Source organism: Neptunomonas antarctica, from assembly GCF_001305295.1.
GTDB lineage: Bacteria > Pseudomonadota > Gammaproteobacteria > Pseudomonadales > Balneatricaceae > Neptunomonas > Neptunomonas antarctica.
Genome location: NZ_LJSI01000053.1, coordinates 749,731 through 807,401 on the forward strand (window position 1 = coordinate 749,731; position 57,671 = coordinate 807,401).

Genomic DNA, 57,671 nt, shown 5'->3' on the forward strand with positions numbered 1-57,671 from the left:
AATACAGCAAAACAGATGGTACAGCGTGCTCTCACGCTGGGTCAGTAATTCGCTGGCTAAGATTAACCGGGCGACTACTAATTAGTGGCCGCCTATCTTTAAAAAATTGAGGTCACAGTATGGCTGATATCAACGGTGTGAATAGTGCTACATCGCTTTATGAGCAGATAAACAGCAGTAATCAGTCGGCTTCTACCAGCACAACGCAGTCTCAGTCAGACAGCGATATGTTCATGAAGTTGATGATTGCGCAGCTGAAAAATCAGGATCCTACCAGTCCGGCGGATACTGCTGATTTTATGCAACAGATTTCCAGCATGAGTTCAGTAGAGAGTATTAATAACCTTAATACGACCATGACAGACATGAGTAGTGCGCTACTCACAAGTCAGGCGGCCTTGCAGGCTTCCTCTATGGTAGGGCAGACCGCGTTTGTGAAAACGGATAAGGCTTTTCTGTCTGAAAATGGTCAGATAGAAGGTGTGCTGACGTTGCCCTCTAGTTCATCAGACGTGAAGGTCTCTGTTTTTGATGCCGCAGGTTCGTTGGTAGATAGTTGGTCATTAGGCGCGAAAACGGCGGGCGATCATAATTTTTCATGGCAAGGCGGTGATCGACCAGCGGGTTCTTATCGGGTGGTTGTGCAAGGAGTTGATACTGATGGTGATTACGTCACGGCTGAAAGTTACATAGGCCACACAGTCAATAGTGTCACGTTGGGGCAGAACGGTATCGGAATGAAAGCGAATACCGATGCCGGTGTTATCAATGTTAATGATATCAAACAGCTGGGTTAATGAGAGGATAAGATTATGGCTGGATTTAATACAGCAGTTACAGGTATCAAAGCGTCATCAACGATGCTTGATGTGGCAGGTAATAAAATTGCCAACTCAGGCACGGTCGGTTTTAAGGCCTCGCGTACCGAGTTTGGTGATATATATGCAACAGCCGTAGTGGGTGCCGGTTCAAGTAACTTGCCGGGCTCTGGTGTCACGGTGTCTGGTATTTCACAAGATTTCAGCGCAGGTACGGCAGAATTTACCAATAATAATCTGGATTTGGCGATCAATGGTTCCGGTTTTTTCCAGTTGGATGATGGTCAGGGTGGTACTACTTATACTCGCGCTGGAGCTTTCGAGCTGGATAGTGATGGTTTTATTGTTAGCAAAAATGGCAAATATCTCCAGGGTTTTGGCTTGGATGCGCTGGGTAACCAGCTACCCTTACAAGATCTTGCTGTTGATGAGAAAGAAAGCCCGCCCCATGCTACCGAGACGATCGATCTTGCGTTCAATATAGATTCGAAGTTGGATTCGACGTTGTTGTCTGCGGTATATGATAAAAATAACCCCAACTCATTTAGTTATACGACGACAGTAGAAACCTTTGATAGTTTGGGTAATGCGCAGACGGTTAAATATAATTTTGCTGAACAGCGGCCTGTTCGCGAGCAGTATGTTTTTGATGTGGCAGGTTCTGATGTCACCATTTCCGGCCTCGATATTGCTGATGCTTCTAATCTTACGCCAACCGAGGAAGCAGCCTTACAGCTTAAGGATCCGCGTATAGATACAGATTCTATAACATATGACGGTACTGCTGGAACGCTCAGTTTTGAGCTTAAATCAGAGTCCTCTGCCGTTGGTGATGTGCGTGTCAGGGATGGGGGCGGTACGGTTGACCTCTCTGTTGCCAATCTTGATGACGGCGAGCCTCATACACGTACTGCTAATGAAATTCAGTCTTTTCTTTTAAATGTGCCAGCGCCATTAGCAGCTGCTGGGTCTGTTGAAATCGGTGGTGTCGCTATTGCTATGGATGCCGGAATGGATGCAGAAGCGGTAGGTGCGGCGGTTGTTGCAGCCCAGGAAAAGATTATAGAGAAAAACCCTGATGTGCAGGCGGTACAGTATAATAAAACGTCGAAGACGCTTTATATTACGTGGAACGCAGAAGCGGGGCCTGTCGATTCAATATCTAAAGTGGATAGTGGGGGCTTGTTAGTAGCGGATGACCCTCTGGCTGAGCCTTTATCACAAGAGGGTGATAATAGTTTCATGGGTGTGTATCGCATGTATGCTTACCTCAATGATGCGCAACAATTAGATATAGGTAAGCGTGTTGATCCCGGAGAAGTTGGTTTTGATAATGATGCTACCGAAGTCGGTGCGCTGGTTATCAAATTTGATACAACAACGGGTGTCTTGAGTAGTGTTGATGGCGAAGATATTATCACCGGTGCGGCCACGCCAAAAATCACGATCAGAGGTGCGGATCCTGCCAATCCGAACGATATTAAGTTAGATAGCGATACCGATAACCTGGTGGGTGTTCAGCTGGATATAGCGGGTTCGAGTCAGTTTTCTTCCGATTCTATTGTTAAAAAAGCGGCACAGGACGGTTACACCAAAGGTGATCTGATCGGGGTTACTTTTGAAGAAACTGGCGAGATGGTCGCGAGCTTCAGTAACGGTCAGCGTCAGAATTTAGGCTTAGTAGCGATCGCTAACTTTGAGAATCAATCCGGTTTGCAGTCGGCAGGTGACACCGAATGGGTTGCTTCGTTGTCTTCCGGACAGGCAATAGTGAATCCGCCGGGTACCGGTTTGAACGGCACATTAAGGTCTGCCTCATTAGAGCAATCGAATGTTGATTTGTCTGCCGAGTTGGTAAAGTTAATCGAAGCTCAGCGTAACTTCCAGGCAAACTCGAAAACGCTGGAAACGCTGAACACGGTAACGCAGGCGATTCTCCAAATTTAACAGTGCCTTAATAACGCATTATTTTATCCTCTATCAAGAGTCGCTTCGGCGGCTCTTTTTTTTGGCATGTGGTTTGCATTTAAATAGCCATAGACCCGAAAACGGCAATCATTAAAACCGGAAGACGTCATGGATAAAGTTATATTTGTAGCAATGAGTGGTGCCCGCGAAAACATGCTGGCGCAGCAGACGCATGCGAATAATCTGGCCAATGTGAGTACCACCGGTTTTAAGACAGATCTGGCTCAGGCCCGCGCCATGCAGGTCTTTGGCGAGGGGCTTCCTACGCGCGTCTATGCCATGACCGAGAGGGCAGCAACAGATACAACGACAGGCACCTTTATTGAAACGGGTCGCAATTTGGACGTGGCTGTTGATGGTGGCGGCTGGTTAGCTGTAACCGGGATGGATGGTAAAGAAGCATACACTCGTTCAGGAGAACTGCAGGTTAATGCCGCTAATCAGCTAGTGACGGGCAGTGGTTTGCCGGTGATGGGTAATGGAGGAATCCCCATTACGATACCTTCCGCCGAAAAAATTGATATTGGTTCAGACGGCACTATTACTATTCGTCCACTGGGCGAATCAGCAGCCGCACTGGCGGTGGTGGATCAAATTAAAATGGTTCAGCTAGATAATCAGTCTATCTATAAAGGTGTAGACGGTTTGATGCATGTCGACGGTGGATTGCCCCAGCCCGCTGATCTGACGCTCAAAATGCGTTCTGGTTATCTTGAATCGAGTAATGTAAATGCCGTCAACGAACTCACCAGTATTATCAGTTTGTCGCGACAATTTGAAATGAATATAAAAATGATGAAAACCGCAGAAGAAAATTCTACGGCGGCCACTAAAATTCTACAGTTAAGCTAATGCTAGTTAAATGTCTAGTTACGCTGATCGTTAACAAGTTCGGGAGTTAGCAATGCACGGTGCACTATTTGTCGCTAAAACAGGTTTGTCAGCTCAGGACACTCAGCTGAAGGTTATCTCCAACAACTTGGCGAACGTCAGTACGGTAGGCTTCAAAAAAGACCGCGCCGTCTTTGAAGATCTGCTCTATCAGGTTCAGCGCCAGCCCGGAGCCGAGTCAGCACAAGGTACCCAATTGCCCTCCGGTTTGCAGTTAGGTAATGGGGTGCGGATTGTCGGTACACAGAAGCTGTTTCAAACCGGCGAAATGCAAGTGACAGAAGAGCCGTATGATATGGCTATCAACGGACGAGGTTTTTTTCAGGTCACCATGCCGAGTGGTGAAGTTGGTTATACACGCAATGGCCAGTTTCATCTGAATGGCAATAGTGAGCTGGTAACGGTTGAAGGTTATTTGCTTGAACCTGCCATCACAATGCCAGAAGAAATTCAAACCTTTACGGTGGGTGTTGATGGAACCGTGACCGCCGTGGTGGCCGGTAGTCCTGATCCTGTGTCGCTTGGGACGTTAGAAATAGCTGATTTTGTCAATCCGGCGGGTTTGCAAGCGATTGGTCAAAATCTATTTATAGAAACAGCCGCCAGTGGTGCTCCTCAGATTGCCAGTCCTGGCGAAGCCGGTACCGGTATTCTGCGTCAGGGTATGCTGGAAGGCTCGAACGTTAACTCGGTTGAAGAGTTGGTCAACATGATCACCACACAGCGTGCTTATGAAATTAACTCTAAAGTGATCTCTACGGCAGATGAGATGCTGTCGTATGTATCGCAGCAGTTGTAATCAACTTATTATGAAAAGTTATCTATTGTTATTGACTCTATCAGTCTTGTTGGTCGGCTGTGTGAATAAGCCGGTTAAGCCTGATCGCCCCTATTATGCGCCCGTGGCACCGCAGCAGTTGCAGCAGCCAAAACCGGTAGATGGCGCTATTTTTAATGCAGCGACTAATATAGATATATACGGTGATGGGCGTGCGCATCGTGTCGGTGACATCATAACGATAGTGCTTAGCGAAAAAACTCAATCATCAAAAACCGCTAAAACTACAGCGGATAAGACCAGTACCATGTCATTGCCGCAGCCGACTATTCTGGGTAATGCGCTGTCGCTATTTGGCGCACCTTTCAGTGCGTCATCGGATGCGTCAAATAACGCATTTGAAGGCGAAGGTAAGTCGGATATGAGCAATAGTCTCAGTGGTGATATCACAGTAACAGTTCACGAAGTACTCCCGAACGGTGTGCTTTCTGTGCGGGGCGAAAAATGGATGCAGCTGAATCAGGGTGATGAATATATCCAGATTAGCGGTCTGGTTAGACCTCAGGATATCGCGGCCGATAACACTGTGCCGTCAACCAAGTTGGCCGATGCCAGAATTGGCTACAGCGGTACCGGCGGTGTGCAGGATACCAACGTGATGGGCTGGTTGGGCCGGTTCTTTATTAGTCCATTATGGCCATTTTAGTGTGATGTTTACTTTAATAATCAGGGGTGTGATATGAATAGCAAGGTCAATAGGTCGTTAACAATGCTCCTGGTTACGCTGCTTTTTTCCTCGGCGGCCATGGCTGAACGCATTAAAGATATCACCTCGGTTGCAGGTGTACGAAATAACCAGTTGGTCGGTTACGGTTTAGTGGTAGGTCTGGATGGTACGGGAGATAAGGCCAGCTTTACCTCGCAGACCTTTAGAAATATGCTGAATAATTTTGGCGTGGCCATTCCTTCTTCAGTCGACCCCAAATCTAAAAATATTGCGGCTGTGGCGATTCATGCCGAGCTGCCACCGTTTTCGAAACCGGGTCAAACGATTGACCTGACCGTGTCTTCGATAGGTGATTCAAAAAGCCTGCGTGGCGGAAGTTTGCTGTTAGCGCCGCTTAAAGGTGCCGATGGTCAGATCTATGCGATGGGACAGGGTAATCTTATTGTTTCCGGGTTTGGTGTTGAAGGGCGTGATGGTTCGCGTTTATCGTTGAATGTTCCCAGTGTTGGGCGTATCCCCAACGGCGCTACGGTTGAACGTACCGTCCCTAATGCTTTTGCACAAGGCGATAGTTTGACGTTGAACCTGAATCATGCGGACTTCACCACCTCACGTCGGGTGTCCGAAGAGATCAATAGCTTATTGGGGATGAATACGGCTTCTGCTATCGATGCGACCTCGATCCGTGTCCGCGCGCCACGCGATGCCTCGCAGCGTGTGTCCTTTATTTCTGTGCTGGAAAATTTAGAAATCACACCGGCTAAAGAGGTCGCTAAAGTCATTATCAACTCCCGTACGGGCACTATTATTATTGGGCAGGATGTACGGGTGTCGCCCGTGGCTATCACTCATGGTGGCTTGACCGTCGCCATCACTGAAAATCTGGATGTAAATCAGCCCAATGCCTTAGGCGCTGGCGATACCGTGATTACACCGCGTACCGGTATTGAAGTCGACGCAGGCTCAGGGCATATGTTTGAATTTGCGCCCGGCACCTCATTGCAGGAAATTATCGAAGCAGTCAATCAGGTGGGGGCTGCGCCGGGTGATTTAATGGCAATACTGGAAGCGCTAAAGCAAGCGGGTGCGCTTAAAGCCGAATTGATAGTGATCTGATTATGAGTATTAATAACGATTCAGGACATAATTCCCAGTTTTATGCAGACATGGGAAGTTTACAAAAGCTTAAGCAACAGGCAAAAACAGATACGCCCGAAGCGTTAAAAGAAGTTGCCCAGCAGTTTGAGCAGATGTTTCTTGGCATGCTGATGAAAAGCATGCGCGAAGCTAACGCCACTTTTGGTGAGGATAATGTCTTTAGTGGCGGTAATGTGGGTTTTTATCAGGGAATGCTGGATAACCAGCTGACGCAAGAGATATCGCAGGCTCAGGGTATTGGGTTGTCGGATGTGCTGGCGCGGCAGTTAAGCCATCAATTGAATGTTCGTATTGACGATGATGATGATAAAAAAACAGCACCGCTGTCAGATGCAGAGCAGTTGCTTAATCGTGCTTTCGATCAGGGTGCGAGTGCAGCGGCATCATCTGTGTTAGGGCAGCGTCAGGCGAACGCAGCAGGCAAAACAGAATTCCCTCCTTCAATTACACCGATTAGCGAAACCGTTGAGCAATTAGCAGTGGCTGCCATTGCTAAATCTACAACGACTACATCCACAGTAAATATGCCCGATAAGTTTGAGTCGCCAGAAGAATTCGTAGCGACATTGTTGCCATTGGCCGACGAAGTGGCAGCAGAATTGGGGGTAGATCCCAAAGTGCTATTGGCCCAAGCGGCATTGGAAACCGGATGGGGTCAGCATATTATTCGCGATGCTAATGGTAATAGTAGTAATAACCTGTTCAATATTAAAGCCGATAAACGCTGGGATGGCGAGCGGGCGCAAGTGAACACGCTGGAGTACCGTGATGGTTTAGCGCAAAAGGAAAAAGCCTTGTTTCGTTCGTATGATTCATATGAGCAGAGTTTCAGAGATTATGCGGATTTTCTAAAAACCAGTCCGCGTTACCAGCATGCCTTGGATGCCGCCGCTAATCCGCGTCAGTACCTGCAGCAGTTACAGGCCGCTGGGTATGCAACGGATCCGGCCTATGCAGACAAAATCACTACTATTTTTGAAAGCCGGATTTTGGCGATGGGACTAAACACTCCTAAAGAAGGGTAATGTTTAGCCGCTATAGAAGAGATAAATATGAGTTGTTGGCGCAGTTAACGCGGCAATCTCAGGAGAAAGGTTATGTCCAGTTTTAATTTATTAGGGTTAGGCACGCAAGCGCTGAGAGCTAATCAGACAGCGCTGGCGACGGTGGGGCAAAACATATCCAATGTTAATACGCCTGGCTATAGCCGCCAGGTTGCTAATTTTACCACCTTGCAAGATAGCAATGGGGTGAAAATAGATGATATTGATCGCATCACTGATCAGTTTTTAACTCAACAGCTCTGGGCAGATTTAGCTTCTTATAACCAAACATCGACCTATTCTGATTTATCGGGCCAGTTAGATAATCTTTTAGCCACACAATCCACCAGTGTGTCGTCTGCGTTAGATGGTTACTTCAGTGCGTTGCAAAATGTTGTGGATGATCCGGTATCTATTCCCAACCGTGAGCTATTTGTCGCCCAGTCTGATGCATTAGTACAGCGCTTCAACAACTTGGATGCGAGTATCCAGCGCCAGAATGACACGGTTAACGGCACATTAAGTAGCTTGTCCAGCCAGGTTAACTCGCTGTCAACAAATATTGCCGAGCTGAATCAGGATATCAAGCTGCAAGTAGCGGCGAACAATCCTGCTAATGAGCTCAGAGATCAGCGTGATGAGTTAACCAATCAGCTATCATCATTGATAGGTATAACGGTGCTGGAGCAGGGTGCTGACAACTTCAGCATATTCGTGGCGAATGGTGAGCCATTAGTCATGGGCATAACGGCAAATCGACTTGAGACTATGCCCGGCGATCCGGATATTTCGCAGAACAGCCTGGTATTGCGTATCGCGAACAGTACGGCTGATGTGACTACTCTGCTGAGCGGCGGAAAAATAGGCGGCTTGCTGGAATATCGTGAAAACGCGCTCAACGCTGCCCGCGATGAACTAGGGCGCATTGCTATTGGTTTTTCCGAGAGTATGAACACCGCGCATCGTGCTGGCATCGACCTGAATAATAAACTGGGCGGCGATCTGTTTTCCGATGTAAATACCTCATCGCTGCAGTCCGAGCGTATTTCGGCAGCGTTTGGCAATCAATCTGTAGTGTCAACCGCCAGAGTGGAGATTCAGGACGCCACGCAGCTGCAAGCCAGTGATTATGAGCTTTTTTATGCGAGTGCTAATGAAATCACGCTGACACGAAATAGCGATGGTCAGCAGACAAAAATTAATTTGTTAGCACCTGCCGCGACAGAGGATGTGGCTAAAGACGAGTTTTATCTTGATCCGGCTGGCAAAGGCTTAACCTTTGCTATTGATGGTATAAAAGTCTCTATCGAAACCAGCACCAATCTTGCTAAAGGCGACCGGTTTCTTATTCAGCCGGTCAGGCAGGGCGCAGAAAACATCTCGCTTGAGCTTACAGATGGTCGACAATTAGCGCTGGCGTCTCCTGTTCGTGTGACTGCTGATACCGATAATCAGGGGTCAGGCGTCGCGAGCGTCGCAGTGACCAGCCCTAATGACTTAAAAGCATCGCGCTCAAGTGAACTAGAGCCCCCCGTATCGATTGTTTTTAATGCGCCTGATGTGTCGGTAGATCCTGATGCGCCGATGACTTATACGATTTACGATGTGAGTAATGCTTCCTTTCCTACCGTGCTTGATTTGGGTGATGGTCCACTAGAAAATATAGAATATACAGAGGGTGCCGCCGTTAATTTGTCGGGATATGAGATAACTGTTAGTAATCAGCCTGAGCCTGGCGATCGCTTCAGTTTTACCTTTAATCAAGATGGCATCTCCGATAACCGTAATGCGTTAGCCCTATCAGACTTACAAAAGGCATCCACCTTAGATGGCGGGTCGTATCAGGATCTATACGGCAGCCTGGTTGAGAAAGTCGGTACCCGTACAGCGACCTCCAGAATCACCGTGCAAGCGAACAAGGCAGTGCTGGATTCCACGGTGAGTGCCAAAGCCAGTATAGCGGGTGTGAATCTAGATGAAGAAGCGGCCAAGCTAGTGCAGTTTCAACAAGCTTACCAGGCCTCTGCGCAATTGATAAAAGCGTCACAAACATTATTCGATACCTTGCTTAACAGCATTTAAAAGGAGGCTGAGTTATGCGTATCTCAACCCAGCAACAGTATTTTAAATCGATAGATCAGATGCAAAGCGGGCAAGCTAAGCTCGCGGGCCTGCAGGAACAGATCTCAACTGGTAAAAAACTTAATACACCCTCGGATGATCCTGTGGCGGCTGCTCAGGTGCTAAAGCTGGAGCTGGAACTGGCGCAGTATGAAAAGTTTGATGACAACATCAATGTCACCGAGCGACGGCTAGTGCTGGAAGAGACAATTCTGGATGACGTTAATACGGCGACAGACAGAATGCGTGAAATTACGATACAGGCAGGTAACGGCACGCTGAGCGATCTGGACCGTAAAACTATTTCGAATGAGTTGAATCAGCTAACCAGTTATGTGGCAGGCTTAATGAATACCCAAGATTCTCAGGGAGAGTATTTGTTTGCCGGTAGCCAGGGCGGCACCCAGCCGTATGTGTTAGAAAACGGCCGTTATGAATATCAAGGTGATGATGGTCAGCGTCAGATTCAGGTAGGATCGGCACTGTATATGCCGTCCAATGATTCCGGTAAATACCTGTTTGAAGCGGCAGATGATGGATTGAGTGTTCAGCTAACAGGGCAAGGCGTATTTGATTATGAAAGTGGGGTTTCGGCTATCGAACCTTTTGTGCGTAATGCTACTTTTCCCAATGAGGCAGCAGAAGCACAGTTCAGCACGGCGGCGCAAGTAGATGGCTGGGGAGCGCTTACGGTTCGGACAGCAGAAACAGCACCGCTGTCGGGTATTTTTACCTATGAAGTGGTGGATAGCGGAGGTAATGCGGTTAATGATGAATCCGGTAATCCGCTGGCAGGTGGTTTTGTCACGACCCCGCTGAGTATTAACATCCACGGTATGGATCTGGAGATTCATGAGCCCACTGCGGTTAATGTGGGCGATATAGAATTAACCGTTTCTTCTGAAAAGAATAATATCCTAGATGTCGCAATGAATCTGGCAGATATTTTAGCCATGCCCGTTACCACGGGTGAAGAGCGTACGGCACTGAATGAAGCGGTGGCGAAGGGGATCAATCAATTTGCACAAGTGGCCGAACGTAATATCGAAGCAAGAACTACACTAGGTTCACGATTGAGTACGTTGGAGCAGGTCAGTAGCTCTAATCTGGACTTTAAGTTGTCGACTGAGACTGCGATATCACAGTTGGTGGATGCTGACCTATCCTCGGTTATCAGTCAGTTTAAACTGGCAGAAGTGACACTGGAGGCGGCTCAGGCAACCTTTGGCCGCATATCGTCACTCTCACTCTTTAACTATATAAACTAGCTAGCTATATAAACTAGTTGATTGTATAAGCCAGCTGATTACTAAACTCACCCGTTCTGCTCTTATAAAAGGCTTATCAGGTTGACTGATAAGCCTTCGTCATTTTTGCCCCTTGGGTCGCTTTTTTTCTTTCGTTGGCTAATGCCTGAATCTGCTGCGTAATTTTGGGCATCATCAGCGCATCCGTTTTTTGTATCTCCCTAATCAATCTATCTATTTCGAGTGAACTGCTTTCGTTGTCGGGTATGCTAAGTTGTTCTGCTTGCTGTATTAATTGCGCTCGATTAGCTTGTAATTGTTCTATTTTCTGCCACTCGTTATTTAAGCAAAGTTGATTGATTTCTTGTGTTATATCAAAGACTTGTTTAATGATTGCAAGCATGGATAATTCCTTTCTATATTTCACTAAAGCATACCTTGCAAAGGCCGCTATAGAAAGTAACCAAATCAGTAAAGTTGCTGAAGAAGAAAGTAGAAATAAAGTCTAAAGCATCTAAATAATTGGTCGATAACTTAAACATAGCCGGTGTGATGTAACTTTTTTTAAACAGCATCTGCCGGAAATGAACACAAAACAGCCAGTCAGATCTGGTTGATGAGGAGTAACTCTTATGTCAATGGTAATTAATTCCAACATCATGTCACTTACCGCTCAGCGTAACCTGACACTGTCTCAGAATGATCAGAATTCAGCGATGGAGCGTCTGACCAGTGGTAAGCGTATCAACTCAGCAGCCGATGATGCGGCGGGTCTCGCCATTTCTAACCGTATGACTTCTCAGATTCAGGGTCTAAACCAGGCGGTACGTAACGCTAACGATGGTGCGTCATTGATTCAGACAGCCGAAGGTGCGCTGGAAGAGTCTACCAACATCCTGCAGCGTATGCGTGAACTGTCTATACAGGCAGGTAACGGAACCTACTCCGATGGTGATCGTTCTAAAATGAACGCCGAAGTTAGTCAGCTGGTATCTGAGTTGGACCGTATCTCTGAAACCACCAGCTTTAACGGCCAGAAAGTATTAGATGGATCTTTAGGTAGTGTTTCATTACAAGTAGGGTCTGAAGCGAACCAGACGATTGAAATGAAAATCGGCGCAATGGATTCTAAATCGCTGGGTATGGGTTCTACCAGTGCGGATGTGTTGGGTGGCAGTATCACGAAAGCGAATATTGACCTGTCCAATAATACAGTAACGATTAATGGTCAATCGGTAATGGCTATCGGCGAAACCTATGACGGTGGTGCTGATAATCTGGGTGATTTAGTTGATGCAATTAACACTAATGTAAGTGGTGTTAGCGCATCTACTTATGCTGAGTCCACTGCATCTACAGCTGGAACCGGTGTTTTAGTTGAAGGTACAGACACATTCACTGTTACTTTAACTAAACTGGATGGTACAGCCACAGCGGTCAGTGTTACCGGTACTGAAAATATGGATGAGCTGGTTGATAAACTCAACTCTGAAGGTGGTGGCAAGCTGAGCGCTTCTATCACTGATGATGGCAAGTTGAATGTTAGTGCTGAAGGTGTTGAATCAATTGCATTTACAGATGTGGTAGCGGCAACGGGTACCATGGGTGATGTTGAAGCCTCAATTTCCCTGACTGCTGACAATGGTGATGATATTACCGTTGAACGTGGCTCTGCGGGTACGTCTGCTGATTTGACAGCGCTTGGCTTTCGTGAAAATAATGTAGCTGGCGTGATTGAGGGAGCTACCTCCGACGGAGGTACGACAACTCTGGCGTCTGGTGATGTTACTATTAATGGTACGAAAGTAGGTGCCGGTGAAACTGGATCTCTGACTGATACATTAGCGGCAATCAACAAAGTGAGTGGTGATACCGGTGTAACCGCAACGGCTTTTACTTCTGTTGAAATTGACGCTAGTGCTTTTGATAGTACTGCGGCAGACGCTTTTGAAATCAATGGTACTGCAATTGCTTCGGGTGGTGCGACTTCAACTGCAGATGTTGTAACGGCTATAAATTTAAAAACAGCCGAAACGGGTGTTACAGCAACACTGTCGGGTACTAATCTGCGTTTGGAAGGCGATGTAGCAGGAATTAAAATCAACGATACCGATGCAGCCTCTACTGGTACATTAACTACTACTGATGCAATGTTCGGTACCTCACTGACTGCTTCAAACGGTGGTGGCGTTAAACTAACCTCTGACAGCGGCGCACCAATCAGCGTTGATGTTACTGCTGATGGTGCATTGGCAACAGGCTTGTTAGATGCAAATACAACTGCTAACGGTAAGTTCGGTGCGGCAGTTAACAGCATCGATATCTCTACCGCAGCCGGTGCGCAGAAAGCGATTGGTATTATCGATAATGCACTAGAGTCTATCAACTCAACGCGTGGTGATATGGGTGCGATCAGTAACCGTCTGGACTTCACAGTAAACAACTTGTCGAGTGTGTCTGAGAATGCATCGGCTGCACGGTCACGTATCATGGATGCTGACTTCGCGGTTGAATCAGCTAACCTGAGTCGTGCACAGGTACTACAGCAGGCCGGTACTGCCATGTTGGCACAGGCTAACGCCGCGCCTCAGCAGGTACTGTCACTGCTTCAGTAATAGAGCAATACAGTAATTGAGTTAGGGGTTAACTAACCAGCCAATGAAAATCCCTCACCACCGCTGGTGGGGGATTTTTTGCTTAGGGCCGGTATAATGAACAGGCATCAAAAGCCGGTTCAAGAGGTGTAATATGTCAGTTGAATCAATGAATGCCAGTAATGTAGCCGCCAGTGCTCAGATAACGCAGCAAGCGCCTGGGGCTCAACAAACAGGTGCCGCCAAAACCGAAAGTGTTAATCAAGCGGCACTTTCGCAAGTGGATCAATCACAGGCGGCTCAATCTGAAGAGCCATCACAAAAAATGTCGACAGAAGAGGTACAGACCGCTGTGGATAAACTCAATGAGTTTATGCATAACGGCCAGCGTAACCTTAACTTCAGTATTGATAAAGATACCGACGATATGGTGGTGAAGGTCATGGATACCGAAACGCAGGAAGTGATTCGTCAGTTTCCATCCGAAGAAACCATCAAACTGACTAAGCATATTGAAGGTATGCTGGGTTTGATATTTAATGACCATGCCTGATTAGTTTTAAGACGTTCGTATAAGGAGAAGGTGATGGATACCAGTATTATTTCCGCGTTGGGCGCCGGCTCAGGTATCGATACCACGAGTTTGGTTAAGTCGTTAGTTGAGGTAGAGAAAGCGCCGCAACAAGCGCGCCTGGACACTAAAACAGAGACATTGAATGCACAGATTTCTGCTTATGGAACCTTAAAAAGCAGTTTGGCTGAGTTTCAGGCAATACTCGAACCGCTTTCCAAACCCGATACCTTTAATGCGCGTGCTGTCTCTTTTCCTGAAACCGATGTGATCAGCCCTAATGCTATTGCGGCGAATGCGCAGGCGGGTACGTACCAGATAGAAGTGCATGAGGTTGCTCAGGCGCAGGCGTTAGCCGTGAATACCGCCTATGCCGATAAAAATGAAAGTGTCGGCTCTTCGGGTAATCTAACCATTCGCTTAGGTAGCTGGGCGTACGATGTCGGTAATAACCCGACATCGTTTGCCGAGAATGAAAGCCAAACAGCGCTGGTATTGGAGATTGCCGCCGATGACTCGATACAGGATATCGCCGACAAAATTAATGCTGCTGAATCCGACGTACAGGCGTCTGTGCTGTTGGTTGACGGTCAATACCAGTTAATGATCTCCGCACCCTCGGGGGCGAATAATGCGCTGGAAATTACGGGCGATGACCCTAGTCTGGATATTTTCGCATTCAATGCTACTAACTACGCCGGTGTTACGGAAACCCAGCAGGCCCAGGATTCAGAGATAAAAATTAATGGTTTAACGGTTTTTCGTGAATCCAATGAGATTAACGATGTTATTGAGGGGCTAACGTTTAATATTAACAAAGCCAGCCCCGATGAAAAATTTACCTTTACTATCTCTGAAGATAAGGACACCGCTGAACAGTCGGTTCGTGATTTTGTGGACGCTTATAACACGCTATACGACACCGCTAAATCGTTAACGGGCACCAGCACCGACGCCGAAACCAATATCTCGACCCGCGGGGAGTTGGCAACCGACAGCTTGGCAAAAAGTGTTATGTCACGCATACGCCAAATGGTGGGCACTGCCGTACCGGGGGTGAGTGATTTTAATAGCTTATCGATGGTAGGTATCCGTACTCAGTTGGATGGCAAGCTAGAGATTAATGAAACTGATTTCACAGCGGCGGTTAAAGATAATTTTGATAAGATAGGCGCGTTGTTTTCACCGCAAACCTCCTCGTCAACCAGCGACGTTGATGTCAGTATCGGTAGTTATGCCTCGAAAACAGTATCAGGTGTGTATTCCGGATCCATTACCACTGCACCCGCTAAAGGTTCGGTCATCAGTGATACGGCATTTGTTGCTTTTAATACGTCTGATACTCCCGCTGGAGATTTTACATTCAGTATTGATGTGAATGGTACCTCCTCAGGCGAATTGACCTTGGTCGGCGACTTTACTACGCAGGATGAGCTGCGCTCTGCGCTGCAAGCATTGATCAATAATGATGATACGTTAAAAGCCTCCGGGGCCTTGGTGGATGTGGGGGTGGAGCCGGGTGGAGAGATTACACTTTCATCACGTCAATTTGGTAGCTCTTCACAGGTATCGCTAACGGCTAACGGTACTGAGTTTGCTACGGCTACGGGACTATCAACAGCGTCTGTCTCTACCAATGGTCACGATGTGGCGGGTACTATTAATGGCGAGGCGGCATTTGGCGCGGGTGAGGTGCTGTTACCTTCCATCGATACTGATCCCTACGGGCTTAACCTGAGTGTAAAACAAGGTGCTACCCTTGGTGACTTCAGCTTCACATTTTCGCAAGGCTTTGCCGGCGAGTTGTCTCAGTTGATCGATTCGTTTCTGTCGTCTTCGGGCTCGATAAAGAGCCGTGAAACCAGTATTAATAATCAGCTGGATGGCATTGTAGACTCCCAGGAAACGCTTGACCGTAAAATGACAAAATATGAAACTCGTCTTTCTGTACAGTTTCTGGCGATGGAAAGGATTGTGGCTAGCTTTAAAACCACCAGTGATTCCTTAACCGGAATTGTTGATCGGTTACCGTTTACTGCTAGCAATTAGATTTTTGATTTATAATAATTTCACATGTGTTTATATCAGCTACGCTTTGGAGTGAGTGAAAATGAGTATTAACCTGAATGCCATGAAACAGTATAAAAGCGTAGATCTACGCGCGACTGTTGCTACCGCTTCACCTAAAGAATTAATCTCCATGCTGGTGGACGGAGCATTAATGGCTATGGCAAAAGCTAAGGGTGCGATTGAACGTAAAGATATCAGTACGCGTACTGAACAGCTGAATAAAGCTAATGATATTATTTTGGGCTTGAAAGATTTTTTAGATCACGACAAAGGCGGAGAAGTGGCCAGTAATCTTGATGCATTATATGACTACATGGTCCGTACGTTAATGCAGGCCAACCGCAGTAATGATGCTGTAAAAGTGCAGGAGGTGATGAACCTGATGCTGCAGATCAAGTCTGGCTGGAATGCGATGGAAGTTCCTGTTTAAGTGCCTATTTAAGTACCTGGCTAATTCTAATACAGCACTTGGTTAAACAGTGTCTGGTTAGTTTTTTAATCACCGCTTTTAGTCGGTGAGCGGTAGTGAGGAAAGACAGTTCATAGCCATCCTTTATAACTATGATCCATAACGTACAGCTAGCTATAACGCTTTTAGGGAAACTTAAAGGCGTTTTTTTATGGAAGTTTTTATAAAACCCTATAGGTAAATATAAGTGTCGCTAAGGGACGTATGGTTGATTAAGTGTCGATTTTGCCGTGATTCATAATTCGCCAATTTTTTGGCATTATTATTATAAACCCGTTTATCTCCTTGTTTATCTGCTTTGCTCTGCTAGACTGTCAAAAAAATGACATAACCAATAACATATATTTAGTGGCTTATGAACTCACCTTCTCAGATGAATGTCCTGCTTGTTGATGATGATGATCAGCGGCGTCAATCAGTTAGTACTATCTTTAGTTTTCTTGGCGTGGCGCATCAAATGATGACGTTTGTTGAGTGGTTTCAGAATAACCATGTGCGTGCAGATCTGAGCGCGGCTTTTATCGGACGCTGTTCGCTGCCGGTATCACTGGAAAAACTGATTACGTCATTTCGGCAGGACGAAACTCAAACTTCGCTGTGTTTGCTGGAACCCTGGGATGATGTTGAGCAACTGAGTGAACGTTCACGTGCGCAGTTATTAAGGGTGTTAGATGGCCCGTTGACCGAGCATGTGTTGATGGATCTGTTGCATGAAGCGCAAGTGATAAGAGCGGGGCAGCCGTCGACTCTCGCTAAAAAAACACTGTTTCCTTTATTAATCGGGCAGAGCCCGACCATGCATAGTCTGAAAAAAACCATGGTTCGTGTGGTTGATCGTGATGTGAATGTGTTGATTACGGGTGAGTCCGGTACCGGTAAAGAGTTGATTGCCAGAAGCTTGCATGATTATTCCAAAAGAGCAAAAGGGCCTTTTGTGCCGGTCAACTGTGGCGCTATTGCTCCGGAATTATTGGAAAGTGAATTATTCGGACATGAGAAGGGTGCCTTCACTGGCGCTATCAATGCGCGCGCCGGACGTTTTGAAATGGCAGATGGTGGTACGTTGTTTCTTGACGAAGTGGGTGATATGCCCTTGGCTATGCAGGTTAAGTTGCTGAGAGTGCTTCAAGAGCGTTGTTTTGAGCGTGTGGGTGGTAATAAAACGATTGATGTGAATGTCCGTATTATTGCAGCCACGCATAAAAATCTGGAAGAGATGATTGTCTGTGGCTCTTTTAGGGAAGATCTTTACTATCGCCTGAATGTGTATCCGATCGAAACACCTCCTCTTCGTGATAGAAAGGACGATGTGGTCATGCTGCTGCACACACTCGCGAAACGTGCAGAAAAGCAAGGCTTAGGTCGTTTGCGATTTCACGCGTCGGCACTGGATTCATTACAGCGGCATCCGTGGCCTGGCAATGTACGTGAGTTATCTAACCTGATTGAACGTTTGGCGATTATGCATCCGGATGGCGTTATTGGGGTATCTGAATTACCCGCGAAATGCCGTCACATCTCAGAACCTGAACCTACTCGATATCAGGCGCAAAATTCGTTTTATCTGGATTCTGATACTGTGTCTGAGAGCTTATCTGCTAAGGAGCGAATCGATCAGACGGGGGGGCTTAAAGATAGCCCGGTTGATGATCCGGATGCCCAGATGGTTTTTTCCGACTCCAATAGTCATATGTTGCCAATGGTGCCTGATGAAGGCATGGATCTGAAACAGTATATGGAATCTATAGAGCAATCATTAATTGCTGAAGCGTTGGACAAAACCGGTTTTGTAGTAGCGCGGGCAGCCGAATTATTAACCATCAGGAGAACAACTCTTGTTGAAAAAATGCGCAAGTATGGTATCCAGCGGTTGTCGGAATCATGAGTGAAATAGAGCGCCTTAAATGTTCGTTAGCTGAGACTCAGCAGGCGCTGCTGGAAACACAGCAAGAGCTTGAAAGAATCAAGTGTGTACGCGATAGGGAAATGGCACATGGGGATTTACTTGCGGTACGTATGCGTCAATTACTTGACTTGTTGCCGGCAGGCGTGATCCTCATTGATAAGCAGGGTTTAGTCTCTGAATGTAATCCCGCCGCAGAAGATTTGCTGGGTGAGCCTTTACGGGGTGAGCTTTGGATGCGAGTGATTCAGCGCAGTTTTGCTCCGCAAAATGATGATGGCCATGAAATCTCATTAAAAGATGGCAGGCGCGTCAGTATATTGACACGTGCAATGGCTGATGAGCCAGGGCAGGTGGTGTTGTTAACTGACCAGACAGGAACTCGGTTGCTACAGTCCCGTTTGTCGCAATATCAGCGTCTTTCCGAAATGGGTCGAATGATGGCCTCACTGGCGCATCAGATCAGGACGCCACTGTCTGCTGCGTTACTTTATGCCAGTCATTTGGGTGCCGATAATATTACCGATCCGCAACGCAAAAAATTTGCCTTAAAAGTGAAATCCCGATTACTGCATCTGGAACATCAGGTGCAGGATATGCTGCTCTTCGCCCGCGGTGAAACTAAACTGGACGACAGGGTTTCTATCGAACAACTCTTTCAGGCGATTGACGATGTACTGGATGTACCTTTAGCGCAGTATGACGCAGATTGTGAGTTGGAAAATCTGGCCGCTGGATATTGGCTGCAATGTAATCAGGAAACCTTAATCGGTGCTATCCTTAATCTGGTTAATAACGCCTTGCAGGCAGCAGGAAATGACAAGCCTTTACGTATTGTGGCGTCTGTTGACGGAAAAAATATTATGTTGCGGGTGATTGATGCAGGACCTGGTATGGATTCAGCTACGATAAAACGTGCGCTGGAGCCTTTTTTTACTACAAAATCTCACGGTACGGGTTTAGGACTTGCTGTGGCTCAGGTTGTCGCGAAAGCTCATCATGGTGAGTTCTCGCTGTTTTCATACCCTGAAAGTGGCACGATTGCACAGTTCTGTTTGCCATTTATAGACAATTTAACGGCAGCTCCCTTAATGACCGATCCGTTATAGGATTAATAACAAGCCCGCCATAGTGCTGGTGTCAGATGCACTTATAGCCTTATTTGAAAATCTCTTATAGCTGTATTTTTAGAACTAATAATAGAACAACAATAGGAAGCGAATAATGTCGTTAACAGTACTGGTTGTTGAGGATGACTTTGGCCTGAGAGAAGCGTTGGTTGACACCCTTGAATTAGCCGGGATGAATGCGATTGAGGCGGAAGATGGTGAGTCAGCTATTTTACGTTTAAAAGACAGTGCTGTGGATATGGTTGTGTCGGATATCAATATGCCAGGTATTAATGGGCATGTATTGCTGGATTATGTAAGGCAGCAGTTTCCCGGAATACCAATGTTATTGATGACGGCTTTTGGGCAAGTTGATAAGGCGGTTGATGCGATTCGCAAAGGGGCGGTAGATTATTTGCTTAAGCCGTTTGAGCCAAGTGTGCTTATCAATACTATTAATCAGTACGCGTGCGGACTCTCAAAAGCTTCCATCGAACCGGTCGCGGAAGATATCAGTAGTCAGCAATTGCTGCAGTTGGCGCGCCGTGTTGCGGTCACCAGTTCAACGGTGTTGATTACCGGTGAGTCAGGCACGGGAAAAGAGGTGCTGGCTCGTTATATCCATGAGCATTCAGAGCGTGTGGCAGAGCCGTTCATTGCTATTAACTGTGCGGCGATTCCAGAGAATATGCTGGAGGCGATGTTATTCGGGCATGAGAAGGGTGCATTTACCGGTGCGATTGCCAGTCAGCCGGGTAAATTTGAGCAAGCGAATGGTGGCACCTTGTTGCTTGATGAAGTTACTGAGATGGATCTTAGCTTGCAAGCCAAGTTGCTTCGGGTTCTACAGGAGCAGGAAGTCGAAAGGGTTGGCGGACGTAGCACGATTAAGCTGGATGTGCGGGTTTTGGCGACCACTAACCGGCAGCTGGAGAGTGCGGTAGCAGAGGGAAAGTTCAGAGAAGATCTGTATTATCGGCTTAATGTTTTTCCGCTGCAGTGGCAGCCTCTGCGTGAGCGCAGAGCAGATATTGTACCGCTCGCTAAAGGCTTATTAGAGAAGCATTGTCAGAAAATGAAACGTGAGCGAGCGTTTCTGAGCGCGGATACTGAAATCGCATTATCGCAACACAGTTGGCCGGGTAATGTACGGGAACTGGATAATGTGATTCAGCGTGCGTTGATTCTGCAACCGGGCAATCTCATCATGCCGGTCGATCTGCATATGATGTCGGGTGCGATTCCTTTACAGGAAAGCCTGTCGCTCAGCGTTACAGCAGAAACTGCGCTGTCGGAAGCGGATGAGGTCGGCAAATTAGGCAGTGATTTACGTCAGCACGAATTTCAGTTAATTATAGATGCATTAAAAACAGCAGGGGGTAGCCGTAAAGAAGCGGCGGAGCGATTGGCGATCAGCCCTAGGACGTTACGCTATAAGTTGGCAAAAATACGCGAGTCGGGTATCGAGTTGGACAAATTGTTGGCAAAGTAAGTGTTAAATATAAAATAAAATAAATCATATAAATCAAAAGGTTGTGTTTTTGTTAGACTATTGAAGTAGCTTAGATATACCAATGTCTAATTCAGAGAGGTGGCTTCGGTTGGGTATAAAACTACTTTATATCTGCCAGTCTTCTCCTTTGAAAAAATAATAATAATTAGCAGACTAGCGTTCACATAATTAAAACAAGCAAGCTAAGGGCATTTTCATGAGCGAAAAGATATATCCAGTCAATCCAGAAGTGGCGGCACAGGCACATATTGATAACGCAAAATATGAAGCGATGTATGAGCAGTCTGTGAACGATCCTGATGCATTCTGGGGAGAGCACGGAAAGCGTCTTGATTGGTTCAAGCCGTACACCAAAGTAAAAAACACTTCATTTGACCCGCATAATGTCAATATCCGCTGGTTTGAAGACGGTACTTTGAATGCTTCGTACAATTGCTTAGATCGCCACCTCGAAACCCGTGGAGATCAGGTTGCTATTATTTGGGAAGGCGACGATCCGAGCGAATCTGAAAATATTACGTATCGGGATTTACACGAGCGCGTCTGTCGCTTTTCCAATGCACTAAAAGCTCAGGGTGTTGAAAAGGGTGATGTGGTTACTCTTTATATGCCGATGATTCCAGAAGCGGCTGTCGCTATGCTGGCATGTACACGAATTGGTGCAGTACATTCTATTGTCTTCGGTGGCTTCTCTCCTGAAGCAGTAGCCGCACGTATTGAAGGCGCTAAGTCTAAAGTCGTTGTGACGTCTAACTACTCATTGCGCGGTGGCAAGATTGTTCCGCTTAAAGCAAATGTAGATAAAGCGTTGGAGCATCCTGCTGCCGCGGCGCTGGTTACTAGCGTGATTGTTGTTAAGCGTGTTGATCAGGATGTTGCCTGGAACGAAAAAGTCGACGTTTGGTACGAAGACTTAGTGGCAGCAGCATCTGCAGAGTGTGCCCCTGAAGAGATGGAAGCAGAAGCACCGATGTTTATTCTTTATACATCAGGTTCTACCGGTGCACCTAAAGGGCTGGAACATACGACAGGCGGCTACATGGTGTATGCAGCCATGACGCACGAATATGCTTTTGACTATAAACAGGGTGACATCTACTGGTGTACAGCGGATGTTGGTTGGGTAACGGGTCACAGCTATATTGTTTATGGACCATTAGCCAACGGTGCTACCACGCTGATGTTTGAAGGTGTGCCTAACTATCCGGATAACAGCCGTTTTGGTCGTGTTATCGAAAAGCATAAAGTTAACCAGTTCTATACAGCCCCTACGGCTATCCGTTCGCTGATGCAGCAGGGTGAAGATGTATTGGGTGATTCTGATTTGTCTTCTTTGCGTATTCTTGGATCGGTGGGTGAGCCTATCAATCCTGAAGCATGGGAATGGTATTACCGTGTTATAGGTAAAAATCGTTGTCCTATCGTGGATACCTGGTGGCAGACTGAAACAGGCGGTTTAATGATTCTGCCTCTGCCGGGTGCTACTCCGATGAAGCCGGGTTGTGCTTCGCGTCCATTCTTTGGTGTGCAACCTGCCTTAGTTGATGCCGAGGGGGTTGAGTTGGAAGGCGAAGCTGCAGGGAATCTTGTTATTAAAGATTCATGGCCTGGTCAGAGTCGCTCTATCTGGGGTGATCATGAGCGCTTTACTCAAACCTACTTCACTACGTATAAAGGTATGTATACCACGGGGGACGGCGCACGTCGTGACGCTGACGGTTATTACTGGATAACCGGTCGTGTCGATGACGTTATTAACGTATCGGGTCACCGTATGGGTACGGCAGAAGTTGAGTCTGCTTTGGTTGCTCATCCTGCCGTTGCTGAAGCCGCTGTTGTTGGTTATCCGCATGCCTTAAAAGGTCAGGGTATTTATGTGTACGTAACGCTTCAGTCAGGCTTTGAAGAATCAGATGAGTTGATTAAAGAGCTGCGACTGCATGTTCGTAAAGAAATCGGACCTATTGCTTCTCCTGACTTGATTCAGTTCGCTCCGGGTATGCCTAAAACCCGCTCAGGTAAAATCATGCGCCGTATATTGCGTAAAATTGCAGAAGATGATTTTGATGCGTTAGGTGATACTTCTACGCTGTCGGATCCGTCTGTTGTTGATGATCTGATCGAAAATCGAATGAATCGTAAAGTTTAAGCCTTTATAAACGATTAAATTGTTTAAAACTCCTTCTTCAGCGGGTCTGTAGAGGGAGTTTTAGGTTTAGAGGTGTTATTATTCTGATAATTAAAGAATGAATAGTAGAGATGTGGGCGTGTCTTCGTCCAGAGGATTAAATATGCAGCTAGCCAGTAAAATCATTATTGCAGATGACCATCCATTGTTTCGTGCAGCATTGCGTCAGGCAGTAAGTCAGGCGATTCAAGGTGTTGAAATTGTAGAGGCCGACTCTCTGGCTGCTGTTCAGGAAGCCGTTGTTCAGCATAGCGATGCTGATTTGGTCTTATTGGATCTTCATATGCCGGGAACGCACGGCTTTACTGGTTTGGTCTTTTTGCGTGGACAGAACCCTGGTATTCCTGTGATTGTTGTTTCAGGTAGTGAAGAAGTGAGTGTTATGAGGCGAGCAATTGATTATGGCGCTTCAGGTTTTATTCCTAAATCTGCATCGCTTGAAACCATTTCTGAAGCCATAGTTGCTGTATTAAAAGGTGAAGAGTGGCTGCCGCGGGATATTACAGAAAATGGTACCGTAGATGTAAGCGAAGAAGAGCGCAAGTTTGCTGCCGCTCTGGTATCACTGACGCCTCAGCAGTTTAGAGTGCTGACGATGCTAACCGAAGGTTTGCTGAACAAGCAGATTGCTTATGAATTAAATGTATCTGAAGCCACTATTAAGGCACACGTTACAGCTATTTTACGTAAGTTGCGTGTCCACAGTCGTACTCAGGCTGTAATAGCGGCTCAACGTTTGAGTGTTGATCCTGCACGCACAAATATGGAATAAATAGAATTTCTCAAAGATGTCTTTGTGATGCGCTGAGACGTTTTAAAAGCACCCTTGTAGGGTGCTTTTTTATGCTATTTTGCTGGCCGCAATAAGTTTATTGATCATGGCACGCAAGGCTGCGGGTTTGATAGGTTTGGTCAGTAGTTGTGCGCCGGATTGCTCTATCTTATTTTTTACTTCATCGGTGCGGTCGGCCGTTATGATGAGAGCGGGGATCTCTTTTTCCCATGTCTGATAGAGTGCTGACAGTGCCATGAGCCCTGTATCGGATTCATTTAAATGGTAGTCAGCCAGCACTATATCTGGTTGTGGTGCGTTTTCTGGGTATAAGGCGATGGCGGTTTCTATCGATATTGCTGTATATGTTTCGCAACCCCAGCCTTGTAGCAAGGCGGACATACCTTCCAGAATTTTTGGTTCATTATCGATAATCAGAGCAATGGTTCCATTTAACGCTTTGCTCCTGATCCAGCCACGTTGTTCCGGTTTTGAATGTACTTCTTTGGCAGGATCGCCTAATGGCACAAGAACGCTGAAAACGGTACCTGATCCTGGCCATGAACGTACCCTTATTTTATGCTTTAACATTCTGGCGATACGATCTGTAATAGCCAACCCGAGTCCTAGTCCTTGTACCTTTGAATGTTTCGGATTGTTGATGCGTTTAAATTCTTCAAAAACTTCATGCAGCTTTTCTTCTGGGATGCCAACACCGGTATCCCAGACTTCAATACGCAGGTTTTTTCCATCACGCCGACATCCTAGCAGTACTTTACCGTCTTGGGTGTAGCGCACAGCATTAGATAGAAAATTTTGTAGAATACGCCGTAATAGTTTTTGATCGGAAGCGATGATTTGGTGGCAGTGAACAAAATGAAACGTTAACGTTTTTTCTTGGGTAAGTGCGGTAAATTCAGCACAAAGGTTGCTAAATAATGTGTCTATAGAGAAGTGTGTAATGACCGGTTCAAGTGCGCCAGCGTCCAATTTAGAGATGTCTAGAATCGTTGTGATGAGTTCTTCGGCTGCTTTAAGAGATCCGTCCAGATTATCCACTAATTGCGTTGTACTGGGCGAATAGTGGCTTTGTTGGGCGAGCGCGGAGGTAAAGAGTCGTGCTGCATTCAGTGGCTGCAAGAGATCATGGCTGGCGGCTGCCAAAAAGCGGGTTTTACCTAAGTTAGCCGCTTCAGCATCACTTTTTGCCTGACGTAGTTCGTCTTCCATCAGAGCGCGTATAGTATTTTCTTTGCGGAGCTCTTTGTTGACGACGGACAATGCGTGAGTTCGTTCCTTAACGCGTTGTTCTAGTGTTTCGTTGGTGATTTGCAGTGCGATTTCTGCTTCACGTCGCTCGGTAATATCCTGATACAACGTAAAGTACCCTAATACATCGCCATATTCTCCGATATGCGGAATATATGTGACTTCTGCAAAGCGTTTGGCGCCGTTTTGTGAGGGTAGGTCTGTTTCAAATTTTTGGCGTTTACCGTTTAGTGCTTGCTGAATGAAGTCATAGCGTTGTGCATATATAGTGTCACTCAGAACTTTGTAAGCAGCCATACCTACGATTTTGTCTCGTTCAAGTCCAAAGGCATCAGCATAGGCTTTATTGGCAAAAAGGTAGCGGCTTTCTGTATCAAGGTATGCGATAAGCACCGGTACGTTATCGGTATAAATCCGGATGTTCTGTTCGCTTTCACGCAGGGCTTCTTCAACACGCTTGTGTTGAGTAATGTCCATATAAGTATTAACGTAGCCGCCATTGGGTGTTGGATTATCGCGCACTTCAAGGACTGATCCATCAGGTCGATAGCGTTCATATCGATGAGGCTCACCCGATTTAATGCTATCCAGACGCCGGCTGATCTGCTCTTCAATATTTCCAGGACCATATTCGCCTTTCAGTGCGTTATAGCGGAATATTTCTTCGATAGAGCGCCCTACACAGATGAGGCCTTCCGGATAGTTGAACATTTGAATGTAAGGGCGGTTCCACGCAACCAGTCGTAATTGTTGGTCGCTAACGCTGATGCCTAACCCAATATTCTCTATGGTAGATTGTAAAAGAGACCGATTAAAACGCAGTGCCTGAGATGCCTCATCAACGATAGAGACGACATCGCCGATCTGCATGTCTTTTCCGCGTAGCGTTGACGCCAGTACGATGCGCGCAGAGGACGCGCCAATTACGCCGGCGAGTAAACGTTCCGTGAAGTTATTTAGTTCTGATGTAGCTTTTTCTCCCGATTGGGGTGGATCTTCGTTGCGCTGGAGTGCGTATCCAGTGAAGGCGTGCTGGGTTCGGCTTAATCCCAGAAAACGCTCAGTAAGCATTTGCAAATCGCCTACGGTTACAGTTCCATGCTGGCGAGAGGGGGTTGTCGGGTCGTTGTTATAAACATCGACAAAAGCACTGGCCTGAATACGCTCGGATAATCGTTGTGATGTATAGTGCGAAATTACAATGTAGAGGGCGCTATTGACTAATAGGCTCCACAAAACCCCATGTGTGAGGGGGTCCAGATTACTAAAACTAAACAGCGCGGTAGGTGTTAATAGGTGGTAATCAAATAATCCATTTTCTAAAAAATGTGGAGAAATGATACCGGCATCGGTCAGTGTTGGTATGACAAGGGTATAAATCCACAGTAAAAGTCCTGCTGCCATACCGGTTAGCGCGCCTTGGCGAGAACCTTTCTTCCAGAAAATGCCGCCTATGATGGTCGGCATAAATTGCGCTACGGCGACAAAAGCGAGCAGGCCAAAGGATGAGAGGGGGCCTTGATCTCCTAAAATCCGGTAGTAAAAATAAGCCATGATAAGCAAAGCGATAATGGTTAAGCGTCTGACTTTTAATAATAGTGTGCCAAGATCATTACTTTGCGCCAACTGAAGTCGGGATATTCTGAATAGCAGGGGCATTACGATGTCGTTGCAGACCATGGTAGATAGCGTGATGCTTGCGACAATTACCATGCTGGTGGCGGCAGAGAGCCCGCCTATAAAGGCAAAAGTTGCGAGTTTTTTGTTGCCTAATTCGAAGGGCAGCATGAGAACAAAAGAGTCAGGATCAATAGATTGTCCCTGGAAATAAAAATTACCTGCTGTGGCTATCGGAAGCACAAAAATACTGAGAAGAATCATGTAGAACGGAAATAACCAGCGTGCTATGCGTAAGTTTTTAATGTCGGAATTTTCTACAATAGTGACATGGAATTGTCGAGGCAGGCAGAAGATGGCACAGGCTGCTAGTATAATCTCAGTTACAAAACTGCCTTCAAGGAAATGTGTATATTTTGAGTCGGATTGGAGCTGTTGACTGACGTGGTATAACGTATCGTAAAGACCGTCAAAAATGTGTCCGGATATAAAAATACCTACAGCTATAAAGGCGGTGAGCTTGATAATTGACTCAAAAGCAACGGCAAGCACAATACCTTCATGATGTTCGGTTGCATCAATATGTCGGGTACCAAAAAGAATGGCAAAAATGGCCATTAAAATAGCCACAAAAAGCGCAGTATCGCTACCTTTGCTAAGTGCTTCTGTAGTGCCGGGTGCGAGAGCGTTATAACTCAGCGCAACGGCTTTTAATTGCATGGCGATATAAGGGATGGTGCCAAGTACTGCGATGATCGTAACAAGCACAGCCAGTGCCTGACTTTTGCCGTAGCGTGATGAGATAAAATCGGAAATAGTAGTAATGTTTTGTTGCTTACTGATAAGCATCATTTTTTCTATAATGCGCCAGCCAAACACGAAAACGAAAACAGGCCCCAGATAGGTGGCTAAGAACTCCCAGCCCGAGTATGAAGCCCGACCGACCGACCCATAAAAGGTCCATGAGGAGCAATACACGGCCAGGGATAACGAATAAATAATCGGATTGTTTGCGTAGGACTTTCCACTGGTTGTTTTGTCCCCATAATAGGCGATGCCGAATAGCAGGCTAACATACAGGAGTGAAATCAGAATTATGGACCAGCCTGACAGCATGTCGACATACCCTTGGAATTAAATGTGTGAACCTAAGTGTAACCTAAACCCACTATGATCCTAATACTTCAGTTATACCTTTGTATAGCCTGTTGTATGTTAAAGGGTTTTCAAAGATTATGTTACAAGTGAAGAGCCATGCAGTCTGCAGCGTAGTTTTTGATAGTTGTCTACAATGTCTACCGACTAAAGTCGGGGATTTTTTTGGGCTGACTCTCTGATAAATTCACTCGGTCTACTTCTTTCACTTAATCCGATAAAAAAAAATTAAGGATAGTGCCATGTCAATCAGTAGTGAGAGCGCAAAAGCCTATTGGGGCGAAAACTTGCGCATAATAATGTTTTACCTTGCCATCTGGTTCGTAGTTTCCTACGGCTGTGGCATTTTGTTTGTTGATGCGCTTGATAAAATCGACTTTTTCGGTTTTCCATTGGGCTTCTGGTTTGGTCAGCAAGGTTCAATTTTCGTCTTCGTCGTCTTGATCTGGGCTTATGTAGCCAGTATGAACAAGCTAGATGCAAAATATGACGTTCAAGAATAATAATAATTTAACTAAATTTAGGGCGGCGTTAATATGAGTGTTGATATGTTATCGTACCTGTTTATTGGTGGATCCTTCCTCCTTTACATAGGTATTGCAGTCTGGGCCCGTGCTGGCTCAACAAAAGAGTTTTATGTTGCGGGCGGTGGTGTACACCCAATTGCTAACGGTATGGCGACAGCTGCCGATTGGATGTCTGCTGCATCTTTTATCTCCCTGGCGGGTCTGATCTCCTTTATAGGTCGTGATGGTTCTGCATATCTGATGGGTTGGACCGGTGGTTACGTGCTGTTGGCTATGTTGCTGGCACCTTACCTGCGTAAGTTTGGTAAGTTTACAGTGCCTGACTTTGTGGGTGACCGTTATGAATCGAACACTGCTCGTATTATCGGTGTTGCGTGTACCATCATCATCTCCTTCACGTATGTGGCAGGTCAGATGCGTGGTGTTGGGATCGTATTCTCCCGTTATCTGCATGTAGATATTAATACAGGTGTTATCTTAGGTATGGCGATTGTATTCTTTTATGCCGTATTGGGTGGCATGAAAGGTATTACCTATACTCAGGTAGCTCAGTACTGTGTACTGATTCTGGCATTTACTGTACCAGCATTCTTCTTGTCTGCTCAGGTAACAGGTCATATCCTTCCTCAGATCGGTTTAGGTGCTACGCTTGAAACAGGACAGTCAGTTTTGGCTACTCTGGATCAGCTGTCTATGGACCTTGGTTTTGCGCAATATACCACCGGTACGAAAAGTACGATTGATATCTTCTGTCTGACCGTCGCGCTGATGTGCGGTACTGCGGGTCTGCCACATGTAATCGTGCGTTTCTTCACGGTTCCGCGTGTTAAAGATGCACGTACGTCTGCAGGTTATGCGTTGATTTTCATCGCGCTGCTTTACACTGCTATTCCTGGTGTTGCTGGTTTTGGCCGTGTAAATCTGATTCAGACATTGAATGGTCCTGATAACGCCGGTACTGAATATGCTGCCATTCCTGACTGGTTTAAGAACTGGGAAAATGCTGGTTTGTTAGCATGGAATGACCGTAACGGTGACGGAAAAATTCAGTATGCTGCAGGTAGTGCTTTTGACAGCAAAGGCGGTAAACCTGCTTTTGATGACGGAGCAGATCCACGTGGTGAGATGGGGCAACGTCTGGCTACTAACGCATTGGTAGGCGCTGAGTTTGATGCGACTAAACAGCCTTTTGCGAACGAAGTTTATGTTGACCGTGACATCATGGTACTTGCTAACCCTGAAATTGCTCAGCTTCCGGCTTGGGTTATTGCATTGGTAGCGGCCGGTGCTGTTGCTGCGGCTCTATCGACAGCAGCAGGTCTGTTGTTGGTTATCTCTACCGCGATTGCGCATGACTTGATGAAAACAGTGATTAGTCCGAATATCACTGATAAGCAGGAGTTGATGTACGCTCGTATGGCGGCGGTTGTTGCTATCTTGATTGCAGGTTACTTCGGTATTAATCCTCCAGGGTTTGTGGCGCAGGTAGTTGCGTTGGCATTTGGTATTGCGAGTGCTTCGGTATTCCCAACACTGATGCTGGGTATCTTCTACACACGCATGAACACTCAGGGCGCGATTGCCGGTATGCTGGTAGGTCTGTTGTCTACTGTCGGCTACATGTGGTACTTCGTGTTTGGCGGTGGTGATCCTGCTGACTACTTCATGGGTATTAGCCCGGGTGGTTTTGGTGCTGTTGGTCTGGTACTGCACTTTGTGGTTGCTATTGTAGTAGCTAAGTTCACGCCTCCACCATCAGAAGAGATGCAGCGTATTGTTGCTGATCTGCGTATTCCACGTGGTGCTGGTGAAGCTCACGCTCACTAAGAATTGAGATAGTTTCGGACTAGATGTCGAAATAAACTCAGCATTATTGAAGGCGCATCAGCGAAGGTTGATGCGCCTTTTTTATTAAGACAGGAGAGTAGATATGCCTTCATCTTTTAATATGGATAACTTGCCTTTCAGTTTGCTAACTAAAAAGGAGCAAGCCTTATTACGTCAGAATCTGGATATAGGATATTTTCAGAAAGGTGAAGTAATTATGGAATCGGGATCCGTGCCAGAAGGGGTTCATGTTGTCCTTAAGGGTAAGGTTTCAGAGAGTGAAACGCGTGACAATAAAGGCGGCCATGAACACGTATTTGTTCAGTATGAAAATGAAGATTATTTTGGTGCATGGTCCGCAATAAAAGGAAAGGCGATCCATAACTTTATTGCTGAAGAGGAGACTATCTGCCACATAATACCGATAAAAACAGTACTCGAATTAGTCTCTGGTAACTCTTTGTTTGCTGATTATTTTCAGCAAAATCTTACAGCAAAAACCGAAATTGCAGAGCAGTATGGCGCGTCCCAGGACATGGCTGAGTTTATGCTGGCGCGCGTTAGTGAAGGCGTGATGCGCGATCCGATAATAGTGAGTGAGCCAACCAGTATTAAAGATGCCACCGCGTTGATGCGTGAGAAAAAAGTTGACTGTGTATTGGTTAAAAAAGGCTCCCGATATGGGATGGTTACCGGTACGGATATATTAAATGCTGTCGTTATTAATGAATTACCCATAAGTACCTGCGTAGCGACAATTGCGACCTACCGTTTAATCAGCGTTCATCCTGATGATTATCTTTTCAATGCATTAATTATCATGACGCAACAGCAAATCGAACGTGTTGTTGTTATGGATAATGATGAGTTGGTGGGTATTGTTGATTTGACTGATGTGTTGAGTTTCTTTTCAAGCCACTCTCATGTTATTGGCTTGCGAATAGAAAGAGCGAGAACGCTGGACGATTTACATATGGCGGCTCAGGGTCTTAATGATTTAATTAAGTCTTTAGTTTCACAAGGTGTAAAGGCTCGTTTTGCCATGGATCTTTTAGCGGCGATGAATAGCCGGGTTATGGCTAAGCTGTTTGATTTAATAGTCCCTGCTGATATGCAGCCTCATGTATGTTTGATTGTTATGGGCTCAGAAGGACGGGGTGAGCAGATAATGAAAACTGATCAGGATAATGCAATCATCTATCGAGACGGGCTTGTTTGGGATGAAATGCAGGAAGTGATGAATCGCTTCAGCGAGCATTTAATGGAGTTCGGCTATCCTAGGTGCCCGGGAAATATTATGGTTTCAAACCCTGAATGGGTGAATTCGCTGGGAGATTGGACCCAGAAAATGTCTGACTGGTCTGTTAGTTGGACTGAGGCTGATCAGATGAACTTAGCCATTGCTGTTGATGCAAAGCCTGTTGCTGGAAATCCGGCATTATTTAAGGCTTCTCGTAATTGGTTTTTTAAATATTTAAAAAATAACGACGCGTTTTTCTCAAATTTTGCAAAAGTTGCCTTGGAGTTCAATACACCGTTGACCTTTTTTGGGAATTTGAAAGAGCGTGGTCAGTTGGATGTCAAAAAAGGCGGAATTTTTCCTATAGTGCATGGCGTAAGAACATTGGCGCTTGAAAACCGGATATTGGCCACCAATACTTTTAAGCGTCTTGAAGCATTAGTTGAGATGGGTAAGATGCAAGAAAAGCACGCGAGGGATTTGTCTGAAGCGCTGGGATTGTTTATTCAGTTGAGATTGCGGCAGCAGATTAAGCGTGCTGAAGAGCAGGAGGCGGGTGTAGACCTAACGCCTAATACCCTTGACTTACAATCCATGAATAAAATGGACAGAGATTTATTGAGAGATGCTTTTCATATAGTGAAAGGGTTTAAGAAGCATTTGGAGTTGCATTATCACTTAGGGAGCCGTTGATTAATGATTATCCCAAGAACAATAAGAAGAATGAAAGAGAAAATGGAGCATAAATCAGGTCCTTATGCTTATTTGTTTCAGCCCTATGAAGGTGATGAGGTGGTGTCACTGGATTGTGAAACCACTGGATTGGATGTGAAAAATGCAGATATTATTTCTATTGGTGCAGTTAAGGTTAGAGGAAAAAAAGTTCTGACCAGTGAAAGACTGGATATCAAACTAAAGCCGCCTAAAACGCTGACAGGTGATTCTATTAAGATTCACAAAATACGTGCGGCTGATCTGGTTGATGGTATTGAGTTGGATGATGCGCTTGAGCAAGTATTGGCTTTTGTAGGTAACCGGCCTATTTTAGGGTATTACGTGAGTTATGATATTCGGATGTTAGATAAATTTATACGTCCTAAATTTGGATTTGGCTTGCCTTGTAAAGCTATTGAATTATCACATGTGTATCACGATATTATTAAATGGCGCATGGTAGGAGGGAATGTAGATTTACGCTTCGATACTATTTCCAGGAAGCTGGATATTCCTATGCTGGAAAGGCATACCGCATTAGGCGATGCAATTACGGTCGCCTTGATGTATGTGCGACTTAAATACGGAGATCCTCCTGAGCTGGGATAAGATGATTGTCTGATCAATGATAACTAAAAACGAGCTGATGGCTCGTTTTTTGCATTATAAAACATAACTCAGTATTTCTAAATAAGTGCCATATTTATGACGCTATCAGTTGTTGATACGCTTGTTTAAAGATAATGATTCCATATAATGTCAATAAGTTGTCGCGTTGAGATGTATGATGATTGAACGTACAGATATAAATAGTGTTTTGATGCAGATGCGTGCGCTAAAAGCGGATGCTCAGCAGGGCGTAAGTAATGCCGGAAAACCGTCACCTTTACTGGCAGATATGACTCGGCCGGTAGAAAATGAAGGTTTTGGAGAGTTGCTGAAGAATGCGATCGATAAGGTTAATGATACTCAGATGGAAGCGAGTCGTATGGCTACCGCTTTTGAGCAAGGCGACCCGCGGGTTGAGTTAACGCAAGTAATGATACAATTACAAAAAGCCAGCGTATCCTTCCAGGCAATGACTCAGGTGCGTAACAGGCTTGTGACCGCGTATGAAGACGTTATGAAAATGCCAATTTAATAATGAAAGAAGATTTGACCATGCTGTTCAATGGATAATAATACTATAAACCTGCAAAGCAGTGGCGGCGGGCTTATGTCGGGCTTTAATAAGCTGACAATTCTGCGCCAGTTTGGTCTTATGATTGGTCTGGCGGCTAGTATTGCTATCGGTTTTTCTGTGGTCTTGTGGTCCAAAACGCCTGATTACCGAGTTCTTTTTTCTAATCTTGAATTTGTCGATGCTAATCAGGTGATTGAGCAGTTGCGGCTTTATAATATCCCTTACAAATTGAAAGGTGATGGTCATGCGGTGCTCGTTCCTGAAGAGTATGTCAATCAGGCGCGACTTAAACTTGCCGCTGAAGGTTTTTCAGCAGATAAAACCATCGGATTTGAATTGATGGATAAAGACCAGGGTCTGGGTGTCAGTCAGTTCATGGAGAGTGCGCGATACCGCCGTGGCCTTGAGGGTGAGTTGGCCAGGACAATAGCGAGCATGGTCGCAGTAAGGAGTGCTCGCATACATTTAGCCATACCCAAGGATACTGTGTTTGTCAGGGATCAGAGGAAGACCAGTGCTTCTGTTTTTCTTGAGTTATTTGCCGGGCGAAAAATGGAGCGTAGTCAGGTCGCGGCTATTGCCAACTTGGTTGCGTCGTCTGTGCCTATGCTCGATGTTAAAGATGTAACCGTTGTTGATCAGCGCGGGCATTTACTGAACGCCCGCGATGAGGATCAAGATGTTGTTTTGGCGGCTAAGCAGTTTGAATATGCGCGTAAAGTCGAAGAAACTTTGTTGAATAGAGTGAATAGTATTTTGTTGCCCGTTGTTGGTCAGGGGCGTTTCAGAGCAGAGGTGTCTGCCGAAATTGATTTTACGTCTGTCGAGCAGACAGATGAGCTTTTTAACCCCGATCTTCCCTCTCTTAGAAGCGAGCAGACCGTTGTTGAAGACCGGGTTGGCGCTGTTGGTTCTCAAGGTGTGCCAGGCGCATTGTCAAATCAGCCGCCGGGGCCTAGTTCTGTGCCGGAAGTAGCGACTTCTGCTGCGGGAGGTGTTCAAAACGGGGCTACTCCTGGTAGTTCGCGTAAACAAGCGACCAGAAATTTTGAATTAGATCGCTCGATTTCTTATACCAAGCATCAGAGTGGGCGAATAATACGATTAAGTGTTGCGGTTGTGGTTGATGATTTAGTGACCATAACCGCGGATACAGGTGCTTCTGTTAAAACGCCTTGGGCTGAAAATGAGTTACAACGATTACGGATCCTGGTTCAGGATACTGTTGGCTATACTGCTGTCAGAGGAGATAGCGTTAATGTAATCAATTCTCCTTTTGTTGTCGAACAACCGTTTGTGCAGGAAGATATACCTATTTGGAAAGAAGCTTGGGTCTGGGATATTGCTAAGCAGGCAGGGGCTATTTTATTCGTATTAATCATGGTATTCGGTATTTTGCGGCCTGTTTTAAAGAGCCTCACTGTTACGGGAGGTGAGGTTGCCGCCACTAGCGATGAAATTACGGGTAATGTGGCCGCTGAGCTTGAGGGTTTGGATGGTGGAGTGGTAGCTGACGATAAAGTGACATTTGGTGGGCGCAGCGATAGTCTGCTGCCAACGCCAAATGAAAGCTTTGAATATCAACTAAATGCGGTGCGTAGCATGATTGCAGAGGATCCTGCACGTGTTGCTCAGGCTGTAAAGCAATGGGTTGGGCAGGATGAGCGGTGATAAGGATCAGACGGATATTGAAAAAGCAGCCATACTGTTAATTAGTTTGGGTGAGGACGATGCTGCAGAAGTGCTTAAGCACTTAGGGCCTAAGCAAGTACAGTTAATTGGTGAAGCGATGAGCCAATTGGATAATATACCGCAGTCGCGCGTTGAAGGCGTAGTGTCCGATTTTATGCATCTGGTCAGTGATCAAACGGGTATCGGTATCAATAATGACCGTTACATTCGGACGATGCTGAATCAGGCGTTAGGTGAAGAAAAGGCAAAAACTCTTCTCGATCGAATTCTGATGAGTACTAATACCTCCGGCCTTGATACGATGCGCTGGATGGAGCCGCGCCAGATAGCTGAAACCATTCGCTTCGAGCATCCGCAGATACAGGCTGTTATTGCGTCTTATCTCGATCCTGATCAGGCGGCTAATGTGCTGGCGTTTTTTGATGACAAAGTTCGGCTGGATATTATTATGCGTGTCGCTGCTCTTGATCGTATTCAGCCTCAGGCGCTTCAGGAATTGAATGATATGTTGGAAGGTCAGTTTAGTACTTCGCGTACCGGACAGTCCAGGACATTGGGTGGGATTAAGCAGGCTTCAAATATTATGAACTTCATTGATAGTGCTATAGAGGCTGAATTAATGGAAGGTATTCGTGAAGCGGATGAAGGATTAGCAACACAAATTCAGGATCTGATGTTCGTGTTTGATAATTTGATTGATGTCGATGACCGGGGTATTCAGGTTATTTTGCGGGAAGTTTCTACTGATGTGTTGATCGTTGCTTTAAAAGGGGCGGATACGGCACTGCAAGAAAAAATATTTAGAAACATGTCTAAACGTGCGGCTGAGTTGTTGAGAGACGACCTTGAAGCTAAAGGGCCTGTTCGTGTGAGTGAAGTTGAAGAAGCTCAAAAAGAAATTCTGACGGTTGCTCGTCGTCTGGCGGATGACGGTGAAATCATGCTGGGTGGTGGCGGTGAAGAAATGGTTTAGGTTATTTGTATGAAATCGATAGAAAAATTACCTATGCGTTTCGATTCTTCTGAGCTGCTTAAGCCCGTGGGTGGCTGGTTGCTCCCGGAGGTAAATGGCAGGCATACGATTGGTATTCAGACCAAAGTGCCTGAGCCTGTCCATATAACCGTCGTCGATGAAGAGATGGCTGCAGAAAAGATAACGCTTTCTGAGCTTGAGGCGATCCGTGATAGTGCTTATCAGGAAGGTTTTGAGTCGGGTAAAGAAGAAGGGCGTGAGTCAGGCCATGCAGCGGGTGATCTGCGTGGCTATACAGAAGGTATTGAACGGGGAAAGGCTGATATTGATAGGCAGGTTTTAAAGTTTGAAGAGATACTGCTCAAGCTGGATGAACCTTTGTCTTCTCAGCATGATCAGCTTGCCGAGTTGGTGACCGAGCTTTCTATTCATATTGCGCAAGCAGTTATCAGGCATCAGGGGGCTGAGTGCAAGGATATCGTTCAGGCGTCCGTTGCCGATGCTATTGCGGTGCTTCCAAAGCAATCCGGTGAATTAGTTATTACGGTGAATCCTGATGATGTCAGTGCGTTAGCGTCATTGGCTGAGCGACATCAGGAGCGTTGGAAGTTAATTGGAGATGCTAAGATGGCTCCCGGGGGTTGTATTATTTCTACCGACACGAGTGTCGTTGATTATTGTATGGAGTCTCGTTTCTCTGCGGTAATAAAAGAAGTCAAAGATCGGCTTGAGGGGCAAAAGTACTCCGCTAAAGCTTCCCTGAATAGAGAGAACGGTGATGAGTCCGTTTGATCTGTCTAAGACCATTAATGGGCTGTTAAATACGCCTTTAGCAGAGCCGTCACCCCGTATCGAAGGTCGAATTACGCGCTTAATAGGCCTTACTATTGAAGCTGTCGGTTTGCAGGTGGCAGTAGGTGATAACTGCCTGATTATCTTATCTTCAAATAATGAAATTGAAGCAGAGGTGGTGGGTTTTTCAGGTGACCGTATCTATTTAATGCCTTTGCATGCGGTTGAGGGATTATCTGCCGGCGCGAAAGTTATTCCACTAGGCGCTAGCCGCAATGTTCCTGTTGGTTTTGAATTATTGGGTAGAGTGTTAAATGGGGTAGGTGAACCGCTGGACGGGAAAGGGCCGTTAAATTGCCAGCAGTCGACGACGCTTGCGGGTGAGGTTATTAACCCTCTATTGCGTTTTCCGATTACCAATACCCTGAATGTAGGTATTAAGGCTATCAATGCGCTGTTAACCGTAGGCAAGGGGCAGCGGTTGGGGTTGTTCGCAGGTAGTGGTGTGGGTAAGTCTGTATTGCTGGGGATGATGACCCGAGCCACGGAAGCGGATATCACTGTCGTAGGTTTGATTGGTGAGCGTGGCCGTGAGGTTAAAGAATTTATCGATCATAACCTGGGTGCTGAAGGTTTGGCCCGCTCAGTTGTTGTCGCATCGCCAGCAGATGATTCTCCTTTGATGAGGTTGCGTGCCTCTCAATTAACAACGCGCATTGCTGAGTATTTTCGTGCAGAAGGGAAAAATGTTTTACTTTTAATGGACTCCTTAACCCGCTATGCGCAGGCGCAACGCGAGATTGCTCTGGCAATAGGTGAGCCGCCTGCGACTAAGGGTTATCCTCCTTCTGTCTTTGCAAAGCTGCCTAAACTGGTAGAACGTGCCGGTAATGATGCAACAGGTCGTGGCTCGATTACCGCTTTTTATACAGTGCTGACAGAAGGTGATGATCAGCAGGATCCCATTGCGGATGCTGCTCGTGCAATTTTAGATGGGCATATCGTACTTTCCCGGCAATTAGCTGAACAGGGACATTATCCGGCCATTGATGTTGAAGCCTCTATCAGTCGTGCTATGCCGCAGATTGTTGACCAGAAGCATTTGGCTACGGCGATGCGCTTTAAGCAGCTATATTCTAAATATCAGCAAAATGCGGATTTGATCTCTGTTGGCGCCTATGTACGGGGGAGTGATGCGGGTACCGACTTTGCCATAGAAAGAATGCCGACGATGAATCAGTTTTTACAGCAAGGGTTGACGGATGCTTTTAGTGTGGAAGAAAGCCTTAAAATGATGGCAATGGCTTTGCAGCCAAGTGAGCCGGTTCGATGAGTATTAAAAAGCGATCAGGTCGTTTAAAAGTGGTTTTGGATTTGGCGGAAAAGCGGAAGAAAGAGGCTGAGCGTTTCCTTGCTGAACAAATTCAAAGAGTGGAAAATGATAAACAACAGTTAGTTCAGCTAGAGCTTTATTTGGCGGAATATCAGCAGGGATATCGTCAGGACAGTGCGCAAGGTTTATCTATTGACCGAATGCTTAATTATCAGGGGTTTATGAATAAAATCTCAGTAGCAATTGAGCAGCATAAAAAATCCATGCTAATGAATGAAAAACAGTTAGCGCAAGTGAAACAGTATTGGGCGCAAATGCATGGTAAATATAAAGCGATAGATTCTCTGGTAGTTAAAGCATTAGATGATGAGGTTAAAGCGGTGGATAAAGTGCTTCAGAAGGAGTTGGATGAACGCTCTCAGTTGAGCCGTATAACGTATCTTTAAGTATCGCCCCTGGGGTTTAAGTCTAACTGTTGTATTTGAATTTTGTGCCAGCATTTATGATCTGCATTCCTTATCTATGGGTTCTGCATTCAACATTTCGCATATAGTTTTTATAGAAAGCTCTTATAGAAAATTCTATCTAGTTCGTATTAGTTTGTTAGTTGGCCTTGTTTTTGCTGCTCTATCCATATTGGGACTCATATCAAGCGTTTATGGTGGAATACTAAATGGCTTCTCAGCTCACGCAACTCAATGTACTGCTTCAACCGGCTGGATTGAAAAATTCATCTACATCTAACGGCGCGTTGATGACTGGCGCTTCACTGTCGCCTGTTCCGTCTGCTGAATTCAGCGCATTGCTGAAAGAAACGGGTTGGGAGGGGAAAGCCATATCGGTCCCTGTGCCTGTACGTGTTTCTTCTCATACTGATGCTGCGGGAATGGAGTTGCCTCAGGAAGGCCAGGTTTTGCCTTCTTTGGCCAATTTGTTGCCGGCTGTTAACACTCTGCGGGATGATAGTTTGCCGCTTGGGAGTGTACTTGAGGTTGTCAGCGAGCCGGTATCTGCGGCCGTTCAATCTGCAGTGCAGGGTGTGAGCGACACCGATATTGATGTTGATCTGCTGGTAGGTTCAGAAGCACCCGCTGTGGTTGCTCTGGCGCAGACGGCGCAGACCGTTCAGGCAGCTCCGACCGTTCAGGCAGTTCCGACCGCGCAGACCGTGCAGACCGCTCAAACAGCTCAAACAGCTCAAACAGCTCAAACAGCTCAAACAGCTCAGACAGCTCAGACAGCTCAGACAGCTCAGACCGCTCAGACCGCTCAGACCGCTCAGACAGCGCAGACAGCGCAGACAGCGCAGACAGCGCAGACAGCGCAGACCGCTCAGACCGCTCAAACCGCTCAAACCGCTCAGACCGCTCAGACCGCTCAGACCGCTCAGACCGCTCAGACCGCGCAGACCGCAGTGCGGAATGCAGAAACTGCTCAAACCGCTCAGGCAGCGCAGACCGCAGTGCGGAATGCAGAGACGCGACAAGTAGAACGAAGTGATCAAGCAGGCTCACTGGAAGTCGCTCAGATTGCACCGTCTCATGAGCAGGCTCTCACGCCGACTCAAATGCTGTCGCCAGGTGTTGGTCGCTCTGTTTCGGCAGACGTTGATTTTGTCGCTGGCACAGGGTTGGAGCGTGCAATTAGTAAGCCTGTAATGCCAGAGTCGCGCTCAACTGCCGTTGCTGATGATGCAGCAGAGGGCGCTGAAGTTGTTAGGAAAGTTAATGATTCTACGTTTTTGGCGCCTCGGCAAGGCGTGTCAGGCTCTGTTGAGATATCTCCAATAATATTGCCACGTACAGACAGTTCAGGTACGCCGCCGCCCGCACCATTTCGTGATGTGGTGTTGGGGTCCAAGGCCGGAGCTGCTTTATTTGAAAGCGCAGGGCTGCCGGGTAGCGTTGTATCTGGAGATGCTGTTGATTCTTCCGTCGTTAGAGATCGCTCGAACGATTTATACCTGCTAGGGTCAACGCATCAGCCTACATTGGCAAGGCCTGCGTCTGTGGTGCAAATGCAAATGCCTACAGGCATGACGCCGGTGCATCCTGGCTGGCAGCAAGCAATGTCGGAACGCGTCATGTGGGCTGCAAATCAGCAGGTTCAGACAGCAACAATCCAGCTAGATCCTCCTGAATTAGGATCGTTGCAGGTTAAGCTTCATATTTTTCAAGATCAGGTTAGCGTGACATTTTCATCTGCACACGCGAATGTCAGGGATGCAGTAGAGCAAAGTATGCCGAGGTTACGGGAAATGTTAGCCGAACAGGGGCTTAATCTGGGCGAGTCTTCAGTTGATGATCAATCTTCAGGGCAAGATCAGCGACAGCGGGAGTCGTTTGCCAATAAGTCATATGGCGCACCTGTAGACCCCGTTGTTGAATCGCAGCAAAAAGCCAGTGTTGGATTATCTTTGGTAGATTATTATGCATAAGCGATAGTCGTTCTATCTATATGGTATATTGCGCAATCTGTTCCAAATAATTTGTTACTGGGTAGTATCAGTAGGGGTGTGCGATGGCCGACGAGAGTGTAGCTGCAGAGGCTACTGAAGGTGGTAAATCTAAAAAGAAGCTTATAATATTTATCGCTTTAGGCGTCATAATTGTTGCAATATTGAGTGCGGCTGCTGTCTATTTTTTATTAGGTAGCGGCTCGGACGAGCCTGATGCTGTAGCTGAGCCGGTGCGAAAAGAGGCTATTTATTCTAAAGTGCGTACATTGGAAGGAAAACCTTCGTTTGTTGCTACTTTGAAATCTGCTGATGGAAAGCGGCATTACCTTCGGGCGTTTGTCGAAGCTAAAAGCAGAGATCAGGATGTAGTTGATGCGCTGACGCTTCACATGCCTTTAGTTGTGTCGCGTTTGAATCAACTGTTTAGCATGCAATCTTTTGATGATCTTCAAACGATTCAGGCTAAACAAAAACTGCGCCAAGATGCTACTCAGTTGGTTCAGGACTTTTTACAGGAAAAGATGGGCAAACCTGGCATTGAGAAAATTTTATTCACTGATTTTGTGATGCAGTAGAGTCGGGAGACTGAACATTAATGTCGGTTAAAGATCTTTTATCTCAGGAAGAAATTGACGCACTGCTACATGGTGTAGATGACGGTGATGTCGACACTGTTGAAGAGGCAGAGGATTTTGAGCCAGGTACTGTCCGTACTTATGATTTGGCAAGCCATGAGCGTATTGTTCGTGGACGGATGCCGACGCTTGAAATGATTAATGAACGCTTCGCGCGTTATACTCGCAATAGCTTGTTCAGCTTATTAAGAAAAACAACGGACGTGACTGTCGGTGGCGTACAGGTCATGAAGTACGGTGACTATATTAATACACTGTACGTTCCAACCAGTATGAACTTAGTTAAAGTTCCTCCTTTGCGGGGCACTGCCTTGTTTATTATGGATGCCAAGTTAGTCTTTAAGCTGGTAGATAATTTCTTCGGCGGCGATGGGCGGCATGCGAAAATCGAGGGGCGCGACTTTACGCCGACAGAAACTCGTTTGGTTTATAAAGTGTTGGATCTGTGTTTTATTGATCTTAAAGAGGCATGGAAGCCTGTGATGGCATTAAACTTTGAGCGCTTTGGTCACGAAATGAATCCGGCTATGGCCAATGCGGTTAGCCCTTCAGAAGTCGTGGTTGTGAGTACTTTTCAGGTGGACTTGGAAGGCGGTACGGGTGAGTTTCACATCACAATGCCTTATTCAATGCTTGAGCCGATACGGGATCTGTTAGTATCTGGCTTTCAGCGATCTGAAAACGAAAAAGATGACCGCTGGGTTAAAGCACTAAGACGTGACATTATTCTGGCACCTATGAAAATTAATGTGTGTGTTGCGAAACGTGAATTGACACTTCGGGATGTGATGGCATTTATGCCAGGTGATATCATTCCTATAGAAATCCCTGAGCACTTAACCTTGAAAGCCAATGCTGTGCCTATTTTTAATTGTAAGATGGGTACGTCGCGTGGCAATCTTGCCGTCAAGATCGTTAATAAAATTGCTAAGCATGAGTAATGCTTAAGCTATCTGTATGAATTATCTGTATGAGCTATCTGTATGAGTAATGAAGAAAATAATGAAATGGTTGATGATCAGCAGGCGATGGCCGATGAGTGGGCGTCAGCGTTAGAGGAGCAAACGGGAGAGGCGGCAACCTCAGTTAATTTCGATGAGCTTCTGGACGAATCTAAACCGATTGTAGATCCTAAATTAGATGTGATCCTTGATATTCCGGTAACTCTCTCGATGGAGGTCGGAAATACAGATATTTCTATCAGAAATTTGCTGCAATTGAGCCAAGGATCGGTTGTTGAGCTGGACCGGGTTGCGGGAGAGCCGTTAGATGTGATGATTAACGGCACGTTAATCGCCCACGGAGAAGTTGTGGTAGTCAATGATCGTTATGGAATAAGGCTTACTGATGTTATTAGTCCGCAAGAGCGTATTAAGCATCTACGCTGATGAGTAGTTTTCATTTGATTCGTTATAGTCTTGTCTGGGTGTTGTTTTTTTTACCCGTTTCTATGTTGAGTGCGGCAGAACCATCAGCGCCTTCTGTTAGTCAGGATGTATTGACGTCAAACGCTGTAATGCAAATGCTTTTAGGGTTGGGATTAGTTGTTGTTGTTATTCTTGGTCTTGCATGGGTATTACGTCGGGTGTCAAATTTACAACAGTCGCACCAGAAAATGAAAGTTATTTCATCGTTATCCTTGGGGACTCGGGAGCGAGCTGTATTGATTGAAATAGGTGACAGGCAGCTGCTTCTGGGTGTCGCTGCAGGGCATGTATCGTTGCTTGAATCGTTTTCTGAGCGAATCATTACTCCTGCTTCAAAAAAAGATTTCGCTAAACAGTTACAACAGAGCATCGATAAAAGCATCGATACACCTAGAGATGAAGGAAGCGTGGAATGAGGCTGGTTTTATTGATTGTTATTGCCTTATTCCCTGGCGTGGTGTTGGCGGCGGATGTTGGTATACCGGCGTTTAATGTCACTACAACAGCGGCGGGTGGTACAAGTTATAGCGTGACCATTCAGGTTCTTGCGTTGATGACTATGCTGACTTTTCTGCCAGCTATGCTCATGATGATGACTTCCTTTACGCGTATTATTATTGTCTTTGCTATCTTGCGTCAGGCGTTGGGATTGCAGCAAACACCTTCGAATCAAGTGATGGTGGGGTTGGCGTTATTCTTAACGTTTTTCATTATGACGCCGGTAATTGAGGAGGTAAATCAGGCCGCGGTGCAGCCTTACCTTAACGAAGAGCTGGACACGTTGGGGGCACTTAAAGCAGCGGGAGAGCCTTTTCACCGTTTTATGATTCACCAGACACGAGAAAATGATCTTAATCTGTTTCTTCGTATCTCTAAATCAGCCCCTGTTGAGTCTGCTGAGCAGGTACCGTTTACCGTGTTAGTCCCCGCTTTTGTTACCAGTGAATTAAAGACAGCCTTCCAAATTGGATTCATGTTATTTATTCCATTTTTGGTAATTGATTTAGTGGTGGCCAGTGTGCTCATGGCCATGGGGATGATGATGTTATCGCCTGTGATTATATCGTTACCTTTTAAAATTATGCTGTTTGTTCTGGTTGATGGTTGGGCTATGATTATAGGTACTCTGGCTGCCAGTTTTGGAATCTAGGAGGCTTACGTGGAACCCCAACTGATACTTGACGTTTTCGGCGAAGCTTTGTGGCTTGTTATTACGCTGGTGCTGGTCATTGTTGTGCCGAGTTTATTGGTGGGGTTGTTGATCGCAATCTTTCAGGCAGCGACGCAAATCAATGAACAAACATTGAGTTTTTTACCGCGTTTAATTGTGATCTTATTGATTGTTATGCTGATGGGGCCTTGGATGGTCACTAAGCTTTCTGATCAGTTCCATAAGATTTTCGAAGCTATTCCTGCCATGATTGGGTAAGCCATGCTGGACATCAGTCTTTTAGAGATTGAGCAATGGGTGACTGCTTTTCTTTTTCCTCTCTTTCGTATCGCCTCTTTCCTGATGGCTATGCCTATGTTTGGTACTCAGTTGGTACCAACACGTATTCGGTTGGGCTTGGCGTTAATGATGACGGCGATATTAGTGCCGGTGCTTCCAACGCCCCCTGTGATGGATGGACTGTCGCTTTCTACCTATATCTTAATAGCACAGCAAATTTTAATAGGCGCCGCGTTGGGTTTTTGTTTGCATATTATGTTTCAGATTTTCGCCGTGGGGGGGCAGTTGATTGCCAATCAGATGGGCTTGGGATTTGCATCGATGACGGATCCTGTCAATGGTGTTTCTGTTGTAGTGTTGGGGCAGTTTTATCTCATGCTTACAATGCTGATGTTTTTGGCGATGGATGGTCATTTGGTTATGCTGAATGTTATTACTCAAAGTTTTGATATTATTCCGGTAACGATGATCAATTTTTCGGCCGTAAAGTTCATGGATATAGCGTTGGCAGGCACCTGGATGTTTAGCGGTGCTTTGTTAATGGCATTGCCCGCAGTGACGTCGCTTTTAGTGATTAATTTATCTTTTGGTATTATGACTAAGGCCGCGCCTCAGCTAAATATTTTTTCCATCGGATTTCCATTTACGATGGTCATGGGGTTGTTGATTACCTGGATTAGTTTAACGGGATTTTTGGGGCAGTTTAATTTGATTGCTGATCATGCGCTGGGTGTGATCAGTCGCTTGATTGAGGTTCCGCATGGCTGAAGAAACAGGTCAGGAAAAAACTGAAGATCCCACGCCCAAACGTTTACGGGAGGCGCGTGAAAAAGGCGATATTCCACGTTCAAAAGAACTCAATGCAACGGCGTTATTATTAGCGGCTGGCGGTGCCATGCTGCTTTTTGGTACCAGTGCTGCTCACCGTATAGCGGCGATGATGGCTGGAAATTTTGAGTTACGCCGCGAAGATATGTTAGATAGCCGATTGATGTTGATTCATTTAGGAGCCTCAGTTCAGGAAGTTATTTGGGCGGTCATCGGTTTTATGGTGATAGTGACGTTAGCTGCACTAATTGCACCTATGGCATTAGGTGGGTTGAATTTCAGTGCGCAGGCTATGGCGCCAAAAATGAGTCGCCTGAACCCCGGGGCGGGTCTTAAGCGAATGTTCTCCGTTAAGGCGTTGGTAGAGTTGGCTAAGGCTTTTGCTAAATTTATGCTGGTTACCTCTTTTGCCATTACTGTATTAATGGTTATGACGCCCGAGCTTTTTGCGTTGGGCGGCCAGGCGGTAAATGTAGCTATTAGTCATGCTGCTGAACTGGTTGGTTGGTCTTTTTTAGTCATTAGTTCCAGTTTGATTTTGATATCCCTCGTTGACGTGCCTTTTCAGCTCTACGACTATTCTGAAAAACTAAAGATGACGTTGCAGGAAGTTAAGGACGAAATGAAAAACACAGAAGGTAAGCCTGAAGTGAAGGGTCGAATTCGTCAAATGCAGCGTGAAATTTCACAGCGGCAGATGATGACAGACGTGCCGCAGGCTGATGTAGTGATCACTAATCCGACTCACTATGCGGTTGCATTGAAATATATATCTGGTGACCGCGATGCTCCGATTGTTGTGGCCAAGGGTGCAGACTTTGTGGCACTTAAAATCCGTGAGATAGCAGAAGAGCATGGGGTGCCTATTTTGTCGACGCCTCCGCTTGCGCGGGCGCTGTATAATAGTACCGAAATTGATCAAGAGGTTCCGACTGCTTTGTATAAAGCGGTGGCACAAGTGCTGGCTTATGTTTTTCAGCTTAAGCGGTATAAAGAAAAACAGTCGGATATGCCTAAGCAGCTTAGTGAGCGAGATATGATAATACCTGAAGATTATCGTTATGACTGAAATCGGCTTGATTCTTGCAATGTTACATTATATGTAAGCTATTTATTTGAATTCAGGCGTAAGCGCGTCAGATAAATGGCGTTTATCGGCTTGTGCTGTTTTTTTGACGTGAGATTGTATTGGATAGAGCGGCTTTTCTTAGTAATGCCAAAGGGATAGGTCAGGGTAACCTGGGTGTGCCTATTTTATTGCTTGTTATTCTGGCGATGGTTACATTGCCGGTGCCTACTTTTCTGCTCGATGTACTGTTCACGTTTAATATCGCATTGTCGATCGTCGTATTGTTAGTCGGCGTATATTCCCTGCGTCCGCTGGATTTTGCTGTTTTCCCAACCATTTTGCTGGTTGCTACCTTGATGCGCCTGGCGCTGAATGTGGCATCAACACGCGTTGTGCTTCTTTATGGTCATGAGGGGGGAGATGCGGCAGGAAAAGTGATCGAAGCCTTTGGTTCCGTTGTTATTGGCGGCAACTATGTCGTAGGTATCGTTGTGTTCCTTATTCTGGTCATCATTAATTTTGTCGTAGTTACCAAAGGTGCAGGGCGTATTTCAGAGGTAAGTGCCCGCTTTACACTGGATGCGATGCCGGGTAAACAGATGGCGATTGATGCCGATTTGAACGCAGGGCTTATTAATCAGGATGAGGCAAAAATAAGACGAGAAGATGTTACTCAGGAAGCCGACTTTTATGGGTCAATGGATGGTGCCTCTAAGTTTGTCCGAGGGGATGCTGTTGCAGGGATATTGATTCTGGTGATCAATATTCTGGGTGGGTTGCTAATAGGTATGATTCAGCACGATCTCTCTTTTGAGGTGGCAGCAGAATATTATGCGCTTTTGACTATCGGTGATGGCTTGGTTGCTCAGATACCTTCGCTATTACTTTCTACTGCTGCTGCGATCATGGTGACGCGACAAAATAGCGCCCAGGACATGGGTAAGCAAATTATGGGTCAGTTGTTTGCTTCACCAAAAGCATTAATAGTGGCAACTGTTATCCTGACTATTATGGGGATTGTTCCGGGGATGCCGCATGTGGCATTTTTATCTCTGGCTTCTGTTGCAGGTGTTGGCGCCTGGTGGATAGTTAAAAAGCAAAAAGAATCTGCAGAACTTGAACAGCAATCACTGTTGCAGGCGACGCCTGCTTCGGATGTGGAATCCGGATCAGAGAATAGAGATTTGGACTGGGATGATGTGATGCCGGTCGATATGATTGGTTTGGAGGTGGGCTATCGTTTGATTCCGATGGTCGATAAGCTGCAAGGCGGGCAGTTATTAAACAGAATTAAAGGGGTCAGGAAAAAACTTTCTCAGGATCTGGGTTTTTTGGTGCCCTCTGTACATATAAGAGATAATCTGGATCTTATGCCTGGTGCTTATAGGATTACCCTGATGGGTGTGGTTGTCGGTGATGCAGAAATTTATCCTGATCGTGATTTGGCTATTAACCCGGGTCAGGTTTTCGGTACGTTGAAAGGCGTAGATGTTAAGGATCCTGCTTTTGGCTTGGATGCTACCTGGATTGAACCAGGGTTACGTGAACAAGCGCAGACATTAGGCTATACAGTGGTGGATGCGAGTACGGTAGTAGCCACGCATTTGAATCAAATATTGCAAAGCCATGCACATGAGTTGCTGGGTCACGAAGAAGTTCAGCAATTATTAGATATGTTAACTAAAAGTTCTCCTAAACTAGTAGAAGATCTGGTACCGGCTAAACTATCTATTAGTAGTTTATTAAAAGTCTTACAAAATTTGTTAATGGAGCAGGTGCCACTTAAAGATTTCAGAAGTATTGCTGAAGCGTTATCTGAAACCGTGGTTCGCACGCAAGATCCTGTCGGACTGACGGCCGCTGTTCGGGTGGCTATTGCGCGCTTAATTGTCCAGACGATTAATGGTCCTGAGTTGGAAATACCTGTTATTACCATGGACCCTCAATTAGAGCAGTTATTGCTAAACTCTGTGCAGCAAAGTCAGCAAGCGGGCGAGAGTGGTATGGTACTTGAACCGGGTATGGCTGAACGCTTGCAAAATTCGTTGGTAGCGGCAGCGCAAAAGCAAGAAATGCAGGGGCAGCCATCTATCTTATTGGTAGCGGCACCTGTGAGACCACTTATGGCCAAATTTGTACGCTACAGTGAGCAGTTGATTCACGTGTTGTCGTATCAGGAAATACCTGAAAATAAAAAAATCACCATCGTAGCTACAGTAGGTGGTCAAAATGTATAAATTGACGATGCTGGTTATTCATCATGGATGGGATGTCTATGAAAGTTAAGCGTATCTTTGCTCCTGATATGCGCCAGGCGATGCGTCGCGCCCGGGAGGAGATCGGGCCGGATGCCGTGATCGTTTCAAATCATCGTGTCGCCGGAGGTGTCGAAGTTGTTGCGGCGCATGAGCATGAGTTTGAAGCAGCCCAGGCAGAATTTAAGCGTGAGTATGAAAAGAAAAAACGCAAAGATGATCAGGTGAGCATCCTTACGGCAGACAGGAGTCGATTGGAACTTGATGAAGAACTGAAGAAAGCCCGGCTGCGTATTGCTGAAATAAGTGAGAAAACTGAAAAGGAACCGTCTTACCAGGCGGAAGGCAAGCGCAATCTTCAAATAGAACAGGACGACGATGATGACTTGCAAACCATTCTTGAGTCTTTGAAGACGCGACAAAAAGCAAGAAGAGATGAGTATATTGACGACGATGACGATCAGCCTGAAGAAGTGACTCGATCTGAATTTACGGCGTCGTCAGGTAATGCTGCTATGGAGCATATGCAGCAAGAAATACAGCAATTGAAGTCTTTGCTCGAGCAGCAAATACAGGCGCCTTCGCGAAAAATATGGGTTGAAGAAAGCCCGCAACGCAAGGCCGCAGAGCCTTCTGCCGTTGAAGGTAAGCTGGCTAAACGCTTTGAGCGTATGGGTTTAAGCGATGCGTTGATTTCTCAGTTAACCCGGGGTTTAGAATCCGGTTTGGATATCGCAAAAGCGTGGCGAATCACCTTGTCAAAGTTAACAGATGCAGTGCCGGTTATGAGCGAAGATTATATTGACCGTGGTGGTATGATCGCTTTTGTCGGACCTACCGGTGTCGGTAAAACCACCTCTATTGGTAAGCTGGCTGCCCGTTATGTGCTTCAGCACGGCAGCGCTGGTTTAGCGATGGTGACAACGGATACTTATCGTATTGCAGCACATGAACAGTTAAGAACGTTTGGTCGAATACTGGATGTGCCGGTGCGAGTGGTCGATGAAAATAATTCATTAGATGATGTGCTTCTATCGTTACGGGGTAAGCGTCTGGTATTGATCGATACGGCGGGAATGAGTCAGCATGAGGGGCCGAGTGAAGCGCAGAAAGCGATGTTGACGAATGTCTCTGTTAGATTGAAAAAGCTGCTGGTGCTTTCCTGTTCCAGTCAGCGTCAGGTTTTAGAAGATGCTTATGACAATTACCAGAGTATTGGGTTAAATGGTTGTGTGCTGAGTAAACTGGATGAATCGGGCAGTCTGGGTGAGGCGTTGACGTTGGTAGTAGAGAAAGCTCTGCCTATCGCCTATGTCACGGATGGTCAGAAAGTACCTGATGATATTGAGGTTGCGCAACGAAACGATCTTGTCAGTCGTGCCGTTGTTACAGCGCAAAAAACACTGGAAAGAGAGCGTGCACGTGCGTTGTCAGCAACGGGGGGTGGGTCTGCGTTGTCATCAGCTGGCTAAGTGCAGACCAATAATAAATGAAAAAACAACATTCAGTTAAAGTGATCGCTGTCACCGGGGGAAAAGGCGGTGTTGGCAAAACGAATGTGTCAGTTAATCTGTCTATCGCACTTGGAGAGTTGGGGCGAAAGACCGTATTGATGGATGCAGACCTTGGTTTGGCAAACGTTGATGTGTTGCTTGGATTGCGACCTAAGAAAAATATTAGTGATGTTTTGTCTGGCGAATGTCGGTTGACCGACGTGATGTTGGATGTGACAGAAAATGTGCGTATTGTTCCGGCATGTTCCGGGACTCAGGAGATGACTTCACTCAGTGCTCATGAGCATGCTGAGCTGATTTATGCATTTAATGAGGTAGCGGAGGATATTGATGTACTGGTGATCGATACGGCTGCCGGCATATCTGAGTCAGTGGTTAGTTTTGTGCGTGCGGCTCAGGAGGTCTTGGTTGTGGTGTGTGATGAGCCGACTTCTATTACCGACGCTTATGCCTTAATTAAATTACTTAACCGCGATTACCGTATGACGCGCTTCAGAGTTTTGGCTAATATGGTGGATACAGATACGGAAGGGAGGAATATGTTTAACAAACTTTCGACTGTTACTGATCGCTTCCTTGATGTAACGCTTCAATACGTCGGCTCAATCCCTTATGATGAGCACGTTCGTAAGTCAGTTAGACGCCAAACGCCTGTTCTTAAAGCATATTCTAAATGCAAAGCAGCATTGGCTTATCGTCAACTGGCTAACAAAGTAGATGACTGGCCTGTTCTGGATGCGCCGCGTGGGCATTTGGAGTTCTTTATTGAGCGTTTGGTCCAGGGTGTTTAATTTCGGGTCTGGTAAGGGGCTCCATGTATAACCCGCTAGATATTACTTCAAGTCACAATCTTATCGAGCAGTATGCGCCGCTTGTAAAGCGTATCGCCTATCATTTAATGGGGCGCCTGCCCTCTAGTGTTGTGCTGGATGATCTCATTCAGGCTGGCATGATGGGTTTGTTGGAGGCTGCTAAAAGATATGATGTCTCCAAAGGCGCTAGTTTCGAAACCTATGCCGGTATTCGGATTCGCGGATCTATTATTGATGAGGTGCGTAGGGGAGACTGGACGCCTCGCTCTGTGCATCGTAACAGTCGTCGAATTACTCAAGCGATTCAAAAAATTGAAGCGTCACTTGGAAGAGATGCTACAGATATTGAGATAGCGGCCGAAATGGATATTACGGTCGCGAGTTATCACGCTCTTTTGAAAGATTCGGTTGAGAGTCGTTTGTTCAGTTTCGAAGAAATGACCTCTTCTGAAGGTGATGCTCCAGGTGAGCAGTTATCCGGTGCTGAGCTTAGCCCTGTTGTTCATGCCGAAAAAGATGCCTTCAAAGCGGCGCTGGCGAGTGCTATTGATACACTCCCTGAACGCGAAAAATTGGTGTTGGCTTTATATTACGACGAAGAGTTAAATCTCAAAGAAATTGGCGAAGTACTGGGCGTTAGTGAGTCTCGTGTGAGCCAAATTCATAGTCAGGCAGCCCATCGACTTCGTGGTCGACTCAGGGATTGGCAATAATTTTTTTATCTGAGTCTCCATTTTCTTGAAAAATGGTCTAAATTCTAATCAGGTTAAATCGATAAATCAGAATCATTTATCCATATGTTTCTGAATTGGGGGATATTGTCTTGAAAAAAGACATTAAAATTCTTGTGGTTGATGATTTTTCGACCATGAGACGAATCATTAAAAATCTACTTCGTGATCTTGGGTTCAATAATGTTATTGAGGCCGATGATGGTAAAACGGCTCTGCCCATTTTGCAGCAAGGGGGTGTTCAGTTTCTTGTTACCGATTGGAATATGCCTGGTATGACAGGTATTGATCTGGTGCGATTTGTCCGGGCTGATCCAAAGCTAGCCAGTATTCCTATTTTGATGGTGACTGCCGAAGCAAAACGTGAACAAATTATTGCTGCAGCGCAAGCAGGTGTTAATGGTTATGTAATAAAACCCTTTACCGCCGCTGTTTTGAAAGAAAAAATCGATAAGATATTTGAGCGCATTGGAAGTTAATCTGTTAAGGAAGTAATGATTATGCCAGAAACAGATTTGCCTCAGGGCTTAGATGGATTTGAAGCGTTACTGCATGCGAAAGCGAACGAACTGGTCTCGGTGTTGGCGGTGGGTGATGTAAACAGTGCTCTGGATATTGTGAATGATCTTCAGAATGTTAAGCATCTTGCGTTTTATAATGAAGTTGGTTATTTAACACGCGGGTTGCATGAGGCTATAAAATCATTCTCCGGTGATGTCCCATCAGATGCGCGGGAAGATTCGATTCAGGGTATGACTGATGCGTCTGACCGGCTTGCTTATGTTATGGAGCTTACTGAAAAAACATCTCATGAAACAATGGATCGAGTCGATAAGTCACTAGCGCTGGTTGATAAGATGGATGTGCAAAGCGGTAGGTTTGCTGATTTACTTTCCTTGGTAGGCCAACTGGAATCTGAGTTTGAAGGCCTTCGGGGCGTATATGACCGAACCTGCCAGCTTAAGCAGGAGTCTGAAAGCACCGTCGCAAAATTGCGAGAGGAGTTGACTGGGATTTTGGTTGCTCAAAGCTATCAGGATATTACAGGACAGCTTATTCGTAGGGTTATAACATTAGTGACTCAAGTTGAGGGAAGCTTGGTTCAGTTGATGAATATGGCCGCAAAGGTTGAGAGTATTAGTGGGCTGCATGTAGAAGGTCCTACTGAAAATAAAAAACAGAATGCCAAAAAAGATCCAATTGAAGCTGAAGGGCCGCAACTGGCAGGCGAAAATAATCCGGAAGTGGTTGGCAATCAAGATGATGTTGATGATCTGCTGTCAAGTTTGGGTTTTTGAATAGGAGCTTCCAATGAGTTTGGACGTTGATCACGAAATTCTTGAAGATTTTCTTGTTGAAGCAGGAGAAATTCTGGAGCTGCTCTCAGAGCAATTAGTCGACCTGGAAAAGAGCCCTGATGATAAAGAGCTACTTAATTCGATCTTTCGGGGATTTCATACTGTAAAAGGTGGTGCAGGTTTTCTCCAGCTTGATGCAATGGTCGAGTGTTGTCACAAAGCGGAGAACTTGTTTGACTTACTTCGTAATGGAGAAGTTAAGGTCAGTCCAGAGCTTATGGATACCGTCCTGCAGTCCCTGGATGCTATTAATGTAATGTTTGGTAACGTCAGAGCGGGTGAGCGTATTGAGCCTGCCAGTGCTGTATTGTTAAGAAGGTTGGCGGATCACGTCGAAGGGAAAGTGGGTGTTTCTGTACCACTCAATGAGCCAACGGTCCCCTCTGCGCCAGCCCGGACTAGTAGTGCCCCTAAAGAATCGACCTCCGTTGCACGGTCGACCTCCGCTGGTGCGTCAGCCAATGAAGAATTTGATATGCTCTTGGATGACGTTATTCCAGCAGAGGTCGATTTTGCTGCCGACGACTTAATTACTGAAGACGAGTTTGAGGCATTGCTGAATGATTTGCATGGGGATGGTGCGCCAGGTATCCCTTCCGCATCGGTCATAATCGAGGATGTACCTTCTTCCTCTGGTGACCTCATCACAGAAGATGAATTTGAAAATCTCTTAGATGATTTACAGTCGCATGGTCAAGGTGCTTTTGCCAGTAGCGTTGATGTGTCTGAATATATGACAGATACGCCCGACATTGAGGATGTGTCCGTTGCCGTCGCTGATATGCCCGCTAATCCTGTAAAATCTGGTGCCGTGAAACCGGCGGCGGTAGCCAACAAGGCGGTAGTGCCTGAAAGTAATGTTCGTGTAGATACGCGTTTGCTCGATAAAATTATGAATATGGTGGGTGAGCTGGTGCTGGTTCGTAACAGGCTGGTTCGCTTGGGTGGTGCACGCGAAGATGAGGATATGGCAAAGGCACTAGGTACGCTTGATATGGTGACCGCTGACTTGCAAACATCGGTTATGAAAACTCGTATGCAGCCGGTTAAGAAAGTATTTGGCCGTTTCCCGCGTTTGATTCGTGATCTTTCCCGCAGCTTAAAGAAAGAGATTCGTCTCGAATTGAGAGGAGAAGAGACAGATTTAGATAAAAATCTGGTTGAAGCGTTGGCTGATCCATTGATTCACTTGGTACGTAACTCTGTCGATCATGGTATTGAATTACCTGCCATAAGAGATGGATTAGGTAAGCCACGTGAAGGGCATGTGTTGTTATCGGCTGAACAAGAAGGCGATCATATTCTGTTAATTATACAGGATGATGGGGCCGGTATGGATCCTGAAAAGCTGCGCAAGCTGGCGGTTAGTCGGGGGATGCTAGAGGAGGAGGCTGCAAGTCGTTTAACTGAACAGGAATGTTTTAACTTAATATTTCAGGCAGGTTTTTCTACTAAGACAGAGGTGTCAGATGTGTCCGGTCGTGGCGTTGGCATGGACGTGGTGAAGACCAAAATTACGCAGCTCAATGGGACTTTGCATATCGATTCTGTGTTAGGCCAGGGTACACGTATTGCTATCCAGGTGCCCTTAACTTTAGCAATTATGCCTACGCTGATGGTTGTTCTGGAAGATCAGGCTTTTGCTCTGCCTTTGGTCAATGTTAATGAAATATTTAATCTGGATCTAACTAAAACCAATGTAGTAGACGGGCAGCAGGTGATTATTGTCAGAGATCAGGCGTTACCGTTATTCCATATGAAGCGCTGGTTAGTGAAAGGGCAGGAACATGCTGAGCTCCCAGAGCAAGGTCATGTGGTTATCCTTACTGTCGGTACATTAAGGGTTGGTTTTGTTGTCGATCAGTTGGTTGGTCAGGAAGAGGTTGTGATTAAGCCTCTCGGAACAATTTTGCATGGTACGCCAGGGTTATCAGGTGCCACCATTACTGGAGATGGACGTATTGCACTGATTATTGACATACCTAATTTGCTGAAGCGGTACGTCTCTTAGTATGGTGCTGCATACAGAGAGGTTTTCATGTCGGTAAAAGTGCTGATAGTTGATGATTCCGGATTTTTTAGGCAACGTATCAACGATATATTGTCTAGTGATAGTCGCATTGAAGTTATTGGCGTGGCATGTAATGGCAATGAAGCGGTTGAGCTGACTAAAAAGCTAAGACCGGATGTAATCACCATGGATGTAGAAATGCCGCAACTTAATGGCATTGATGCTGTACGTATTATCATGCGTGATAGCCCTACTACTGTGCTAATGCTGTCATCTCTGACTCATGAAGGAGCACAGGTGACTATGTTAGCACTGGAGGCGGGTGCCGCAGACTACCTGACAAAAGATATCCGAGCATGGATTAATAAAACTAACTCGATGCAAAATGAGTTGGTTGAGCGGGTAGTCGCATTGGGTCGAAGTAAGCGCTTTATTCGTAGCTCTGCTTTTTCAGCAAAACCTTTAAAAGCGGGCGAGTCGTCTAGTATTCACTCTTCTCGTTCTTTTGATGTAAATGAGGATAGCGCGCTGTCAAAAATCGCAAATTTGACGCCTGCGTCTAGAAAAAAATTGCCTATAACTCAGAAGACTAAGCCCTCTGCTATCCGGAGTAATCCGCGAAGTGCGCATTTTCCTAGCAGTTGTAAGCTGGTCGTCATAGGGGCATCTACGGGAGGTCCTGCCGCACTGCAGACAATTCTTACGCAGTTGCCGGCTAATTTTCCGCACCCGATATTATTGGTTCAACATATGCCAAAGACATTCACTTCAGTCTTTGCAGCCCGCTTGAATCAGCAGTGCCAGATAGAAGTAAAAGAAGCGGTTGACGGTGATAGGTTTAAGCCCGGCTGTGCATTGCTTGTACCAGGAGGTCATCAGGTCATGATAGAAAGTCGTCAGCCTGATCGCGTCAAAATTTTGCCAGGTGACGAGCGCATAACGTATCGTCCAAGCGTTGATTTTGCATTTGCTGCAGCTGCAAAGGTTTATGGTAATAAAGTCTTGGCCATTATTTTGACAGGTATGGGTGCCGATGGTGCTGATGGTGCACGCCTTCTAAAGCAAGCCGGGGCTAAAATATGGGCACAAGATGAAGCAAGTTGTACTATCTATGGTATGCCGCAAGCGGTAGTAAAAGCCGGTCTTGCCGATGATGTACTTGACTTGAATTGTATTGCTTCGATGTTGAAAAACTACGGTATGTAATAAGACAGAGTGCGCTGTGTATCAGGGCGTTAAAATTTTAATAAACTTCAAGTCTTATCGCTAAAATAGCAGCAGTCATAACGGGAAAACGCTATGCAAGTTTGGGCCATTGCAAATCAAAAGGGTGGTGTTGGAAAAACCACGACCGTCGTTACGTTGGCGGGTTTGTTGGCTGAAGTTGGCTACAAAGTTCTTATGGTTGACCTTGATCCACATGGCTCTCTAACCAGCTATTTTCAGTATGATCCTGATGAGTTAGATCATAGTGTGTATGACCTTTTTGTTACTCAAGGGGATGTGACGGCAGTACAAGTTAAATCATTACTCTGTAACACTAATGTCGAGAGCATACAGTTGTTGCCTGCGTCAACCGCTATGGCGACACTTGAGCGGCGTGCTATAGAGCATCATGGTATGGGGTTGCAGGTTGCTAAAGCATTGCGTCATCTCAAAGGCAGCTATGATTATGTATTGATTGATAGTCCTCCGGTATTAGGCGTGCTCATGGTGAATGCATTAGCGGCTTGCAATCATTTGCTGATTCCCGCACAAACTGAGTTCCTTGCGTTGAAAGGCCTTGAGCGGATGATTCGAACGATCAGTATGATCAATCGTGCCCGTAAGAAAAAATTAAAATATACTATTATTCCTACTTTCTATGATCGCAGGACTCAGGCCTCGGTTAGCTGTTTGCGTGAATTGCATAAATGCTACCCTGACGAGCTGGCTAGTGCTGTTGTTCCTATCGATACAAAATTCCGAAATGCCAGTATGAAGGGTGTTGTTCCGTCATCATTAGATGCTAGTAGTCGAGGCGTGAATGCCTATGCGCGCTTGCTGCGTACGTTAATTGAGCAGCAGGGGTGATCGGCTATGTCAGATAAGAAAGTGTCAGATAAGAAATCCACTGGTCGCCAGCATCAAGTTGTTTTTGACTACCTGGAAGCGCTGTTATCAGAACCTGGCGAACTTTTAGACGATGAAGGTAGTACTTGCGAGATTGATAATAAAGAGTCGGAACATGAAAGTGTTAATCCGGAGCTTGCTCTTGTTCAGAAAACACAAATACTGATGCCAGAGCCAGAGCCAGAGCCAGAGCCAGAGCCAGAGCCAGAGCCAGAGCCAGAGCCAGAGCCAGAGCCAGAGCCAGAGCCAGAGCCAGAGCCAGAGCCAGAGCCAGAGCCAGAGCCAGAGCCAGAGCCAGAGCCAGAGCCAGAGCCAGAGCCAGAGCCAGAGCCAGAGCCAGAGCCAGAGCCAGAGCCAGAGCCAGAGCCAGAGCCAGAGCCAGAGCCAGAGCCAGAGCCAGAGCCAGAGCCAGAGCCAGAGCCAGAGCCAGAGCCAGAGCCAGAGCCAGAGCCAGAGCCAGAGCCAGAGCCAGAGCCAGAGCCAGAGCCAGAGCCAGAGCCAGAGCCAGAGCCAGAGCCAGAGCCAGAGCCAGAGCCAGAGCCAGAGCCAGAGCCAGAGCCAGAGCCAGAGCCAGAGCCAGAGCCAGAGCCAGAGCCAGAGCCAGAGCCAGAGCCAGAGCCAGAGCCAGAGCCAGAGCCAGAGCCAGAGCCAGAGCCAGAGCCAGAGCCAGAGCCAGAGCCAGAGCCAGAGCCAGAGCCAGAGCCAGAGCCAGAGCCAGAGCCAGAGCCAGAGCCAGAGCCAGAGCCAGA

The 57,671-nt window shown here is 46.1% G+C and carries 50 protein-coding genes (2 of these 50 only partly in view); 48 read left to right on the top strand and 2 right to left on the bottom strand.

Annotation, left to right across the window (positions count from 1 at the left end; all coding sequences use genetic code 11):
- From flgC to flgL, 10 genes are all read left to right on the top strand, one after another.
- Positions 1–48, top strand: partial view of a flagellar basal body rod protein FlgC gene (gene flgC, locus Nant_RS18215; RefSeq protein ID WP_054343043.1) — the 3' end only. Its footprint begins 387 nt before the window's first position; 48 of the gene's 435 nt are visible here — the last part of the coding sequence; the start codon falls outside the window, past its left edge; its stop codon occupies positions 46–48.
- Between the two features lie 71 nt (positions 49–119).
- On the top strand, positions 120–797 hold the full coding sequence (locus Nant_RS18220; RefSeq protein WP_054343044.1) for a flagellar hook assembly protein FlgD: 678 nt from the start codon (positions 120–122) through the stop codon (positions 795–797).
- A 15-nt stretch (positions 798–812) separates the two neighbouring features.
- Positions 813–2,765 (top strand): flagellar hook protein FlgE, encoded by a 1,953-nt coding sequence (locus tag Nant_RS18225; protein ID WP_054343045.1) that lies wholly within the window; start codon positions 813–815, stop codon positions 2,763–2,765.
- A gap of 129 nt (positions 2,766–2,894) precedes the next feature.
- The gene (flgF, locus tag Nant_RS18230) at positions 2,895–3,638 is read left to right on the top strand and encodes a flagellar basal-body rod protein FlgF (RefSeq protein ID WP_054343046.1); all 744 of its coding nucleotides are present in this window, start codon (positions 2,895–2,897) and stop codon (positions 3,636–3,638) included.
- Positions 3,639–3,690: 52 nt separating this feature from the next.
- Positions 3,691–4,476: a flagellar basal-body rod protein FlgG gene (flgG, locus tag Nant_RS18235; protein WP_054343047.1), complete on the top strand. Its 786-nt coding sequence runs from the start codon at positions 3,691–3,693 to the stop codon at positions 4,474–4,476.
- 10 nt (positions 4,477–4,486) lie between these two features.
- Positions 4,487–5,161: a flagellar basal body L-ring protein FlgH gene (gene flgH / locus Nant_RS18240; protein WP_054343296.1), complete on the top strand. Its 675-nt coding sequence runs from the start codon at positions 4,487–4,489 to the stop codon at positions 5,159–5,161.
- 33 nt (positions 5,162–5,194) lie between these two features.
- Entirely contained in the window at positions 5,195–6,298 is a 1,104-nt protein-coding gene (locus Nant_RS18245; RefSeq protein ID WP_054343048.1) for a flagellar basal body P-ring protein FlgI, read from the top strand.
- 2 nt (positions 6,299–6,300) lie between these two features.
- Positions 6,301–7,365, top strand: coding sequence for a flagellar assembly peptidoglycan hydrolase FlgJ (gene flgJ, locus Nant_RS18250; RefSeq protein ID WP_054343049.1), 1,065 nt, complete (start codon positions 6,301–6,303; stop codon positions 7,363–7,365).
- A gap of 72 nt (positions 7,366–7,437) precedes the next feature.
- On the top strand, positions 7,438–9,465 hold the full coding sequence (flgK, locus tag Nant_RS18255) for a flagellar hook-associated protein FlgK (protein ID WP_054343050.1): 2,028 nt from the start codon (positions 7,438–7,440) through the stop codon (positions 9,463–9,465).
- A gap of 14 nt (positions 9,466–9,479) precedes the next feature.
- Positions 9,480–10,772: a flagellar hook-associated protein FlgL gene (gene flgL, locus Nant_RS18260; RefSeq protein WP_054343051.1), complete on the top strand. Its 1,293-nt coding sequence runs from the start codon at positions 9,480–9,482 to the stop codon at positions 10,770–10,772.
- A 76-nt stretch (positions 10,773–10,848) separates the two neighbouring features.
- Here flgL and fliT read toward each other — a convergent pair whose 3' ends face one another.
- On the bottom strand, positions 10,849–11,154 hold the full coding sequence (fliT, locus tag Nant_RS18265; RefSeq protein ID WP_054343052.1) for a flagellar protein FliT: 306 nt from the start codon (positions 11,152–11,154) through the stop codon (positions 10,849–10,851).
- Between the two features lie 229 nt (positions 11,155–11,383).
- Here fliT and Nant_RS18270 point away from each other — a divergent pair, with 229 nt between their 5' ends.
- The 9 genes from Nant_RS18270 (at position 11,384) to Nant_RS18310 (ending at position 23,940) form a co-directional block, all read left to right on the top strand.
- A complete protein-coding gene (locus Nant_RS18270; RefSeq protein WP_054343053.1) occupies positions 11,384–13,366 on the top strand; it encodes a flagellin N-terminal helical domain-containing protein in 1,983 nt (660 codons plus the stop codon).
- A 133-nt stretch (positions 13,367–13,499) separates the two neighbouring features.
- A complete protein-coding gene (locus Nant_RS18275) occupies positions 13,500–13,898 on the top strand; it encodes a flagellar protein FlaG (protein ID WP_054343054.1) in 399 nt (132 codons plus the stop codon).
- A 33-nt stretch (positions 13,899–13,931) separates the two neighbouring features.
- A complete protein-coding gene (gene fliD / locus Nant_RS18280; protein ID WP_054343055.1) occupies positions 13,932–15,965 on the top strand; it encodes a flagellar filament capping protein FliD in 2,034 nt (677 codons plus the stop codon).
- Between the two features lie 61 nt (positions 15,966–16,026).
- The gene (fliS, locus tag Nant_RS18285; RefSeq protein WP_054343056.1) at positions 16,027–16,416 is read left to right on the top strand and encodes a flagellar export chaperone FliS; all 390 of its coding nucleotides are present in this window, start codon (positions 16,027–16,029) and stop codon (positions 16,414–16,416) included.
- Between the two features lie 394 nt (positions 16,417–16,810).
- Positions 16,811–18,340 carry a sigma-54 dependent transcriptional regulator gene (locus Nant_RS18290; RefSeq protein ID WP_054343057.1) on the top strand — a complete coding sequence of 510 codons (1,530 nt, stop codon included), beginning with the start codon at positions 16,811–16,813 and terminating at the stop codon, positions 18,338–18,340.
- Positions 18,337–19,467, top strand: coding sequence for a sensor histidine kinase (locus Nant_RS18295; protein WP_054343058.1), 1,131 nt, complete (start codon positions 18,337–18,339; stop codon positions 19,465–19,467). Before Nant_RS18290 ends, Nant_RS18295 begins: the two co-directional genes overlap by 4 nt.
- Positions 19,468–19,582: 115 nt before the next feature.
- Positions 19,583–20,959 (top strand): sigma-54-dependent transcriptional regulator, encoded by a 1,377-nt coding sequence (locus tag Nant_RS18300; protein WP_054343059.1) that lies wholly within the window; start codon positions 19,583–19,585, stop codon positions 20,957–20,959.
- Positions 20,960–21,176: 217 nt separating this feature from the next.
- Positions 21,177–23,129, top strand: a complete 1,953-nt coding sequence (gene acs / locus Nant_RS18305; RefSeq protein WP_054343060.1) for an acetate--CoA ligase — start codon at positions 21,177–21,179, stop codon at positions 23,127–23,129.
- A 142-nt stretch (positions 23,130–23,271) separates the two neighbouring features.
- Complete coding sequence (locus Nant_RS18310; RefSeq protein ID WP_054343061.1) at positions 23,272–23,940, top strand: response regulator transcription factor; 669 nt, start codon at positions 23,272–23,274, stop codon at positions 23,938–23,940.
- 69 nt (positions 23,941–24,009) lie between these two features.
- Here Nant_RS18310 and Nant_RS18315 read toward each other — a convergent pair whose 3' ends face one another.
- Positions 24,010–27,942 (bottom strand): hybrid sensor histidine kinase/response regulator, encoded by a 3,933-nt coding sequence (locus Nant_RS18315; protein WP_054343062.1) that lies wholly within the window; start codon positions 27,940–27,942, stop codon positions 24,010–24,012.
- A 281-nt stretch (positions 27,943–28,223) separates the two neighbouring features.
- On the opposite strand from Nant_RS18315, the gene Nant_RS18320 reads away from it, so the two are divergent.
- The 29 genes from Nant_RS18320 to Nant_RS21620 form a co-directional block, all read left to right on the top strand.
- Complete coding sequence (locus Nant_RS18320) at positions 28,224–28,484, top strand: DUF4212 domain-containing protein (protein ID WP_054343063.1); 261 nt, start codon at positions 28,224–28,226, stop codon at positions 28,482–28,484.
- 33 nt (positions 28,485–28,517) lie between these two features.
- Positions 28,518–30,335: a sodium:solute symporter family protein gene (locus Nant_RS18325; protein WP_054343064.1), complete on the top strand. Its 1,818-nt coding sequence runs from the start codon at positions 28,518–28,520 to the stop codon at positions 30,333–30,335.
- Positions 30,336–30,438: 103 nt separating this feature from the next.
- Complete coding sequence (locus Nant_RS18330; protein ID WP_054343065.1) at positions 30,439–32,268, top strand: DUF294 nucleotidyltransferase-like domain-containing protein; 1,830 nt, start codon at positions 30,439–30,441, stop codon at positions 32,266–32,268.
- Between the two features lie 3 nt (positions 32,269–32,271).
- The gene (locus Nant_RS18335; protein WP_054343066.1) at positions 32,272–32,898 is read left to right on the top strand and encodes a 3'-5' exonuclease; all 627 of its coding nucleotides are present in this window, start codon (positions 32,272–32,274) and stop codon (positions 32,896–32,898) included.
- Between the two features lie 178 nt (positions 32,899–33,076).
- Positions 33,077–33,430, top strand: a complete 354-nt coding sequence (fliE, locus tag Nant_RS18340; RefSeq protein WP_179078912.1) for a flagellar hook-basal body complex protein FliE — start codon at positions 33,077–33,079, stop codon at positions 33,428–33,430.
- A 30-nt stretch (positions 33,431–33,460) separates the two neighbouring features.
- Positions 33,461–35,143 carry a flagellar basal-body MS-ring/collar protein FliF gene (gene fliF / locus Nant_RS18345; RefSeq protein WP_054343068.1) on the top strand — a complete coding sequence of 561 codons (1,683 nt, stop codon included), beginning with the start codon at positions 33,461–33,463 and terminating at the stop codon, positions 35,141–35,143.
- Positions 35,133–36,137, top strand: a complete 1,005-nt coding sequence (fliG, locus tag Nant_RS18350; RefSeq protein WP_054343069.1) for a flagellar motor switch protein FliG — start codon at positions 35,133–35,135, stop codon at positions 36,135–36,137. Before fliF ends, fliG begins: the two co-directional genes overlap by 11 nt.
- Positions 36,138–36,146: 9 nt before the next feature.
- Positions 36,147–36,929: a flagellar assembly protein FliH gene (locus Nant_RS18355; protein WP_054343070.1), complete on the top strand. Its 783-nt coding sequence runs from the start codon at positions 36,147–36,149 to the stop codon at positions 36,927–36,929.
- Entirely contained in the window at positions 36,916–38,262 is a 1,347-nt protein-coding gene (gene fliI, locus Nant_RS18360) for a flagellar protein export ATPase FliI (RefSeq protein ID WP_054343071.1), read from the top strand. The genes Nant_RS18355 and fliI overlap by 14 nt, the downstream gene beginning before the upstream one ends.
- Complete coding sequence (gene fliJ, locus Nant_RS18365; RefSeq protein ID WP_054343072.1) at positions 38,259–38,708, top strand: flagellar export protein FliJ; 450 nt, start codon at positions 38,259–38,261, stop codon at positions 38,706–38,708. Before fliI ends, fliJ begins: the two co-directional genes overlap by 4 nt.
- Before the next feature lie 227 nt (positions 38,709–38,935).
- Entirely contained in the window at positions 38,936–40,699 is a 1,764-nt protein-coding gene (locus tag Nant_RS21475) for a flagellar hook-length control protein FliK (RefSeq protein WP_054343073.1), read from the top strand.
- An 83-nt stretch (positions 40,700–40,782) separates the two neighbouring features.
- Entirely contained in the window at positions 40,783–41,295 is a 513-nt protein-coding gene (locus tag Nant_RS18375) for a flagellar basal body-associated FliL family protein (RefSeq protein WP_054343074.1), read from the top strand.
- 20 nt (positions 41,296–41,315) lie between these two features.
- Positions 41,316–42,296 (top strand): flagellar motor switch protein FliM, encoded by a 981-nt coding sequence (gene fliM, locus Nant_RS18380; protein ID WP_054343075.1) that lies wholly within the window; start codon positions 41,316–41,318, stop codon positions 42,294–42,296.
- A gap of 42 nt (positions 42,297–42,338) precedes the next feature.
- The gene (gene fliN, locus Nant_RS18385) at positions 42,339–42,743 is read left to right on the top strand and encodes a flagellar motor switch protein FliN (RefSeq protein ID WP_179078901.1); all 405 of its coding nucleotides are present in this window, start codon (positions 42,339–42,341) and stop codon (positions 42,741–42,743) included.
- On the top strand, positions 42,743–43,198 hold the full coding sequence (fliO, locus tag Nant_RS18390) for a flagellar biosynthetic protein FliO (RefSeq protein ID WP_054343076.1): 456 nt from the start codon (positions 42,743–42,745) through the stop codon (positions 43,196–43,198). The genes fliN and fliO overlap by 1 nt, the downstream gene beginning before the upstream one ends.
- Positions 43,195–43,932, top strand: coding sequence for a flagellar type III secretion system pore protein FliP (gene fliP / locus Nant_RS18395; protein ID WP_054343077.1), 738 nt, complete (start codon positions 43,195–43,197; stop codon positions 43,930–43,932). Before fliO ends, fliP begins: the two co-directional genes overlap by 4 nt.
- A 9-nt stretch (positions 43,933–43,941) precedes the next feature.
- Positions 43,942–44,211, top strand: coding sequence for a flagellar biosynthesis protein FliQ (fliQ, locus tag Nant_RS18400; RefSeq protein WP_054343078.1), 270 nt, complete (start codon positions 43,942–43,944; stop codon positions 44,209–44,211).
- 3 nt (positions 44,212–44,214) lie between these two features.
- Entirely contained in the window at positions 44,215–45,000 is a 786-nt protein-coding gene (fliR, locus tag Nant_RS18405; protein ID WP_054343079.1) for a flagellar biosynthetic protein FliR, read from the top strand.
- Complete coding sequence (gene flhB, locus Nant_RS18410; protein ID WP_054343080.1) at positions 44,993–46,129, top strand: flagellar biosynthesis protein FlhB; 1,137 nt, start codon at positions 44,993–44,995, stop codon at positions 46,127–46,129. Before fliR ends, flhB begins: the two co-directional genes overlap by 8 nt.
- A 119-nt stretch (positions 46,130–46,248) precedes the next feature.
- The gene (gene flhA, locus Nant_RS18415) at positions 46,249–48,366 is read left to right on the top strand and encodes a flagellar biosynthesis protein FlhA (protein WP_054343081.1); all 2,118 of its coding nucleotides are present in this window, start codon (positions 46,249–46,251) and stop codon (positions 48,364–48,366) included.
- A 38-nt stretch (positions 48,367–48,404) separates the two neighbouring features.
- Positions 48,405–49,856 (top strand): flagellar biosynthesis GTPase FlhF, encoded by a 1,452-nt coding sequence (flhF, locus tag Nant_RS18420; RefSeq protein WP_054343082.1) that lies wholly within the window; start codon positions 48,405–48,407, stop codon positions 49,854–49,856.
- Between the two features lie 17 nt (positions 49,857–49,873).
- Entirely contained in the window at positions 49,874–50,689 is an 816-nt protein-coding gene (locus Nant_RS18425; protein WP_054343083.1) for a MinD/ParA family protein, read from the top strand.
- 23 nt (positions 50,690–50,712) lie between these two features.
- Positions 50,713–51,423 (top strand): RNA polymerase sigma factor FliA, encoded by a 711-nt coding sequence (locus Nant_RS18430; RefSeq protein WP_054343084.1) that lies wholly within the window; start codon positions 50,713–50,715, stop codon positions 51,421–51,423.
- 110 nt (positions 51,424–51,533) lie between these two features.
- Complete coding sequence (gene cheY / locus Nant_RS18435; protein WP_179078902.1) at positions 51,534–51,920, top strand: chemotaxis response regulator CheY; 387 nt, start codon at positions 51,534–51,536, stop codon at positions 51,918–51,920.
- Between the two features lie 21 nt (positions 51,921–51,941).
- Positions 51,942–52,739: a protein phosphatase CheZ gene (locus Nant_RS18440; RefSeq protein ID WP_054343299.1), complete on the top strand. Its 798-nt coding sequence runs from the start codon at positions 51,942–51,944 to the stop codon at positions 52,737–52,739.
- Between the two features lie 13 nt (positions 52,740–52,752).
- Positions 52,753–54,810: a chemotaxis protein CheA gene (locus tag Nant_RS18445; RefSeq protein ID WP_054343085.1), complete on the top strand. Its 2,058-nt coding sequence runs from the start codon at positions 52,753–52,755 to the stop codon at positions 54,808–54,810.
- A gap of 27 nt (positions 54,811–54,837) precedes the next feature.
- Positions 54,838–56,016 carry a protein-glutamate methylesterase/protein-glutamine glutaminase gene (locus Nant_RS18450; RefSeq protein ID WP_054343086.1) on the top strand — a complete coding sequence of 393 codons (1,179 nt, stop codon included), beginning with the start codon at positions 54,838–54,840 and terminating at the stop codon, positions 56,014–56,016.
- A 93-nt stretch (positions 56,017–56,109) separates the two neighbouring features.
- Complete coding sequence (locus tag Nant_RS18455) at positions 56,110–56,883, top strand: ParA family protein (RefSeq protein WP_054343087.1); 774 nt, start codon at positions 56,110–56,112, stop codon at positions 56,881–56,883.
- A 6-nt stretch (positions 56,884–56,889) separates the two neighbouring features.
- Positions 56,890–57,671, top strand: the 5' portion of a protein-coding gene (locus Nant_RS21620) for a chemotaxis protein CheW (RefSeq protein ID WP_054343088.1). 595 nt of this gene lie beyond the right edge of the window; the window shows 782 of its 1,377 coding nt (coding positions 1–782); it begins with the start codon at positions 56,890–56,892; the stop codon falls past the right edge of the window.

Coding starts and splice junctions, on each gene's coding strand:
- Nant_RS18220 (WP_054343044.1), top strand. CDS start 120: ATGGCTGATATCAACGGTGTGAATAGTGCTACATCGCTTTATGAGCAG.
- Nant_RS18225 (WP_054343045.1), top strand. CDS start 813: ATGGCTGGATTTAATACAGCAGTTACAGGTATCAAAGCGTCATCAACG.
- flgF (WP_054343046.1), top strand. CDS start 2,895: ATGGATAAAGTTATATTTGTAGCAATGAGTGGTGCCCGCGAAAACATG.
- flgG (WP_054343047.1), top strand. CDS start 3,691: ATGCACGGTGCACTATTTGTCGCTAAAACAGGTTTGTCAGCTCAGGAC.
- flgH (WP_054343296.1), top strand. CDS start 4,487: ATGAAAAGTTATCTATTGTTATTGACTCTATCAGTCTTGTTGGTCGGC.
- Nant_RS18245 (WP_054343048.1), top strand. CDS start 5,195: ATGAATAGCAAGGTCAATAGGTCGTTAACAATGCTCCTGGTTACGCTG.
- flgJ (WP_054343049.1), top strand. CDS start 6,301: ATGAGTATTAATAACGATTCAGGACATAATTCCCAGTTTTATGCAGAC.
- flgK (WP_054343050.1), top strand. CDS start 7,438: ATGTCCAGTTTTAATTTATTAGGGTTAGGCACGCAAGCGCTGAGAGCT.
- flgL (WP_054343051.1), top strand. CDS start 9,480: ATGCGTATCTCAACCCAGCAACAGTATTTTAAATCGATAGATCAGATG.
- fliT (WP_054343052.1), bottom strand. CDS start 11,154: ATGCTTGCAATCATTAAACAAGTCTTTGATATAACACAAGAAATCAAT.
- Nant_RS18270 (WP_054343053.1), top strand. CDS start 11,384: ATGTCAATGGTAATTAATTCCAACATCATGTCACTTACCGCTCAGCGT.
- Nant_RS18275 (WP_054343054.1), top strand. CDS start 13,500: ATGTCAGTTGAATCAATGAATGCCAGTAATGTAGCCGCCAGTGCTCAG.
- fliD (WP_054343055.1), top strand. CDS start 13,932: ATGGATACCAGTATTATTTCCGCGTTGGGCGCCGGCTCAGGTATCGAT.
- fliS (WP_054343056.1), top strand. CDS start 16,027: ATGAGTATTAACCTGAATGCCATGAAACAGTATAAAAGCGTAGATCTA.
- Nant_RS18290 (WP_054343057.1), top strand. CDS start 16,811: ATGAACTCACCTTCTCAGATGAATGTCCTGCTTGTTGATGATGATGAT.
- Nant_RS18295 (WP_054343058.1), top strand. CDS start 18,337: ATGAGTGAAATAGAGCGCCTTAAATGTTCGTTAGCTGAGACTCAGCAG.
- Nant_RS18300 (WP_054343059.1), top strand. CDS start 19,583: ATGTCGTTAACAGTACTGGTTGTTGAGGATGACTTTGGCCTGAGAGAA.
- acs (WP_054343060.1), top strand. CDS start 21,177: ATGAGCGAAAAGATATATCCAGTCAATCCAGAAGTGGCGGCACAGGCA.
- Nant_RS18310 (WP_054343061.1), top strand. CDS start 23,272: ATGCAGCTAGCCAGTAAAATCATTATTGCAGATGACCATCCATTGTTT.
- Nant_RS18315 (WP_054343062.1), bottom strand. CDS start 27,942: ATGCTGTCAGGCTGGTCCATAATTCTGATTTCACTCCTGTATGTTAGC.
- Nant_RS18320 (WP_054343063.1), top strand. CDS start 28,224: ATGTCAATCAGTAGTGAGAGCGCAAAAGCCTATTGGGGCGAAAACTTG.
- Nant_RS18325 (WP_054343064.1), top strand. CDS start 28,518: ATGAGTGTTGATATGTTATCGTACCTGTTTATTGGTGGATCCTTCCTC.
- Nant_RS18330 (WP_054343065.1), top strand. CDS start 30,439: ATGCCTTCATCTTTTAATATGGATAACTTGCCTTTCAGTTTGCTAACT.
- Nant_RS18335 (WP_054343066.1), top strand. CDS start 32,272: ATGATTATCCCAAGAACAATAAGAAGAATGAAAGAGAAAATGGAGCAT.
- fliE (WP_179078912.1), top strand. CDS start 33,077: ATGATTGAACGTACAGATATAAATAGTGTTTTGATGCAGATGCGTGCG.
- fliF (WP_054343068.1), top strand. CDS start 33,461: ATGGATAATAATACTATAAACCTGCAAAGCAGTGGCGGCGGGCTTATG.
- fliG (WP_054343069.1), top strand. CDS start 35,133: ATGAGCGGTGATAAGGATCAGACGGATATTGAAAAAGCAGCCATACTG.
- Nant_RS18355 (WP_054343070.1), top strand. CDS start 36,147: ATGAAATCGATAGAAAAATTACCTATGCGTTTCGATTCTTCTGAGCTG.
- fliI (WP_054343071.1), top strand. CDS start 36,916: ATGAGTCCGTTTGATCTGTCTAAGACCATTAATGGGCTGTTAAATACG.
- fliJ (WP_054343072.1), top strand. CDS start 38,259: ATGAGTATTAAAAAGCGATCAGGTCGTTTAAAAGTGGTTTTGGATTTG.
- Nant_RS21475 (WP_054343073.1), top strand. CDS start 38,936: ATGGCTTCTCAGCTCACGCAACTCAATGTACTGCTTCAACCGGCTGGA.
- Nant_RS18375 (WP_054343074.1), top strand. CDS start 40,783: ATGGCCGACGAGAGTGTAGCTGCAGAGGCTACTGAAGGTGGTAAATCT.
- fliM (WP_054343075.1), top strand. CDS start 41,316: ATGTCGGTTAAAGATCTTTTATCTCAGGAAGAAATTGACGCACTGCTA.
- fliN (WP_179078901.1), top strand. CDS start 42,339: ATGAGTAATGAAGAAAATAATGAAATGGTTGATGATCAGCAGGCGATG.
- fliO (WP_054343076.1), top strand. CDS start 42,743: ATGAGTAGTTTTCATTTGATTCGTTATAGTCTTGTCTGGGTGTTGTTT.
- fliP (WP_054343077.1), top strand. CDS start 43,195: ATGAGGCTGGTTTTATTGATTGTTATTGCCTTATTCCCTGGCGTGGTG.
- fliR (WP_054343079.1), top strand. CDS start 44,215: ATGCTGGACATCAGTCTTTTAGAGATTGAGCAATGGGTGACTGCTTTT.
- flhB (WP_054343080.1), top strand. CDS start 44,993: ATGGCTGAAGAAACAGGTCAGGAAAAAACTGAAGATCCCACGCCCAAA.
- flhF (WP_054343082.1), top strand. CDS start 48,405: ATGAAAGTTAAGCGTATCTTTGCTCCTGATATGCGCCAGGCGATGCGT.
- Nant_RS18425 (WP_054343083.1), top strand. CDS start 49,874: ATGAAAAAACAACATTCAGTTAAAGTGATCGCTGTCACCGGGGGAAAA.
- Nant_RS18430 (WP_054343084.1), top strand. CDS start 50,713: ATGTATAACCCGCTAGATATTACTTCAAGTCACAATCTTATCGAGCAG.
- Nant_RS18440 (WP_054343299.1), top strand. CDS start 51,942: ATGCCAGAAACAGATTTGCCTCAGGGCTTAGATGGATTTGAAGCGTTA.
- Nant_RS18445 (WP_054343085.1), top strand. CDS start 52,753: ATGAGTTTGGACGTTGATCACGAAATTCTTGAAGATTTTCTTGTTGAA.
- Nant_RS18450 (WP_054343086.1), top strand. CDS start 54,838: ATGTCGGTAAAAGTGCTGATAGTTGATGATTCCGGATTTTTTAGGCAA.
- Nant_RS18455 (WP_054343087.1), top strand. CDS start 56,110: ATGCAAGTTTGGGCCATTGCAAATCAAAAGGGTGGTGTTGGAAAAACC.